34 protein-coding genes and 1 pseudogene are annotated in these 53,436 nt (G+C 66.5%); 23 read left to right on the top strand and 12 right to left on the bottom strand.

Annotated features, from left to right (window positions below; translation table 11 throughout):
• Positions 1-562: 562 nt before the first annotated feature.
• The 4 genes from FHY05_RS19195 to FHY05_RS19180 all read right to left on the bottom strand — a co-directional run bounded on the left by FHY05_RS19195 (position 563) and on the right by FHY05_RS19180 (position 9,962).
• Positions 563-1,195, bottom strand: a complete 633-nt coding sequence (locus FHY05_RS19195) for a YoaK family protein (RefSeq protein ID WP_183946044.1) — start codon at positions 1,193-1,195, stop codon at positions 563-565.
• Positions 1,196-1,337: 142 nt separating this feature from the next.
• Positions 1,338-1,841, bottom strand: a complete 504-nt coding sequence (locus FHY05_RS19190; protein WP_183946043.1) for a MucR family transcriptional regulator — start codon at positions 1,839-1,841, stop codon at positions 1,338-1,340.
• 86 nt (positions 1,842-1,927) lie between these two features.
• Entirely contained in the window at positions 1,928-6,367 is a 4,440-nt protein-coding gene (locus tag FHY05_RS19185; RefSeq protein ID WP_183946042.1) for a hypothetical protein, read from the bottom strand.
• 1 nt (position 6,368) lies between these two features.
• Positions 6,369-9,962: a hypothetical protein gene (locus tag FHY05_RS19180; RefSeq protein WP_183946041.1), complete on the bottom strand. Its 3,594-nt coding sequence runs from the start codon at positions 9,960-9,962 to the stop codon at positions 6,369-6,371.
• Positions 9,963-10,548: 586 nt separating this feature from the next.
• Here FHY05_RS19180 and FHY05_RS19175 point away from each other — a divergent pair.
• From FHY05_RS19175 to FHY05_RS19165, 3 genes are all read left to right on the top strand, one after another.
• On the top strand, positions 10,549-11,925 hold the full coding sequence (locus FHY05_RS19175; protein WP_183946040.1) for a hypothetical protein: 1,377 nt from the start codon (positions 10,549-10,551) through the stop codon (positions 11,923-11,925).
• Positions 11,922-13,520 (top strand): hypothetical protein, encoded by a 1,599-nt coding sequence (locus FHY05_RS19170; protein WP_183946039.1) that lies wholly within the window; start codon positions 11,922-11,924, stop codon positions 13,518-13,520. Before FHY05_RS19175 ends, FHY05_RS19170 begins: the two co-directional genes overlap by 4 nt.
• Positions 13,521-13,722: 202 nt before the next feature.
• Entirely contained in the window at positions 13,723-14,526 is an 804-nt protein-coding gene (locus FHY05_RS19165; RefSeq protein ID WP_183946038.1) for a hypothetical protein, read from the top strand.
• 301 nt (positions 14,527-14,827) lie between these two features.
• Here FHY05_RS19165 and FHY05_RS19160 read toward each other — a convergent pair whose 3' ends face one another.
• Together FHY05_RS19160 and FHY05_RS19155 are read right to left on the bottom strand one after the other, a co-directional pair.
• Positions 14,828-15,475: a hypothetical protein gene (locus tag FHY05_RS19160; RefSeq protein WP_183946037.1), complete on the bottom strand. Its 648-nt coding sequence runs from the start codon at positions 15,473-15,475 to the stop codon at positions 14,828-14,830.
• A gap of 424 nt (positions 15,476-15,899) precedes the next feature.
• Positions 15,900-16,661: an SDR family NAD(P)-dependent oxidoreductase gene (locus FHY05_RS19155; RefSeq protein ID WP_183946036.1), complete on the bottom strand. Its 762-nt coding sequence runs from the start codon at positions 16,659-16,661 to the stop codon at positions 15,900-15,902.
• An 89-nt stretch (positions 16,662-16,750) separates the two neighbouring features.
• Here FHY05_RS19155 and FHY05_RS19150 point away from each other — a divergent pair, with 89 nt between their 5' ends.
• Together FHY05_RS19150 and FHY05_RS19145 are read left to right on the top strand one after the other, a co-directional pair.
• The gene (locus tag FHY05_RS19150; protein WP_183946035.1) at positions 16,751-17,650 is read left to right on the top strand and encodes a LysR family transcriptional regulator; all 900 of its coding nucleotides are present in this window, start codon (positions 16,751-16,753) and stop codon (positions 17,648-17,650) included.
• Between the two features lie 910 nt (positions 17,651-18,560).
• Positions 18,561-19,058 carry a PEPxxWA-CTERM sorting domain-containing protein gene (locus FHY05_RS19145; RefSeq protein WP_311732526.1) on the top strand — a complete coding sequence of 166 codons (498 nt, stop codon included), beginning with the start codon at positions 18,561-18,563 and terminating at the stop codon, positions 19,056-19,058.
• Between the two features lie 458 nt (positions 19,059-19,516).
• Here the strand turns inward: FHY05_RS19145 and FHY05_RS19140 are convergent, their stop codons facing one another.
• Positions 19,517-20,653, bottom strand: coding sequence for an NADH:flavin oxidoreductase/NADH oxidase (locus FHY05_RS19140; protein ID WP_183946033.1), 1,137 nt, complete (start codon positions 20,651-20,653; stop codon positions 19,517-19,519).
• A gap of 115 nt (positions 20,654-20,768) precedes the next feature.
• Here FHY05_RS19140 and FHY05_RS19135 point away from each other — a divergent pair, with 115 nt between their 5' ends.
• Positions 20,769-21,662: a LysR family transcriptional regulator gene (locus FHY05_RS19135; protein WP_183946032.1), complete on the top strand. Its 894-nt coding sequence runs from the start codon at positions 20,769-20,771 to the stop codon at positions 21,660-21,662.
• Between the two features lie 135 nt (positions 21,663-21,797).
• Positions 21,798-22,886 (top strand): FAD-dependent monooxygenase, encoded by a 1,089-nt coding sequence (locus FHY05_RS22845; protein WP_183946031.1) that lies wholly within the window; start codon positions 21,798-21,800, stop codon positions 22,884-22,886.
• A 57-nt stretch (positions 22,887-22,943) separates the two neighbouring features.
• Here FHY05_RS22845 and FHY05_RS19125 read toward each other — a convergent pair whose 3' ends face one another.
• From FHY05_RS19125 to FHY05_RS19115, 3 genes are all read right to left on the bottom strand, one after another.
• Positions 22,944-24,686 carry a sensor domain-containing diguanylate cyclase gene (locus FHY05_RS19125; protein ID WP_183946030.1) on the bottom strand — a complete coding sequence of 581 codons (1,743 nt, stop codon included), beginning with the start codon at positions 24,684-24,686 and terminating at the stop codon, positions 22,944-22,946.
• A 7-nt stretch (positions 24,687-24,693) separates the two neighbouring features.
• Entirely contained in the window at positions 24,694-24,918 is a 225-nt protein-coding gene (locus FHY05_RS19120; RefSeq protein ID WP_183946029.1) for a hypothetical protein, read from the bottom strand.
• Positions 24,919-24,994: 76 nt separating this feature from the next.
• The gene (locus FHY05_RS19115; RefSeq protein WP_183946028.1) at positions 24,995-25,978 is read right to left on the bottom strand and encodes an AraC family transcriptional regulator; all 984 of its coding nucleotides are present in this window, start codon (positions 25,976-25,978) and stop codon (positions 24,995-24,997) included.
• 381 nt (positions 25,979-26,359) lie between these two features.
• Here FHY05_RS19115 and FHY05_RS19110 point away from each other — a divergent pair, with 381 nt between their 5' ends.
• From FHY05_RS19110 to FHY05_RS19035, 16 genes are all read left to right on the top strand, one after another.
• Positions 26,360-27,241 (top strand): NAD(P)H-binding protein, encoded by an 882-nt coding sequence (locus FHY05_RS19110; protein WP_183946027.1) that lies wholly within the window; start codon positions 26,360-26,362, stop codon positions 27,239-27,241.
• Between the two features lie 15 nt (positions 27,242-27,256).
• On the top strand, positions 27,257-28,009 hold the full coding sequence (locus FHY05_RS19105) for an SDR family oxidoreductase (protein WP_183946026.1): 753 nt from the start codon (positions 27,257-27,259) through the stop codon (positions 28,007-28,009).
• A 312-nt stretch (positions 28,010-28,321) separates the two neighbouring features.
• The gene (locus FHY05_RS19100) at positions 28,322-29,911 is read left to right on the top strand and encodes an FAD-dependent monooxygenase (RefSeq protein WP_183946025.1); all 1,590 of its coding nucleotides are present in this window, start codon (positions 28,322-28,324) and stop codon (positions 29,909-29,911) included.
• A 629-nt stretch (positions 29,912-30,540) separates the two neighbouring features.
• Positions 30,541-31,482: a LysR family transcriptional regulator gene (locus FHY05_RS19095; RefSeq protein WP_183946024.1), complete on the top strand. Its 942-nt coding sequence runs from the start codon at positions 30,541-30,543 to the stop codon at positions 31,480-31,482.
• Positions 31,483-31,770: 288 nt separating this feature from the next.
• On the top strand, positions 31,771-32,463 hold the full coding sequence (locus FHY05_RS19090) for a GntR family transcriptional regulator (protein WP_183946023.1): 693 nt from the start codon (positions 31,771-31,773) through the stop codon (positions 32,461-32,463).
• Between the two features lie 42 nt (positions 32,464-32,505).
• A complete protein-coding gene (locus tag FHY05_RS19085) occupies positions 32,506-33,888 on the top strand; it encodes a sugar porter family MFS transporter (RefSeq protein WP_260181708.1) in 1,383 nt (460 codons plus the stop codon).
• Positions 33,885-34,733, top strand: coding sequence for an SMP-30/gluconolactonase/LRE family protein (locus tag FHY05_RS19080; RefSeq protein ID WP_183946022.1), 849 nt, complete (start codon positions 33,885-33,887; stop codon positions 34,731-34,733). Before FHY05_RS19085 ends, FHY05_RS19080 begins: the two co-directional genes overlap by 4 nt.
• Before the next feature lie 36 nt (positions 34,734-34,769).
• Entirely contained in the window at positions 34,770-36,830 is a 2,061-nt protein-coding gene (locus FHY05_RS19075; protein ID WP_183946021.1) for a glycoside hydrolase family 127 protein, read from the top strand.
• Between the two features lie 143 nt (positions 36,831-36,973).
• On the top strand, positions 36,974-39,823 hold the full coding sequence (locus tag FHY05_RS19070) for a TonB-dependent receptor (protein WP_183946020.1): 2,850 nt from the start codon (positions 36,974-36,976) through the stop codon (positions 39,821-39,823).
• Positions 39,824-40,485: 662 nt separating this feature from the next.
• On the top strand, positions 40,486-41,463 hold the full coding sequence (locus FHY05_RS19065) for a Gfo/Idh/MocA family oxidoreductase (RefSeq protein WP_311732525.1): 978 nt from the start codon (positions 40,486-40,488) through the stop codon (positions 41,461-41,463).
• Positions 41,464-41,581: 118 nt separating this feature from the next.
• Positions 41,582-42,610 carry an alcohol dehydrogenase catalytic domain-containing protein gene (locus FHY05_RS19060; protein WP_183946018.1) on the top strand — a complete coding sequence of 343 codons (1,029 nt, stop codon included), beginning with the start codon at positions 41,582-41,584 and terminating at the stop codon, positions 42,608-42,610.
• Complete coding sequence (locus FHY05_RS19055) at positions 42,607-43,371, top strand: SDR family oxidoreductase (RefSeq protein ID WP_183946017.1); 765 nt, start codon at positions 42,607-42,609, stop codon at positions 43,369-43,371. Before FHY05_RS19060 ends, FHY05_RS19055 begins: the two co-directional genes overlap by 4 nt.
• A 16-nt stretch (positions 43,372-43,387) precedes the next feature.
• The gene (locus tag FHY05_RS19050; RefSeq protein WP_183946016.1) at positions 43,388-45,367 is read left to right on the top strand and encodes an alpha-L-arabinofuranosidase C-terminal domain-containing protein; all 1,980 of its coding nucleotides are present in this window, start codon (positions 43,388-43,390) and stop codon (positions 45,365-45,367) included.
• A complete protein-coding gene (locus FHY05_RS19045; protein ID WP_183946015.1) occupies positions 45,364-46,971 on the top strand; it encodes a hypothetical protein in 1,608 nt (535 codons plus the stop codon). The genes FHY05_RS19050 and FHY05_RS19045 overlap by 4 nt, the downstream gene beginning before the upstream one ends.
• A 217-nt stretch (positions 46,972-47,188) precedes the next feature.
• On the top strand, positions 47,189-48,172 hold the full coding sequence (locus tag FHY05_RS19040; protein ID WP_183946014.1) for a LysR family transcriptional regulator: 984 nt from the start codon (positions 47,189-47,191) through the stop codon (positions 48,170-48,172).
• A gap of 1,668 nt (positions 48,173-49,840) precedes the next feature.
• Positions 49,841-50,446, top strand: coding sequence for a transposase (locus FHY05_RS19035; protein WP_183946013.1), 606 nt, complete (start codon positions 49,841-49,843; stop codon positions 50,444-50,446).
• Between the two features lie 689 nt (positions 50,447-51,135).
• Here FHY05_RS19035 and FHY05_RS19030 read toward each other — a convergent pair.
• Complete coding sequence (locus tag FHY05_RS19030) at positions 51,136-52,419, bottom strand: flagellar hook protein FlgE (RefSeq protein WP_183946012.1); 1,284 nt, start codon at positions 52,417-52,419, stop codon at positions 51,136-51,138.
• A 583-nt stretch (positions 52,420-53,002) separates the two neighbouring features.
• Positions 53,003-53,436, bottom strand: a pseudogene (locus FHY05_RS22840) (hypothetical protein); the annotation flags it as partial.

Here is a 53,436-nt window from a genome sequence, read left to right as displayed (position 1 = left end):
TGCGGCGGCTCATGTCGACCGCGAAGACGACCGTGCCCCGGCAGATGACGTCCCCCGCACAAAGGCGCTTGCAAACCCCACGATTAGACGACGGCCGGTTTTTTCGGCAGACCGCCCGATAGCGGACTGGCAGCTATCCACCCCTTAATAGGCGATCGAGCCCCCCTCCACTGCCCTCTGAACGAACGGCCGGTTTCCCCGGCAGACCGCCCATTAGCGGACGGGCCGCTATCCCACCCCCTTTCGGCCGGCGTTCGAGCCCATTCACCGCCCGCTTGACATAGAGTGATCGCAGGAGCGAGGCACCTCGATCAGCGTCAAAGTGGAGGAAGGTGGATCCTTGCCGAGGTCAGAAGCGACCAGCTTGCTTACGGCTGCTCAGACTCGATGACTAGCCCAGTGCAGCTCACGAGAACCAGGATGAGCGCTCATTTTCGCTGGTCGGGAATGTAGACGATGAGACCTCGGAGACTGACGTTTGTTGCAGCGCAAGCCATTGCCGTCGCTCAAGCCGTGCCGCCGTTGTTCTCTGGTCTCGACCTCCTACGGCGCGACCATGCGACTACAAGCTCCGCGGAGTGAAGGCCGCCAGGAGGAGCAGAAGCGCAAGGGCGAGAAGCGAGCTGGATCCAACGCTTTCAAAGAGGAGCCCCCCCATGACGCCTCCGAGTGCCAACGCGGTCCACGAAAGCAGGTACGGCCACACTTTGGTCGATGAACCGACGCCCATACGCGCCGCCAATCCGCGACCGAGGTGAACAAGCGTTCCGGTTACGTAGGTCATGGCTGCTCCGACGCCCTGGATGCGCAGCACGAGGGCGTTGTGCATTCCCATCGCAATCACAAGCGGCGCGAGCGACCAGAAGCCGCCCGACGCGTATCCCGCTGCCAGCAGAACCGCCTCGCACGACATGGTCAACCTTCGTCTTCGCGGAGGCACTCCGGTCAGCACCTCGCCGAGCGCTACCCCGGCAACGAAGAGGGCGATGATGGCTGCACCGTACAAGGCCAGGCGCATGTCGCCTTCCACCACCGCGACGGCCGCTCGGGTGGTGTTGCCGCTCATGAACGAGACGTAGAACAGGCGCATCTGGAGGAAGCCGACAGCGTCCACGGCGCCTGCGAACGCGATAAGCGCGATCGCGCCCCATGTCGCCGCGCCTCTTCCGAGAGGCTGAAGCTCAGGCTCGATCATGCACGCACCTCGCCGCTTGCGGCCGCCTAGGTGCCACAGGCCGCGGCCGAAAGCGGCGGACCAGAGCGGAAGGCATCCTTCCTCCTCGTGTCCGCCAAGATCGCGAGTGCAAGGCACCACAGCGCCCCTGTGACTTTCTATACTACTCGCCTTGAACGGAGACGCTTCGCTTCGCGGTTCGAGCCCTCTTGGCCGACGGCGCAGGCGCGGCGGTCGCCTGGTCGTTGGGGAGCTTGCGCCCGAGACCGATGCTCTTGGCCTTCTCGCTACGAGCTGCGCTGTAGCCAGGTGCGACCATCGGGTAGTCCGGCTTCAATCCATAGCGGCTGCGGTAAGCTTCGGGCGTGAGGCCATGCGCGTTCAGATGCCTCCTCAGGCTCGCGTAGGACTTGCCGTCGATCATGCTGACGATCCGGTTCGGGTCGGAGAGCGACTTGCGTACCGACACTGCCGGCACGTGCGCTTCCGGCACGCGGGCCTGCTGCTCCGACGACCCAACCACGAGCCTCGACAACGCCTCGTGCATGGAGCGTAGCACGTCAGGCACCTGCTCGATGCCTACCCTAGTGTTCGCGTTGGTCAGCCACGCCTTCGTCAACTCGGTGGCAAAACCAACGAGCTGCTGCCTCTGATCATCTTCCGCCATATCGCCCTCATCGCATCGACGCGTCTTCCGCCCCTTCGTACGGTACCTTAAACACCGTTGCGTTCAACGCTGCTCTAACGAGGAATTCACAGAACCACGTGATCGAGATAGGGCGTTCGCTCGGCTCTGCGCGCTACTCCCGCTCTGTCCGGATCCGCCTCCACGTACTCGATCTCGCGTATCGCGACGCGCCACTCGCCTTCATCGGCAGGACGCCTCAGCGGGACGGAAGCACTGATCGGAACGACACCGGTCCATGCCCAGTCGCCACCGGCAGAGGCTCCTCCGATGGACAGCTCCTGCTCGGCGACAACTTCCCATTCCATGTCGGAGGTCTGACCCGCGGCTCGCCGCTCGATCGTGGCGATCATGCGTCGGCTGCGCGCGATCAGGTTGGTCACGTCCGCCGCGCCAAACGGATAAGGCGACGCAGCCCCCGGCACCCCGCCCCCGATCTGCGCAACGGCAAGGTCGCGCAGACCGACCGGGCCGGTGACCGTGACGCGGACATGCTCCTCGTCCGGGCGCGTGACCGTCAGCGTTCGCTCGGGCAGCAATTGGGCGAAGTCGCACCGCACCGGCTTGGACAGTTCGAGGCCGGGCAGTGCGTGCGGCTGATATCGCGCGACCACGAGCTGGACGAAGGGCCAGATCGCAGCTCCCGGCTCGATCGCGACGTCGACGTACCAGAGACCGCGGTCGCGGTTGTATTCGGGGCGATAGCCTACGACGCTCACCTGCCGGCGCTCGCGCGTCCCCGGCAGCACCAGCATCGTCGCCGCGGGCGAGACGCGATCGTCGCTGCCGTAGCGATCGTCGAGCTTCAGGGTGCCCGCGTACAGATCCTCGAGCGACAGCGCGACCAGCGGCGTCTCCGGCCCGGCGTTGAGCCACACCGGGTCCGCCCCCCACAACGACAGGTCAGTCTCACCCCCGCCGCCGAGCACCACGGCGAGTTGCTCGTCGGCGCCGGTGCGGAACCACGGTCGCTTGAGATAGATGCGCAGCCCGCTGCGACGGCGGCGGCGGAAGCCGAAGGGCTGCCCGGGTGCGCCCTCCTCGTCCCAGCGCATCAGCGGGATGACGGAGTCGATCTCCGGGACGGGCGGCTCCGCGCTGCTGGGGACGACCAGCTCCAGCGCCGCGCCGAGCCGCGACCGGCTCTCGACAGTCGCGAGCATCTCGGCGGGGAAATACTCGCGGAAGCGGGTGGTGCCGCGGAACGCGTAGCGGATGCGCCGGTGCCGCGTGTCGCCGAACTGATGCCGCGCGCGGTGGACGCGCATCGGGCCGAGCCCGGGGACCGGTGGCGAGGGCTGGACCTGCTCGTCCCCTGCGGTAGGGCCGAGCAGCACCATGTCCTCGTCGGGATCGGTCTGGATCGTGAAGGCGACGGCGTGCTTCTCCTCGGTCGTCGGCGCGTCCGCGGAGAGATCGTCGATCTGCTCGGTCCAGCGCGCCTCGGCCTCGATCCGGTCGGTGCTGGGCGCGTGGATGTCGATCACGCCCGCGAGATCGGCGTGCGTCGCGCCGGCGGGTCGCAGCGGCAGCAGCAGCGCCGCGAAGGGGGCGAGCACCGGGCGCGGCACCGCATGAACCAGCGTGATCGGCTGATGCGGCGTCAGGCTCCAGAACTGGCCGTCGGCGGCGGGCCGCTCCACCAGGTCCATCGCGCGTAATGCGGGCGGCATAAGGTTCCACAACGCCATCAGCGCGAGATCCTCGCGAAGAAGCGACGAGGACAGGCGCAGGTCGAGCCGCGTTCCGGGCGGCAGCGCGATCGTCAGCACGCCGTCGGCATAGAGCGTCGTCGCGTCCGTCGCAGCGCTGTCGAGCACCAGCCGGACCGGCTCCGGCGCCGGCCACGCGCCGCCGTAGCGCCCCGCGGTGCTCTCCGTGCGGAACAGGTGCAGCAGCGGGCTGCTGCGGTTCGCCCCGGGCATGCCCAGGGCCCAGCCGACCGCGAGCGGGTCGGGCAGCCATGGCAGCCGCAGCTGATCGACGTCGTGGACGACATAGTGGCCGGCGGGGATCGGGCGCCCGCGGTTCGCACCGAGGAAGGCGTCGAGGTCGGTCTCAGGCGTGGTCACCTCGGGCCCGGCCTCGAGTGATACGCCAGGCTGCGGAATCATCGACGCCGGATCGTCGGGCGCCACGATCGTGCGGTCGTAGAGCGTGCCGTCGTCGCGCAGCGCCGCGGCCAGCAGCCGCTGGCGCTGCGCGGGATCGTCGATCCCGGCGTCGAAGCGGCCGTGGAGCTCGTTGAGGTGCTGCGAGCCCTTGGGCGCGGCGAGGTGCCGCTCCGAGGTCGCCCGCCAGTCGGCAGCGAGCGCGGCGCCGACAGCCTCGATATAGGCGGACGGCGGGGCCGGCGTGCCGTCCGGCGCCACGTCGCTGCGGATTACGAGGTGGTGGACCGACTCGGCGGGGCTGAAGCGATGGCGCGGAACCACCACCGGGGGCAGCACCGGATCCCAGCGGAGGAACGGTAGCTTGGGCGTGATCGTGTCGCCGAGATCGACCTCGGCGGCGACACGGTCGTCGTCGTCGAGCTGCTCGTCGAGGCTGGGTCGCGCCAGATCGAGACTGACCTGGTCGAACCCGGCGCGGAGATGGTCCGCCAGCGGTGCGACGCCCGATGGTGCGCGAACCGTGACCACGGCCGCGCGCCGGCTCGCCACCAGCCGGTCGACCGCCTCGACGCCCACGATCGGCAACGGCGTCGCCACCGTCGTATCGGGGATCGTGCGGATCTGCTCGACCGGCGAGAGCGACGGCGCGCGGGCGCTCTGACGCAGCTGCGCGACCAGCGGCGCGGCAGCGCGCGCCTGGCGCTCAAGCGGGACAGTGGGGCGCGCCCGCAGCGGACGATCGCTACCGACGGGCGTGGGGCGCGGCGCGCCGGGCCGGCCACCGCGCTGCGGCGACGCGTCCGACCCATGCGCGTTGCCGGCGAGGTCCACTCCCCAGGCGCGAAAGGCGTAGGAGCGCCCGTAGCGCAGCCGAGGCAGCGTGCCGGGCGCGACGCGGGTGACCACCGCGACAGGGGTGATCCCGCTCGTCGGCGCGACATCCGCGACGGTCTCGACCTGCGCGCCCTCCGCGCCCTGCGTCGGCTCGGCGCGCGGCCCGGGCCGCGGCGCGGACAGGCTCCACCCCGACCAACCGAACAGCGCCTCGTGCAGATAGGCGTCGCCCGTGCCGTCCTGCCGCTCGCTGCGGACGGTGGAGGTCTGTACCCAGCCGAGTTCGGGCCGATCGGCATAGATCACCGCACCGTTCGCCAGCGTGGCGGTAGCCAAGCGGCGATGGACGCTGAACCAGCGCTTCTCGTGGTCGTCCCACACCTCGACGCGGAAACCCTGGGTCACATCCTCGGCGCAAAGCCGCGGTGCCTGCCCCGCCGCCAGCGCGGCCGCCATGCCCGCCGCGCGCGCGGCCTGTTCCTTGACCGTCTCGGCGCGATCGGTGCGGACGATGGTGAACCCCTCGGAGCGCAAGGTCGGCGGCGCGGCATGGCCGGGATCGCCGCGGTCCGCCATCGCCAGCATTCGCGGCAGCGCGCGGACGAAATTGCCGAGCTTCATCGCCGCGCCGTCGCTGTCCATCGCCAGCGCCGCGAAGAGCGACTCCTCGCCGAGGCGGAGCCGCCCGCGGTTCCAGTCCTTCGTCCGCGGGCGCAGCATCATCCGATCGCCGAGCCGCTCGACGTCGCTGATCGACGAGACCACCTCCACCCCGACGAGATCGGCGCCGGCCGACAGCATGGTGGCGGCGCGCAGCCGGGCCGGATCGTCGACGCGCAGGTCGATCACCAGTCCCAGCCGGCGGAGCAGCTCGGGCTGGTCCGACAGATGCGCCACCCGCTCGTGGAAGTCGGGTCTCGGCGGCGCGAGCGGCGGCACGTCGGCTGCGGGCGCGACGTTGCCGCCCCGCGGCTCGTAGAAGCGGCGGGCGCGGTGGAGGAGCGTCAGCGCCTCGCCCAGCGCCCCGGCGCCGTCCATCTTGCCCTCGTCGAGCAGCTTCGTGGCGACGTCCTCGCGGAACCGCCCGCCGCCGTCGGCGCGGCGCGTGCCGCCCAGCGCGTCGATCACCGCGCGCAGCGGGTCGCCCCGGCCCAGCCCGGCGAGCGACGGCGGTTCGGTCGGGAACCACAGAGCGGCGCCGATCGCGGTCAGCGCCGCCAGGTCATGGACCTGCCTGACCGGAAAGCTGCGCCACTCGCGCAGGTGCAGGTCGCCGTAGCCGGGACGGCGTACCGGCGTATCCGGGGCGAACACGCGATCCCAGAGCGACGGATCGGGCGCGGCGACGCGCGCCGTGGCGAGCACGCCCGACTGATCGCGCAGCGTCAGCGTCGTACCGGCGATCGCCGCGGCCCAGTGCGAGAACACGGCGAATTCCGCGAGCGGTGCCTCCGGCGCCGCGGGCGTCAGCTTGGGCGCGACATGGATCGACACGTGGAAGGGTGCGTCCGCCGCGGCGGTGAAGGGCAGCGCGGAGAGGACGATCTGCTCGCGGTTCATCTCAGCGCTCCCCTTCGCTGGCGAAGGCGGCGAGATAGTCGACCCAGACCGCGTCGCCGCGTTCCTCGATCTGGAGCATGTCGCGTACGGTCGGGTCGCCGTTGGATCCGGCGAAGACGCGTTGGGTCTTGACCGTCACCGAGGTGGAGAAGAACAGCACCTCGACCTTGATCGTGAGCTGCGCCTCGCCGATCAGCTTGTCCTGTGGGGCGACATAATAGGTCAGCGCCAGATAGAGTTCGAGCGAGGCCGTGATCAGCGACAGCACGTCTACTTCGCCGCGGATGCGGACGTAGCCGGTGAGCTGCCCGGCATCGGCCTCGATCTTGAAGTAGATCCCCGCCATCACCGAGACCGAGCCCGAGGCGACGCCGAAGTCGAGCGCCACCACCGCGCCGAACTCGAACGCACCCTCGAGCATGACCAGACCCTTGGGGTCGAGCCGGATTCCGAGGAAGCCGCCGCCGCCGAGGAACGCCACCGCCAGGGTGAAGGGCCGCTCGCGCGTACAGAAGTTGAAGCCGACGCTCACCGGCGTGTTGCCTAGGAAGGGCACGCGCGCGTCGGCGCCGAGTGACAGGTTGGTGAGCGAGAAGACCCCGATCGCCAGGTTGGGCAGAGTCAGCGTGAACCCGGCCGAGATGCCCTCGGTGCCGACGTCGAGGAAGGGCGGGTCGCTGAAGCCGTCGAGCGGAATCATCTCCTTGAGCACCTGGACGAAGGAGAGGACGCCGACGAACCTGAGCTCGTCGAAGACGATGTCGATCTCGGGCCGACGCGCGGCGGTGGCGACGAAGGCGATGCGCTTGAAGCGCACCTCCATCAGCTCGAAGCCGGGGACGAGGTTGAACCAGAAGTTCTCGAGCTGCGCGGTGACCGACAGTCCCGCCGGTGCGCTGCCCGAGGCGCGCGCCTCCACCGACACGCTCAGCGCCTTGGCCGGGTCGGCGAAGCGCAGGACCGGCACCGAGTCGCTGGGAAGGTCGCGCACGACAGGGCGCCAGTCGAGCCGGGCGCGTATCTCTCCGCCGGACGCGAAGCCCTGCGCGAAGTCGAGCACCGCCTTGACGACCTCGTTCGCGAGCACCGCCTCGATCGCCTCGACTAGACGCCCGATCTTGGCACGGCGCACCGGCTCAAACGCCTTCTCCGCTTCCTTCAGCGCGATCGCCTGCAACGTCGCGGGCAGCGCGTCGAGCGCGGTCTCGAGCCGTTGGCGCGCCTCATCGGTCACGTCGCCTTCGACCAGCGCGTGGATCGCCGCGCGCAGCTCGTCGAAGGTCGTCGGGAGCTCCGGCACCTCCAGGCCCCATTCGGCCGCCGTCTCTTGGAGGCGCGCGAGATCCTCCAGGAGGCCGGCCACCCGGTCGAGCGCCTGCGTCACGAACTTCGGCGCGAGGTCGAGCGCGCCGCCGAGCACCAGTTCGGCGAGGTTGTAGAGCCCGAACAGCTTGGGCAGCGAGGCGAACAGCTTCGCGGGGTCGAAGGTGCCTGCCGCGGCGTCCGCGACGTCGCCCACCAGCCCCGTCGTGCGTGCCAGGGCGGCGACCACGACGTCGGGCTTGATGAAGCCGCCGGCGCGCTCGCTGGAGCCGAAGCGAAGGTTGGCGCTTTGCGGCTGCGGCGGTTGCGTCAGCGAGACGAAGCGCGCCAGCTGCAGATACACGTTGCCCGCGTTCGCCGCGCCGAAGCCCTCGGCCTTGTAGGGCTCCGCATAGACCACCTCACTGACGCCGGCCTCGGGCGTCAGACGCTGGATCGCGGGAATGGCGATGCTGGCGCCGTGGAGGAACGGCTCGGCGGTGGAGGAGCGCGGCACGCCGCCGAGCAGCAGCCGCTCTGCCTCCGCGGTCGCGCTCGCCTCCGCGCGCCCCTCCCCCGCCGCGAGCGCGGGAGCGAAGGCGATCTGCTGCGCGCCCGCGGGGATGCCGCTCGCCACGTCCTTGTGCCGTGCGGCGTAGAGTGCCGCGATCGCGTCGCGCGCGGGCTGGCTCGTGTCGAGCTCGCCGGAGAGCGGGACGAAGACTAGCGGCGCCTGGAGGTGGATCGAGTGACCGTCTTGGTCGAGCGCCTCGATCTTCCACGCGAACGGCTCGGTGTCGCCCTGCGGGGTCGGCCAATAGGGCACCGGCTTGATCTGCACGTTCAGGTCGGGAGTGCGATCCGGGCTGAGCCGCGCCGAGACGAAGGGGAGATCGCGTCGTGCGAAGGCGCGCTCGGGCTGGCTCAGCAGGATGTACTGCTTCTTGAACAGCGCGGCCTGCGGCTTCGTGCCGCCGACGATCTGGCGATAGGTGATCGTGACCAGCGTCGCCGCGTGGCCGAGCGGAAAGAGATAGCCCGGCGTGTCGACGCGCACATATTGGTCGCGCCCCATCGGCGCGACATGCTCCCAGCCTTCCAGCGGGGTGACGCTGCCGAAGGGAGTGACGTAGGGGAGCGGGTCCCATCGCGCCTTGAGGTCGATCCAGGCGCCTACCGAGCTGAGCATCATCCGGCGTACCTGCGCGGGGCGCGGCCGCACCAGCGGCGCGAGCTCGGTTCCGGCGGACTGCCGCACGATCAGCTCGCGCCACTCCGCGTTTAGCGAGTGGCCGAAGGGTAGCTCGGCCTGACCGTCGCGGTCGCGCGTCCAGATCGCTCGCACTACGCGTTCGGCCGCGGCCTCGAGATCGACGCTGCCGTCGACACGGCGCACTCCGAGCCGGCTGTGCCACAGCTCCACCCGCCCCTGCCCGCGGCCGTCCCCGACCGGCGTGCGCGCATGCGCCCAGCCACCGTTGACCGAGGGCGAGAGCAGCAGGCGGAACGGGGCTTCAATCGCGGTCTCGCCGGCGGTCGGCGCGCGCAGGTCGGGCAGGGTCCAGCTCGGACGGACGAGGTCGGGTACAGGAACGGCAGCGCCGGGGCGAAGCCTCGAACCGCCCTCGTCAGGCGCCGGCGCACGCGCCTCGAGCCAGTCGCCGGCGGCCGCCAGCGCGTCCCGAGCGGCCTTGAGCCCCCCACGCGCCATCCGGTTGGCGGCCACCATCGCGCGCTGGCCCTCGATCAGGTCGGACGCGGCGCCCGGTAGCCGATCGGCGCGGCGCAGCTCGACCCGGTCGAGCGCCTCGGCCATCGCGGCGCCGATCGTGCGTCGGCCGGGCACCCGCACCGGCGGCAGCGAGGCGGCGAGCGCTGACGGCGCCACGATCATCTCGAACCGGCCGAGCGCATCGAGCAGCCCCTCGACCGACCAGGCCACCGACTGCCCCTCCGGGATCGCCAGCACGAGCCGCGACGGCTCCGCCGCACGCGCGCCGACCGGAACCTGGATCGACGAGGGCACCGCCGCGAAGAGCGCGGGGGGCTCCTCGGAATAGGCCTGCTCGGCGAGATGCTGGAAATCGAAGCCGAAGCGCAGGAGGCCGCCTCCCGGCGGCGCGACCAGCGCGCTGCCCCGCGGACCCGGGGTCAACCTCAGGTCGCGCCAGCTGACGCGTAGCGCGATGAGATCCGCTGGGCGAGTGACCCGTCGCCACGGCGACCAGGCGGATCGCACCAGCGGTTCGCCACGACTGCGGGCATCGACGTCGCGGTCAGGTCGCAGCGCCATAGCACACTCCCATAAAGCGCCCCGCTGGGATGCGGGGCGTCATGTTGCTTTGGCGACCAAGCTTTTCTGATGCACGACCGATGCGCTTTTAAGGGCCGATTCGCAAGTGGAGTCGACGACCTAGCCTTGGACGATCAACACTGTCGCGGCAGGATCGATTAGATCGTCGCCACCGTTTGCGACCGCTTCTTGGCGACGCTTCACGACAGCCGCTCCACCACATGCCTGGCCGCAGCAATATACCGGACGATCGCAGGAATCCGGCAGTATCATTGTCGTGAAAAGAGTACCGGAACAGCGAGCGACCGACCGCGAGCGACATTTCTTATGATCTTCCGCCGAAATGCTCGGCAACGCTTGCCTTGAGCTCGGCATGGACGCACTATCACTGCAACGACAATGGGCCGCCGGAACAACAGCCGACTCGCGCTCGCGCGAGCTCGTCCGGAGCGCGCCATGACTCGACCTGTCCTCAGCTGCAGACCATGAGGTCGACCTCGCTGGATCGTCGACCCCGCTTCTGCCCGCGGGAGGACGCGGTGCGGCAGGTTCAGCGCGCACTCGCCGATGCCATGGTCGCTATCAGATGACGCAGACGACGCTGTGCGTGCCGCTCGAGGTGAGGCCCGAGAGCTGCAGCCGTCTGACGGCGCTCATCGAGCAGTTCAAGCGCGATGAGGACGAAGCATCGCGTCCGGACGAGCCCCATTACGCCCGGCTGACCGATCAGCTGCCGACGCTCCATTTCCTCTCCCTCAGCGTCTTCCCTGCCCACGACTACGATCCCGTCTTCATCGTCGAGGCGAACTTCGACGGCGACGAGAACCTGTTCTGGCGCGGGATCGCGGCGCTGATGGATAGCCGGCTCTGCTCCATGCTGAGGTGCTGCAAGCGACCGATCGACGGCAGCGCAGCGCTCTACGACGCCGCCATCGACGAGGCGTCAGCCAGCGCCGCCTATCTTCGGCGGCGAGTTCAGCGCCCGAGCGTCTTCCACCACGGCAATCGCGGGCTGAGCTGCGCTCAGATCCGCTCCGACCGCGCGTTGTTCCTCGATGCCGTCGCGGAACTGGACGGCCTCCAAGCGCACCGATACCGCGGCGTGTCCCCGACGCGGGCGCATGGCGCTCTGCGGGAGGCATTGATCGGTCGACATCCGTGGCTGGCGCGTACGGCGGCGCGGCGGCTGCCGATGGCACAGGCCGCAACCGACTACGTCATGCTCGTGGGGCTCATCGTCGGCCTGCTCGCGGCCATGGCGGCACCCGGTCTGGCAGCTTGGGGGGCAGGAGCGCGCTGGCTGCCATGGTGGGTGATGGCGTTGATCGGGATCGCGGGATGCGCGGCGAGCTTCGTTCTTTGGCTTCGCGTCCTCGAACGGCGCGACAGCGTGATCGATCGGCCGAAGATCGACGAGGCGCTGCGCCGCGAGATGGTGAGGCGCGAGGACTGGGTTGTCCAGAACCACATGGGTTCGATCGTGCTCATAAAGCCGGGCGTGCTTCGCACCGCGATCATACGCCTAGGCCACCGAGCGCTGCATCTCCTGCTGCGTGCCAGTCCCCGCGCGCGCAAGGGTTATCTCGGCAGCATGCGGACCGTCCACTTCGCGCACTGGGCCTTCCTGAACAATCGGAGCCGCCTCCTCTTCCTCTCGAACTTCGACCACAGCTGGGACAGTTATCTGGACGACTTCATCGAAAAGGCGCACGTCGGCCTGACACTCGCATGGGGGTGCGGCGTCGGCTTCCCCGCGACGAAGTTCCTGATCAAGGGTGGGGCGTCGCATGGACGCCAGTTCAAGGCGTGGGCGCTCGCGAGCCGTACCGCCAGCCGCTTCTGGTACAGCGCCTACCCCGACCTGACCGTGGATCAGATCGAGCGCAACCATCGCATCGCCGAAGGCCTGCGACGGGCGAAGATGAACGATGCCGAGGCGGCGAGATGGATGCTGGACCTGTGAGCGCTCCGACGCGCGCTGCCAACTGGAAGCTGAGGCATGAGATCGCGGCAGACACGCAGGGCCTCGTCGTGAGCGGCTTCGCCGCGCTGAATCATGGTCGAGCGCTTCTGCTCGACATCGGCGATGCGGCTCCCGGCGGCGCCTGGCTGAAGGCGATCGCGTCCGTCGCGCCGGTCACGAACGCCGACCCGCCCGAACGCGGCGATGCTCGGCGACGGTCGGCCGCTTTGGCGTTGAGCGCGGTGGCGCTGACCCGGATCGGCCTGGACGATGCCGCGCTCGCATCCTTCTCCCGTCCTTTCCGGGAGGGCATGTTCCAGGAGGATCGGCTGCGGCGCCTGGGCGACCGGCGCGGCGGCGCCTGGGCCCCTACCGTTATCGAAGCTGGGCCGCTCTGGAGCGCGAACCTGCCGCTCAGGGATCCCGCGGCGCGCACGCGCGGCGGCTTCGACGTTGCAGACGGGGCCGCGCCGGAACAGCAGATCGCCACACAGCTCTCCGGGCACGCGCTTCTCCTACTCTACGCCGCGGGCGAGGAGGACGCGCGGCAGTGGTGCGCCAGCGTGGAGGAAACACTTCGGCCGCTCGGCGTGGCCATCGCGCATCAGCGCGCCCTGTTCGTCGATGCCCGGCGGGAGACGAACATCTCGCATGAGCACTTCGGCTTCGCGGACGGATTGTCGCAGCCGCAGCCGTACGACGTGGGCGGCGCGGTGCTGCGGAGTGGTGCCGCCGTGACCGCGCCGCACGCCGTCCAGGGCGTGCCCCTCGGCGATCTGCTGTTCGGCCACGTCAACGCTTATGGAGAGATCGCCTCGGGACCGGTCGTGTCGGCCGAGGCGCTCGGCGCCGCCATTGCGCCCGGGCTCACCGCGGCGGCTAACGCGGAGGGCTTCTTCGACCTTGGTCGCAACGGCAGCTACCTGGTCGTCCGCGAGCTGGCGCAGGAGGTCGCGGCCTTCTGGCAATCGATGGATCTGAACGCCGCCCGGATCCGGGCACAGGACCCGGAGAACGCCGGCCACGTCACTGCCGAATGGATCGCCGAGCGCGCGGTGGGGCGGGACAAGGCCGGCAACCTGTTATGCCCTTCAGGCACCCTGCCTCTGGTCGATGGCGCCCCTGACAGCGACTATCTCTTCTGGGATCGCGACCGCTTCGGTCACGGCTGCCCGATTGGAAGCCACGTACGCCGCGCCCACCCGCGCGACGCCCTCTCGCCCGACGCCGCGTCCCGCCGCGAGCTGCTGAAGGCTGCGAACAACCACCGCATCCTGCGCCGCGGCCGCAAGTACGGGCCGCCGATCAAGGACGATCGCGCCGACGACGGTGTCGAGCGAGGGCTGTTCTTCATGTGCCTGAACACCGACATCGCGCGCCAGTTCGAGTTCGTGCAGCAGACGTGGCTGCTCAACAGCAGCTTCGGTACGCTGTACGGCGAGCAGGACCCGCTCGTCGGCGCTCCGGGCGCGATGACCATACGCGAGCGTCCGCTCCGTCGGGTCGTGCAGGTCGACACGTACGTCCAGTTGGTCGGTGGGGACTATTACTTTCTGCCGAGCCTCTCCGCCCTGCGCTATCTGGAGAGGCTCTGACGCAATCTCGACCGCTGCCCAGTGCCTCCGCCCACCGCGCCGAGGCGACGGCCCGACATTCCGCTCAACGACACGGAGACGATCCGGTGAAACATGCGCCGTTCCGAAATGCGGGTCATATGCCGCAAGGGCACGTGGATCGCTCCTCTCGCGGTCGGCGCGGGCGATCCCGCCGATCCATCCGGTAGTCAGGAGGGCCGGGATGGCGCAAGCACCGAAGACCTGGGTCGAGTGGGCCGACTTCTTTTCCAAGACGCTTATCGCCGCTGCAGGGCTCTTCGTCAGCATCGCGACGCTGGTGTTCGCGCAGGCCGAGCGGAACCGGGCTCACAAGGAGAAGCTGCTCACCGATCGGCTGAATGCGGAGTCGGCGCGCAGGAACGAGGCGAGGACCGAGGATTCGACACGCCGCGACAAGACGCTCTTCATCCTAGACAAGCTGCCGGCCGATCTGCGCGAGCGTCTGAGCCTCCAGACGGCCATCGACTACTGCAACGATCCGTCGGAAGCGGGGCTGAAGACCGGGGCGAACGCTGCGCTCTGCCACAGCGTCAACAGCCTTGGCGAGCAGCGGCTCATGACCATCGCCGCGACGACGACGACGTCAGCGCGCATTGCGGTCACTCAGGAGAACCCGAAGGCCTTCCTCAACTCGCCGGCGGTGGCGGCCCAGAACGCCGGCGTGGCTGCCGCCGAAGCCGGCAAGCCGGCCGCGTCCGGCAGATGGTTCGCAGTGGTCGGAACGCTGCCGCAGAGCGCGCCTCAAGCCGTCGGTGCGCTGGCCGAGCAGCTCAACACCCGCCTCATGGGCGCCGGTCTCCCCGACAGCGACGTGCACGTATACCGGACGAGAATCAGCAAGAGCTTCGCGCTGACCTCCGGCACGGACAAGTCGGAGGAGGATGCTCGCGCCAGGGCGAGCATGCTGCGACGGGCCGGCTTCTCGGACGCGTTCGCGCAGCCGGACCGCGGCTGGGTGCGGGCCGACGACCTGCGCGGACGCTGATGCGAGGCGCCCGAGGCGAAGGAGCAGTGTGACTGGTAGCCGAGGTGCGACACGCCTGGTCCAACGGGTCGTCGATTGCCGAGGGTGTTTGCCAACTGGTGAATCAAGCGTCTGCTTGTCGGGCGAGCATCGACGGCATATCGCCAGGCGGCTCCCGGTGAAGCGCACCTGCTTCTTCGTTCAGGCAGACACGACCTCGCGCGTTTCGTGATCGAACCCAGCCGCATCATGAACCGAAGCTTCTCATGGCGCTGCAAGGAGCGCGGGCCGACGAAGCGGTGTCTGCGCGAAGCATGAGGAGTCATGGCGCTGGCGTATCCTCAACGATGACCTCGCCACGGCGCGGTGCGGCTCCGCCGTACTCCCTCGCTTCGATCGAGCCGAGGCGAAGGCCGTCAACGTGGCGATAGATGGAAGCAAGCGCTGGGAAAGGGCCGCTAGTGATGGCGAGCGTCGTATGGTCATCGGCTAGGGACCTCAGGTGCGCAGGATCGTCATCAGCCAAGGCAACGGCTGAGGTGCGATCGAAGCCTGAGGACGCGACTTCACCTCCGTCCAGCACGATCAGCGACTGTTCGCCGCAGCGTATCTTCACCCTTGACACCATCGACTGGTGGGGAGGGATGGTGAACCGAACACCTGGCAAGACGTCGACGTTCGCCTCCGGTGCATAGAGCCGGCCGCTTGCCAACAAGGCGTTAAGGTTCGTCCTATCCGAGCCGGCGGCGCCTACGGTCGCTGCCTCAAGCAGCCCTCTGTCGGCGTAGATCCTGCTGTTGCCGTACGCAGAGGTGCCGCCCTCCAGAAGGTCGCCGAGCCCAGCTTCCGACAAGGACGTGAGCAGGATCGCGTCGACGGGCAGGTTACGACCCTTCAGAAAGTCGCTTGTGCCCGATGCCGGAGCGACGAGCACACGTCTACCTCCGACGTCTATGAGGAACGCCCGCATGCGAGGGCCTCCTGGGGGCGCCGGAGGAGACAGCGGACGGACGCTACACAAGCCGACCTTGTGCACGTTCGAACGAGCAGAAATCTTCTGCGCATCCCGCAGCGTGGTGGCCGAGAGTAGCGAGGGCGTTGAGAGCGCCAGCATCAGCATGCCGAACCGCGCGGCCATTAAGTTCTCCGGATCGAAACGCCGCACGTGCCAGCGCTTTTAAGCTTAGGGTCGGCATGCCGACGGCTGACGTGGATCAAAGATGATGCGGCCTTCGCCAGCGTGCAAGCCCGACGTTCGCTCGCAGGCCCGGGCATGCGCCTGAACACGCGCGCAGCGGCGCTCTCCATCGGGTTGCTGATGATCGCCGACAGCGGGCCGTCAAGCGAGACGCCCGCCGCCTTCTCACGAGCAGGCCAGGAGCCGTTCGTGGTCGTCAGAGGTTCATGCCGCCGGACGCCTCGATGCGCTGCCCCGTCACCCACCGAGCGTCTTCGGACAGGAGCGAGGCCACGAGCGGGCCGATGTCGTCGGGCACGCCCGGCCGGCCGAGCGCCGTCAGCGAGGCGACATGCTTGTTGACCGCGGGATTGTCCCGCACCGTACCGCCGCTGAAATCGGTCTGGATCGCACCGGGCGCGACGGTGTTGACGGTAATGCCACGACGTCCGAGCTCCTTCGCCATGTACAGCGTGAAAACGTCGATCGCACCCTTGAGCGAGGCGTAGGGGATGGTGTCGGGCGTGGTGAAGCGCGTGAGGCCGGTAGAGATGTTGATGATCCGCCCACCATCCTTGAGGATCGGCAGCAACTTCTGAGTGAGGAACACGACGCCCTTGAAGTTCACCGCATAGATGCGGTCGAGCACCGCCTCCGTGAGTTCGGCGAACTTGGTGTGGTCGGACATACCGGCGTTATTGACGAGGTAGTCGAAGCGCTCCGCGCCGAGCGAGGTCATAGCGCGGCGCACCTCGCCGACGAAGGCGTCGAATGAACCGACCGACCCCGTGTCGAGCTGCAGGGCGATCGCACGAGCTCCGGCGGCTTCAACGGCCGCAACCACTTTGTTCGCCTCGTCGACGGCCGAATTGTAGGTGAAGATGCTGTCGATGCCTCGGGCTGCGAGGGCGAGCACCGTGCTACGTCCCAAACCGCGGCTCCCTCCGGTGACGATCGCGATCCTCTTTTCGTTGTTCATGATTGATCTCCTTCACGACGAAACATGAGCCTGGCGATAGCGTTTTATTAGATGTCAATGGGACTACAGTCCGTGCAGGTGAGTGAACAATGGCGACCGACCTTGCCGCCGTGCGCGCGTTCGTGGCGGTCGCGACCGCGGGCGGCTTTCGTGAGGGGTCGAAATCAACCGGCCTGAGTGCGTCGAGCCTGAGTGGTGCCGTGAAGCGGCTGGAACACCAGCTGGGAGTGCGCCTCCTCAACCGCACCACGCGCAGCGTCCGCATGACCGAGGCTGGCGCAGACCTGCTCGTTCGACTTCGGGCCGCGCTGACCGACATGGAGGCCGCGCTCGATCGCGCTAACGACCACCGTGACACGCCGAGCGGAACGCTTCGGCTCAACGTGCCCGTCAACGTGGCACGGTTGCTGCTGCCGCGCCTCCTTCCCGGGTTCATGAAGGTGCATCCCGGCGTGCAAGTCGAGGTGATCGCCGAACACGGTGTGGTCGACATCCTAGCTGCCGGCTGCGACGCGGGCATTCGCTACGACGAGCGGTTGACCAAGACCATGATCTCCGTGCCCATCGGGCCGGGCCGCCAGCGCTTCGCTACCGCCGCCGCGCCTTCCTACCTTGCGGAACGCGGCCGGCCAGACCACCCTCGAGATCTTCTCGATCATGCGTGCCTGCCGGCCCGCCTGCGCGACGGCGCCCTGATCCCGTGGGACTTCGAACGTGAAGGCGAAGTGATGCGGATCGAACCGGCAGGCCCACTGGCGACGGACGTCACTGCAATAGACCTCGCCCTCTCCGCGGCCCTGGACGGCTGCGGAATCATCCACCTGTTCGAGGAATGGCTCAGGCCTGCGCTTGACAGTGGCATGCTCGAACCTGTGCTGGAACCCTGGTGGCAAGGCTTCGATGGCCCAGTCCTCTTCTATCAGGGGCGGGATCATGTCCCCGCGCCGCTGAGAGCGTTCGTCGCCTACGTGCAGGAGCACCGATGGTGACCATCGCGAAGAACTGATCGCCCGATGCCGCGGATGCGAGGCTGAAGTCATGTCGGGCGAGCGGAACCTGGGCCGGCGGAGGCCTCTCGCCATCGCTTGACGACTGCAATGGGCTCGATCGATGAGGCTTCCAGCTTGCGCGGCTGACGCCAACGGCTTGGACACAAAGGGAGCAAGGCGATCACGGGCCGAACGAAGCCGGTTCCTTCGAAAGGCGGATCTCCGCCGCAACGACACCGAGGGCGCGGAGAGAGGATCGCCGCTACGGCATTGTCAGGCTGCGGCCTTCACTTGTTCGTCGGATGATGTGAGTACGTCACGGAAGCACTCGCTAGGCAAATGCCTCCTAGACTAACAACTAAGCCGGCCGCCTCCCTGCAGTGTGTGACGCAAGCTTGCACCTGAGGACGACTGCTCCTTCCGGCGGAGCGCCTCTACCGAGCTACCCGCGTTTTCGGGCTCAACAAGCCGCTGGTCGCGCCGAGAGGCAGGCCGCATCGAACGAGGTCGAGCTTATCGCGTTCCGCCCACCCCTTATAGACCTTGATGCATAGACTGGGTGTCGCAACACAGGCGACATTTCAGCTCTCGTGATCTCCGCTGCCGCTTACTAAGCCAACGTCTCCGAAGATGCTCACGTTCACGAGCTTTCGAAGTAACCTGAACAATTCTCAGTCGGAGAGTATAATCGCTCGACATCCAGTCTCATCTCTTATAACCAAAATGCGGCTTACTTAACTGATCGCACTCTTACTTTACACAACTTTGTTACCCCCTCCCCTTCTGCCATGGAGTAGATATGCTTACCGCAAACGCGATAAAGCTGTCTTGTATCGCACTACTTGCTCTGCCAGTCGCGGCAGCCGATGCTACGACTAGAATAGATTTTTCAAGCTTTGAACTCGGGAAGGTGTACGACCAATCCCTGTTCGTGGGCGACGCGACGCTCTCCTCGAGCAGCGGCTACCTCAAGGTAGTCGACTATGGGGCAGGCAAGGGTATCTGCGCCTTCGATGGCGTTGGCTGCAGCCAGACCCTTACCATCAGCTTCAACCCGGGAGTATCGAACTTCGCGTTCCAATTCTCCGGCGACCGAGACGCTGGAAGCGGAGTTGGCTGGAACGGAGAAACGTCACAATTGTCATTCGTTGGTTTCAATCCCGGGGACGGCAATGCGGCCACCGCTCAAAGCCAGACGATTCGCTTCCCCGATCTCCAACTCATCTCGCTGATCCCGCAGAACGGTGGCGACATCAACTTTACCGGCTTCTCGTTCGATAGCACGACGGCGGCAGTCCCTGAACCAGCGACTTGGCTCATGATGATCGTTGGGTTTGGCGGCATCGGGGCTGCCATGCGCCGGAAAAGAGCGCAGGCTGCGACCCTGCGGCTCAGGATCGCCATCTGACAATAGCGTCTAAATGGCGAGGCTGTGCGCGGGACTGAATGATCAACCTTCGTTTAGCCGGACCGATTCAGCCGTTGACCGATCCGGCCGCCCTGTGCTCGCACGACGAACGGCATCTGAACCTCGGCTGCGGCTGGTAGTGTTCTATGCCTCCGTCCGGTTAGTGAGCGGTGAAGGCGCGGTGCGCGCGTCCGGCGACGGCCGGATGCGCGCATTGTCGTGCTTCAGAGTGTGGACGAACGCCTCGAGAATACCTTCCGAGTGCGCGGACTTGGACTGGCATGAAGCAGGACTTGGGCCCCATCTGCCGGCCTGAGCTGCAGCTGGGCGCGAGGCGTAAGCGGCCCCGGTGCGTGCCCCTGGTACTCTTGGCGCCACGCCAGCTCGCTAGTCGAGAAATCGACATCCCTGAGGTCACCGGTTCCTCGACTCGCTCGTCGGACGGTATGAGAAAGAGATCAGGCGTCCGCGTTGTCGACATCGGCGGCTCCGACGGGGCGGTAGCTCTCGAGCCAATGCGCATAGGGCGCTGGAAGGGTCGCCCATGACGGGCGCTCGACGCCGAGCGCCTTGGCCGCCTCGTAGGGCCAGTGCGGGTTGGCCAGCAGCGCTCGTCCGATCTTGACGAGGTCGGCCTGACCTTTGCGCAGCACCTCGTCCGCGACATGCGGGTCGCCCAATCCCCAGGCGACCGCCGCCGGCAGGTCCGTCTCTCGCCGTATCCGCTCGACCAGCGGCGCCATGAAGGCGGGCGAGTGCCATGGTACGCTGGCGTCGGGCTTCGAGAAGCCCACGCTCACGCTGACGAAGTCGAGCCCATTGCTCTTGAGCCGGCGGATGAGTTCCACGGACTCGGCGATCGTCTCCTCGTCCCTACCGTCGTATTCGACGACGCCTAGCCTGACCGACAGCGGGAGCTCCGCCGGCCAGACCCTTCGAACGGCTTCGAACGTCTCAAGAACGAAGCGCGCCCGGTTCTCGAAGCTCCCCCCGTACGCGTCCGTCCGCCTGTTGGAATAGGGCGACAGGAAGCTGTGCGCCAGGAAGCCGTGAGCGAAGTGCAGCTCAAGCCATTCGAAGCCAGCCTCCCTCGCTCGTCGAGCGGCCTTCGCGAAGTCGCCTTGTACCCGCCTGATGTCCTCAAGGCTCATCTCGCGCGGCAACTTCCAAACGTTGGGACTTCCGAACGCAACGGGAGAGGGACCGATCACCGGCCAGCCCCTCGGAGCGTCGTCCGCGATCTGGTCGTCGCCCTCCCACGGGCGGTTGGCGCTCGCCTTTCGACCCGCGTGTCCGAGTTGGATCGCCGGGACCGACCCCGTCGCCTTGATGGCCGCTGCGATGGGCTCGAGCGCTGCCGCCTGCTCGTCGTTCCAGAGACCAGCATCCGCCCACGTGATCCGCCCCTCAGGCGAAACGGCCGTCATCTCGACGGTCACCATGCCGGCCCCGCCCATCGCCAGCTGCTCGAGGTGCGCGTGGTGCCACTCGCCCACGAGACCATTCTCCACAGAGTACATGCACATCGGCGCCGCCACGATGCGGTTGCGAAGCATCACGTTCTTCAATTCGAAAGGCTTAAATAGACTGGTCATCGGTCCACCTCGTTCTTCGACGATCCGACATCGACCTCGTCAGGCGCTGGAAAAAGCGGTCAGCACGACCCACACTGATAGCGCCGAGGACGCAATTGACGGTTAGGGAGCCAAGATGGATCTTGCTGCGATCAGCGCCTTCGTGGAGGTCGGAAACAGAAGAGGGTTTCGCGCGGCTGCGGCCACCCTCGGCATGAGTTCGGCTGGTGTGAGCAAGGCAGTCGCGAGGCTTGAGGAGGAGCTCGGAGTGGCGCTTCTCGCGCGGACCACCCGCTCCGTCCGCCTGACGCCTGCCGGATTCGCCTTCCACGCGCGGTGCGCTTCGATCCTTGCGGATCTGGAGTTTGCCGGGAAGGAAGCGGCCGAGGGCGCGAGCGTACCGACGGGGCGCCTCGTCATCAGCATGTCCCGCGCATTCGGCCGGCTGCGGGTGCTGCCAGTCGTCGCCGACTTCATGAGGCTTCACCCCCAGATCGAGGTCGAAGCCCGCCTGAGCGATCGCGTCGTCGACCTGGTGGAGGACGGAGTGGATCTCGCCGTTCGGATCGGCCACCTGCCGGACTCGTCCATGATAGGGGTGCGGGTCGGCCAGACCGCCTTCGCGCTGAGCGCATCCCCCGCGTACCTCGCCGCTCGCGGCGTGCCGAAGCATCCCGACGACCTCGTCGGTCATACCGTGGTGGGCTACGTCGCGCCCGGTACGGCGAGCCGCTTCAGCTATCGGTTCGTCGTGGATGGCGCGATCAGGACGATCTCGCTTCCGGCAAGGCTGGTGATGGATGATGGCGAGGCCCTCGTCGACGCCGGGGCGCGGTCGGTGGGCCTGGTCATGGCCAACGACTACCTGATGGCGTCGCGGTTCGCCGATGGCACCCTCGTGCGCGTCCTCCGCGAATTCGAGACTCCTCCCTTGCCGATCAGCGTGGTCCATCTTCCAAACCGCAAGGGTTCGCCCGCCATCCGCGCGTTCACCGCCATGCTGCGGAGCCGGTTGGCGGAGGCGGCCTGAACGGCGGACGACGTGCTGTCGAGCACGCCTCGCGGAAAGGCGCCTTCCACTTAGCGAAGCCACGATCCATGGACGCACGCGTTCAAGGTACGATAGCCGTACACGGCCGAAGATCCGTTCGAGCGGGAGTCCAGCGTGCAGGTGACCGTCGTCGGTGGCTCCCTTACGGGCCTTTCATCCGCGATATGCCTTGCGCGGGCGGGCCACCGCGTCCTCGTGCTCGATCAGTCGAGCGCCCTTGCGAGCGGGGGGACCGGCCTCGGGATCGACAGGAGGCTTCTGGAGCTTGTCGCCGGAAGGTCGCCGTACGACGATCCGGACGGCGTTCCCGTTATCAGCGCGCAGAGGGAGTCCGCGCGTTGGTCGGACATCTACCGCTGGCTCTCCCGCGTAGCGGGGGAGGCGGAGGGCATCCGGATCAGGACTTCGGCGCTCGTCACTTCCGTCGGCTGCGACGCCGCGGCGGCCTGGGTGGAGATCGGAGAGGAGCGGATAGCCTCCGACGCGGTGATCGGCGCCGACGGCTACCGCAGCGTGACGCGCCGCTTCGTGGCGCCGCAGAACGCCGAGCCCTCCTACGCCGGCTACCTGATCTGGCGCGGCCTCGTCGAGGAGCGCGACCTGCCGGGTCGGCTGAACGGGCTTATTCCCGATGCCATCACGGTGGACTACAGAGGCGACTACAGGCTCATCAGCTACACGGTGCCGGGAGCGGACGGGGGGACGAGCCCCGGCGCGAGAGCGGTGAACTTCGCGTGGTACGATCGCGGGCGGGACGCGATACTCGAGCAGGCCGGCTGCCTCCGCGACGGCATCCCGTTGCGCACCTTCACGCCGAGCGACATGTCGCTGTCGCTCCGGGAGGAGCTGGAGCGGCACGCGCAGCAGACGTGGGCAGATCCGATAAGGACCGTGATCCTCCACTCGCTCCGACAAGGAGGCTGCTTCGGCACGCCGATTTCGCAGTACGTCCCTACCCGGCTCGCCCGCGGGAGAGTCGCACTCGTCGGCGACGCAGCCCACGCGACGACCCCCATGACGGGCAGCGGACTCCGGTTCGGCCTACTCGACGCCTTGGCGCTCGGCAGGACCATGGCTGGAGCGGACGCCGAGGACTGCGCTACGAGCCTAGCGTCATATGAAGGACTGCGACTGACCGACGATCAGGCGCTGTCGCTGCATGGCGAGCAGGCGAACGCGGCCTTCGCAGCCGGACGTGGGTAATTGGAACGTGCCACATCACCGGCGCACCATCACCGCCAAGCCTAGCCGCGCGGTCCATCAAGCGAGGACCAACCTGTTCCGTCCCGTTCTTTTCGCCTCGTAGAGCGCCCGGTCCGCCGACTCCAGGACCGATCCGGTGGCACCCGACAGCGGTGCGACGCCGCCGCTAAGGGTGATCCTGATCGCAGCGCCATCCATCGGCACGACGCTCTCGGCCACCGCGCAGCGAAGACGATCGCAGATTAGCTCCGCCTGCTCCAGCGTGACGTTTGGCAGCAGTATTGCGAACTCCTCCCCGCCCAGTCGTGCGATGTGATCCTCGGCCCGGATGGTGCGTCTCGCGACTTTCGCGAAGCTTCGAAGGACCTCGTCGCCCGCTGCATGCCCCCATCGATCGTTGACCGACTTGAAGTGATCTATGTCCAGCATGGCTACGCAGCCCGTGCCCACGCCCTGCCTCTCCAACAGCTCGGAGAAGGCGCGACGATTGGGTAGGCCGGTCAGCGGATCGGTGAGCGCGTCGGCCGCGAGGCGCAGCTCCAGCCCCTTCCGCTCCCCGATGTCCCGCACCACGCTGACGACGCCGTCGACCTCGCCCTCCTCCGTGACGATCGCGCGCGCGCGCGTCTCGAACCATCTCCACTCGCCCGACTTGGTGAGCGCAAGGTACTCGGTGACGCTGGGTTCGCCTCCCGCGCCGATGGTTCGGCGGTGCGCCTCCTCCACAAGGGGCCGATGCTCGGGCGAGACGAGCAGCGCCGCGTTTCGTCCGAGGAGATCCTCGGGCTCGTAGCCCCCGAGCTGACGCACCGAGGGCGAGACGAACCGGATGCGGCCGTCGACGTCGAGGTTCAGGATGATGTCCGTGGACGTCTCGGCAAGGACCCTGTACCGGGCCTCGCTGTCTCTCAGCGATCGGAACAGGCTCGCGCGGCGCGACAGGTCCGCCGCGATCGGCAGGACCGTCAGGACCGTCGCCGCCAGGTAGAGCTGGAAGAACTGCAGCTTCGTGCCCAGGTCCGCGTCGATCAGCGCCGCAGGGCCGCGTCCGGCGAGCGTGAAGCCGCCACCGACGAGCGCCAGCAGGACGACGGACGCTGCGGCACCCAGGCGGCCGAAGCGAAAGGTGCTCAGCATGATCGGAAGCATGGGCAGGAAGAGCAGCGGCAAGGTGGACTGCGCGAACACCCCTACGGAACACGCCGCTACGACCGCAAGCAGAAGGAGCGCTTCGAAGATTCGTCGACGCGTGCTCTCGCGCAGCCAGCGGCGTACGTCACCCCGGAGGACGAGGACGGCGATCGGCGTGAAGGTGAGGCTGCCCAGCGCGTGGCCGGCATACCAGCGCATGGCGCTGGCGAGCCAAGGTGCGCCCACCGTCATGTGGGCGACCATCGCACCGGGAACGCTGCCCGCAAGCGGAGCGACGACGCCCGTGGCGAAGACGAACTTGGCCAGCCAGCTCAGGGAACCCAACGGACCGCCGAACGCGCGCCACCGCCGGAGAAGAAGAGCCGCGATCAACGCTTCACCGACGTTGACGACTCCCAAGGGAGGCGCCGCCTCGAACCCGAGTCCTAACAGGGCGGTCGCCGCCATGCTGGCGAAGCCGCTTCCAACCAGTATGCACAGCCAGCTTCCCCGCGGAGCGGTCAGCAGGCGGGCCACGAGATAGGCCGTAGCCACCCAGAGGAATGCCACCCCGCCGTCGAACCTGGTCGTCGCGAGCGCCACGCCCGAGGCAAGTCCGTAGACAAGGAAGCTGGTCGTCAGCCGGCGGAGGCAGCCCTTATCCAGCATGCCGCCGTCAGGGGCGGCGGCTTGCCGCGCCCACCCGATCGAGTGCGCAGCGCAGCTTGACTGAACGATCCGGCGAGAAAGACAGGCCGCCGGCCACCGTCGATCGGTATAACGTCACCTGCACGAAGCCCTTTCGGTTCTTGCACGAGATCGCGACATAGCTTCTGAGAAGATCGGCGGGGTAGCCGAAATGTCCCTTCAGAAGCATCGCCTCCGTCAGATCCGATGCCAAGCTGTCGAAGCTCCCTAGCGCGTCGCCCGTGCAGCTCACTTCGGGTGAGCGGAGCGAGCGGACCGCCGAGGTAAGCCTACGTCTTATCGGATCCGCGCCTGTAGCTGCCTGGGGTCAAGCCGTGGATCAGCTTGAATGCCCTGCTGAACGAAACTTCGGAGCTGTAGCCGACGCGGCCCGCGACCTCCGCGATGGACGGCGCCCCCTCCTCCAGCAGCGCCGCGGCCTCGAACATCCGCCACTCCTTGAGGTACTCGAACGGACCCCGGCCGACCAGCCGCTTGAACTCGAGCGCGAATGAGGACCGAGACATCCCGGCTTCTTGCGCAAGCCGCGCCACCGACCATGCCGCTTCGGGAGCCGAATGGATGGCGCGCAAGGCGCTTCCGATCCGCGGGTCGGAGAGGCCGAGCAGCCAGCCCGGGTCGCGAGCCGATCCGCTTGCCAGATGAGCCCGCACCGCCTGCACGAAAAGGAAGTCCGCAAGCCGGGAGACCACGAGCGCTCCGCCAGGCATGCGAGCGCCCACTTCGTTGTCGATCAGAGCCGCCACGTCGTTCAGCTTGGCGCCCGGATGGGCGAGGTCTTCGGAGGCGCGCAGCGTGAGGACGTCGGGGAGCGCCGAGAGAAGCGGATTGCGCCGCCGGTCCATAAAGGAGAAGACGCCCGACACGAGGCGGGTGCTCGGCCGGTCGCAGGATCCGATCCTGACCACCCGCGGAGTGTAGGGCTGCCCTGGACGCCAGTCAGGCAGCCCCAAGTCGCGCCAGACGTCGTTGAACGACAGGACCTCCGCGTCCGGCGAGCTTGCCAGAAGGTGTGCGCCGCCCCTCGGCAGGATCGCCAGGTCGCCTCGTCCCAATCGCTCGAAGCCGCCTTCGCCTGAGGCACTCAGCCAGGCTTCGCCCTCGATCACGATGTGGAACGGGGCGCCCGGCAGCGACGCCTTCGCGAAGCCCCAGCCGGAATCGAGCTCAAGCCGCGAGAAGACGGAGCTTCGCAGCTTCAGTCCGTCGAGGACCTGGTCGACGACGCCTGAGGCTTCAAGGGATAGCGGCATTCCGCACAGTAAACGACCATTTGCGCCCAGCGTCGAGTGCCTGCGACGTTTCGATCGCGCCACGCTTGGCCGGCGGAGAGCGTCATCGGACGCGATGTGAACGGATCTGGACGGCCGGTGCCATGCAATCACGGGCGGTCGATCGTAAATGGGTCCAGCACCGCAGACGTGCCGACCAACGCGTCGAGCGATCCGGCGAACCGCTGACGGGGCAGCCAAGCTCGAACATCCTTCCGGATGCCGCAGCGGGCCGTCGCGAAAAGCGGGCGGAAGCGAGTGTTCGCGACTTCGTTGCCGTCCGAACGGGCGGCAGCGGGGACACGGCAAATTCATGCCTGCCGCCGCGCGGCACGCTCCTGATATGGATCCTGGAGACCCACAGTGATCGTAATTACAGCTCCCACCGGACAGATCGGTCGAAACGTCGTACGCGAACTCGCGAAACTGGGCGCTTCCGCAAGGCTCGTGGCCCGGGATGCGTCCAAGCTCGACCCGGACGTGCGCGCCCGCTTCGAGGTCGTCGAGGGTTCGCACGGGGATTCCGCGGTGCTCGATCGAGCGCTCGAGGGGGCGGACGCGCTGTTCTGGCTCGTGCCGCCCAACGCGGCTCTCACCCTCGAACAGGCCTATCTGGACTTCACGCGTCCGGTGGTGGAAGCGGCGAGGAAGCACCAGGTACGACGGATCGTCAGCGTGACGGCGCTCGGCCGGGGCACCCGATGGGCGCATGAAGCAGGCCTCGTGAGCGCCTCGATCGCCATGGACGACCTGCTCATGTCCGCGGGATCGGGCTTCCGCGGGATGGCGATGCCCTCCTTCATGGACAACGTCGCACGACAGGCGGCAGCCATAAGGGAGAAGGGACTCTTCTTCGGTCCCATCGACGGCGACGTCCGCCTGCCTGCGACCGCGACGTCCGACATGGGCGTCGTGGGGGCGCAGCTCCTCGACGACGCGACGTGGTCGGGACAGGAGGAAGTCGCCGTCCTGGGCCCTGAAGACCTGTCGAACCTGGAGATGGCCGAGATCATGTCCCAGGTCCTGGGTCGGAGCATCCGTTATCAGCAGATCCCGTACGCCTCCTTCAAGCAGCAGTTCCTGGACCGGGGCGCTTCAGAGTCCTTCGCCCAGGGGTACGTCGACATGTACCGCGCCAAAGAAGAGGGGATGGATGCGGCAGGCGCAAAGCGCGCAGCGATCAGGACCTCGACAGACTTCCGCACGTGGGTCGAGCGCGTCCTCAAGCCAGTCGTCCTCGCATAGCAAGGAACATCACTCATGCGTCTCGACTCGAACCACGTCCTGATCACAGGCGGCACGAGCGGCATAGGTCGTGCGCTCGCCGAGCAGCTTCATCGCCGCGGCAACCGCGTCGCCATCACTGGCCGGCGGGCAGCGCTCATCGAGGAGATCGTGGCGGCCAATCCCGGCATGACCGGGACGACCTTCGACCTGGACGATCCCGACGCACCTCGCGCTCTCCAAGACTTCGTGCGGAGAGAGCTTCCCGACTTCAACGTGCTCGTCAACAACGCCGGCGTGACGGGGGAGGAGGACCTCGCCGGGGAGTGGGACACCTCGACGGCGCGCCGCATCGTGCAGACCAACATTTTTGGAACGCTGGAAGTCACGGCTGCTCTTCTTCCGCTACTCAAGGGACGCATGCCGGCGACCATCATGACGACCACATCCGGGCTCGCGTTCCTTCCCCGAGCCAACTATCCGACGTACTGCGCGAGCAAGGCCTTCCTCCATTCGTGGACTCAATCCCTCCGCACGCAGCTGCGGCCGGTCGGGATCGAGGTGCTAGAGCTCATTCCTCCATATGTGCAGACCGAGCTTGCGGGAGCGGGTCAGGCGACCGACCCTGCCGCCATGCCGCTCCAGGACTACATCGACGCCGTCATGCGGTCTCTCGAGGTTCCGCAGCCCGAACGTGGCGAAGTGATCGAGGCGCGCGCCGCCTGGTTGCGCTCCGCCGAGCGCGAGGGCCGGTACGACGAGAGCTACGCGACGCTGAACGGCAGCTAGTCCACCCACGTTGAGGTCGCTGCCATGCCCATCGAGAGGTTGATTGCAGGAGCTTCGACGCCTAGATCATGCTTGTCGAAAAAGGTGGACCGGACGTGGTGAGCCCCGGTCAGCCGTCGCGAAGACGGCCTCATTCCAGCCCGAGTTCCGGGCCGCGGACCACGGCAGCAGCGGACGTGCGGCGTCCGCCTGTCGGGTCGTGCGGGTACGACAGAGCCGCGTGATCGTTCGGCCGCGCCGCAGGGCGCGGCGGCAGGCGTGCGCCCGCGTCCTAGTCGCCGCGCAAGCGGCCTCGTGCACTCGGACCACGCAATGCTCCACCTTCTTCCAGATCAATCCAATTGCCAGGTGTTCGTCGCCGGCGGCAGCCTCGTCGGCCTGTCGGCAGCGCTCTTCCTATCGAGCAGAGGCGTGGACACCGTCCTCGTCGAAAAGCACACCTCGAGCTCGCCACATCCGAGAGCCGTCGGCTTCACGGAGCTGACGATGGAACACTACCGCGCGGTCGGCATAGAGGACCGCATACCGCAGGTGGCTGCGGGAACGCGGTTGCGACGTATGCGCGTGGAGAGCCTCTCGGGGCAGTGGTACGAGGAGCAGTCGTGGACGCCCGGAGAGGATCTCGCCCATCGGGAAGGCTCCTCCCCCTGCACAGGGGCCGCCATCGCGCAGGATCGTCTGGAGCCGATCCTGCGCGCCGCGGCAGCGGAGCGCGGAGCGAAGCTGCTGCTGGGCGCGGAAGTCGTCGACTTTCATGAGGATGCGGACGGCGTACGGATCAGGGTCCGCGATCGGAAGGCGGGGATCGAACGGGCCTTCTTCGCCGACTACATGATCGCCGCCGACGGTGCCGACAGCTTCGTACGCGAGCGGCTGGAAGTGAAGCGGCGCGGGGTCGGGCACATCCGGACGATGCGCAGCGTCCTGTTCCGCTGCGACCAGGCCGAGCCGTATCTCGCGCAAGGTGTTCAGCAGTTCAGCGTCGAGCAGGCCGACTTCCGCGCGTTCCTCACCCACTATCCCGACGGCCGTTGGGTGCTGATGTTCGGCGACGACGTCGAAAGAAGCGACCAGGAGCTCGGGACGGCCATCCGCAGAGCGCTCGGCAAGGACATGCCGTTCGAGGTGATCGGCACTGGGCGGTGGGAGATGGCCGGACGCATAGCGGAACGCTACTCCGTCGGCCGCATCTTCCTCGCAGGCGACGCCGCGCACCAGCTCCCGCCCACGCGCGGCGGCTTTGGTGCGAACACGGGCATCGACGACGTCTACAATCTGGCGTGGAAGCTGCAGATGGTGCTCGCCGGCCAGGCCAATCCGTCGTTGCTGGAGACGTACGACGCGGAGCGGCGGCCGATCGGCTGGCTCCGGCACCAGCAGACCTTCGCGAGACCGGACTACCGCCGGTGGGTCGGCGAGGCGCTCGCCGACGAGCCGCTCTACGGCGACGTCGCGATGGAGCTCGGCCAGAGGGTGTCTTCCTCGGCAGTAATCGCTCCCGAGCCGCCCATAAGCCTTCCTCCCGCGGCAGATCCCGAGTTCTGGGCCGGCATGCCAGGGACGCGCGTTCCGCACGCGTGGATCACGACGGGCGGACGGCGCGCCTCGACGACGGATCTGTTCACCGAGACCCTGACGCTCATAAGCGCCGACGCCGACTGGATCGCCGTAGGGCGGGCCGCAGCCGAGAGCTCGAGAGTGCCGCTTCAGCTGCTCGTGGTCGGGCAGGACGTCGTCTTCCCGGTCGAACGAACGTTTGAGACCGTGTTCGGCGTAGGCCCGGGCGGGGCGAGCCTCGTACGTCCGGATGCCGTTGTCGCCTGGCGCAGCCTCGGTCGCCCTGCCGCAGGCGAGCATGACCTCGTGGAGACCATCGCCAGGCTGCTGGCGAAAAAGGGTTGAGAGTCGAAGGCTTCTAAACGGCTTGCCGCGCGTACGCAGGCGGGGGCGGTATCGTACCCGCGCCCCGCCCCGTGGATGAGAGAGATCGACTTCTTATGCGCACCGAACGTCCCCTCTCAGGGGACCAAGTGGCGTCGCTAAATCCCCTATGGTGAAGCGTTCCGATCAGTCATAGCGGATGCAGGGAGTGCACGCATGAGTGATGCCGGGTCACGGTCGCACCATCGCAGAAGGGATCGCGACGATGAGCCGCGCTCCAGTCCCGTCCTCGTATCCCGGAAAGCGGGCTGCCCTGGCCCGGCCTTACGGACGGCGGGTAAGCCCCCTTCTTCGAAGTCGCACCCGGCAGATCCATCCCGCGCCGACCTGAGCGCCAGATCTATCAGGGCCGCGGTCCGCGCGCGGGATTCGGTCGATCACCCCGATGGTTATACAGCGCACCCGCCGACCGCCAGGACGACACCATCGGGGATCGCGGCCGTTCTCCTGCCTAGTCGCAGGGATCGGTTTGCTCGAGGACGTCGCTGCCGGGGCGGTTCGGCGGCCGGCGCATACCGGACGCACCCGCCTACCTCCGTCCACCCGACGCCGGGGTCGAAGCGCTCATGTCATCTCGCCTGCGGTGAAGCATGATCGACGGTCGCATCATCCGCGGCGTCACGATCTTCGCGACCGTGGCCGAAGCGAGGAGCTATACCCGAGCAGCCGAGACGCTCGGCCTCTCCCGGTCTGGCATTGGAAAGGCCATCGCCCGCCTGGAGGAGCGGACCGGCCTCAAGCTCTTCGACCGGTCCAGTCGTGCGCTCAAGCTTTCCCCGGAAGGCCGTGAGCTTCTGGCCACCGTTCTTCCCCTGATCGAACGCCTCGGCGACGCGGCGGTGCCAAGCGACCGAAGCCTCATACGCGGCCATCTTCGAGTGAGCTGCGACGCCGCCTTCGGAACCTACCTTCTGATGCCGGTCCTGCAGAGCTTCTTCGTGAGCCACCCGCACATAAAGATCGACCTCCTGATACGCGATCGGCTTGAGAACCTCATCGCGGAGAACATCGACGTCGCAGTGCGCTTCGGAGAACCCGATGCACCCGACGTGCGCAAGCGCCTCCTGTTCAGCAGCCGGATCGTCACCTGCGCGAGCGCCTCGTACGTCCAGCTCCACGGAGCGCCGGAAGGTCCGCACGACATCGACGGCCGGCACAACTGCATACGGCTCCTCGACGACCTGACCGGACGCCCTCACAGCTGGAGCTTCATGGAGGCCGACGGGCACGCCTACACCCTTCTACCGAACTGCGGACTGACCGTGAACGATGCGCCGGCTCTGATGGCGGGCGCGATGTCCGGCTTCGGCCTGGCCCGCCTGCTCGACTTCATGGCGGAGGAGGCGCTGTCGTCCGGTCAGCTCGTCGAGGTTCTGCCCGAGTGGAATCATCGCCGCTGGCCAGCCTACCTGTACACACCCCGGCGATCCTGCAGCTCGGCGGGGGTCAAGGTGTTCGTCGACTTCGTGACCCATCACTTCTCAGGCGAGGAAACGAGGCTCGGCCATCCGTCGGAGTGGATCGAGCAATGAAGAGGACGCGGGCGACGGCTTCGAACCGTCCGATCTCGCCGCTCCCGTCGCCCGCACGAGAGTCGACGGACCACCTCCAGGACAGCCATGGTGCCGTCCGCTTTCGAACGTCGGCGGCCCAGCCCCGCTGCGCAAGCGCCCAGCCGACACGCTGGCCGCCTCGCACCGCTCACCGGAGCGATCGCCAGACGGCAGCGCGGAGGCGGCGCTTTCCAGACTCGGTATACAAGCCGGGGTGACCTGCGCCGGGATCGTGCTATCCAAGTCGCCAAGCTCAGAGGTCACAACATGCCAGCAAAGCCAGTCACCGGCGAACTCGAATTCACGACGAGGTCCCAGGCTGCCGCGCAGGCGCTTCGCGAGGCCATCATCTCGGGAGAGCTCGTCCAGGGCGACCGGCTTCTGGAACAGCATTGGTCGAAGCGGCTCGGGATCGGCCAGCCGACCTTGCGCGAGGCGATGCGGGAGCTGGAGTACCAGGGCCTTCTGCGCAGGACGCACCAGCGCGGGACCTACGTCGCCGAACTCAGCCCGGACGACTACCGTCAGATACTCGAGGTCCGCATCCCGCTGGAGGCCCGTGCTATGGGGCTGGCTTCGGAACGGCTCACGCCGGAGCTCGCGAAGGAGCTTATCGACATCGTAGCGACGATGGCCGACACCGAGCGGGACGAGGACGTCCGCCGCTTCCACGACTGCGACGTCATGTTCCACCGGCGCATCTGGGACGCCGCGGGCAACCCATATCTGCGAGCACTGCTGGAAAGCATTACCTTTCGGCTCTTCGTGTTCTCCGTCGTCGGACGATGGCCAGAGAGTCCGAACACGCTGACCGAGCGGAGGGCGGCGATACGGCAGCATCAAGGGATCCTCGACGGCATCCTCAGCCGCGATCCGCGCCAGGCGCGACGCGCCTTCGTCGATCAGACGGTCAACTACTGGAACGAGCAGTACGGTCTCGATCTTCGCCTCAGCGACTGAGTTCCAGAAGCCTCGGGCTTGACCAGCGATTATCTATAATAGATGGTCGGTGGGCTGGAGGGATCGATGATCACGGAACGTGCGGCAGGCGGCAGCGGCTCGCCATCCAGAACCGTAATAAAGTGCACGGCAGCCGCCGCTCTCGGGGGCCTTCTCTTCGGTTTCGACACGGCGGTGATCGCCGGACTGACCAAGGCGCTCTCCGAGGTCTACGGCCTGACGGCCTCATCTCTCGGCTTCACCGTCGCCATCGCGCTCTGGGGAACGATCGCGGGGGCCGCGGCGGCCGGTTGGGCCGGCGACCGGTTCGGCCGCCGGGACAGTCTCCGGGCCCTCGCGCTGCTTTTCGTCGTCAGTTCCCTGGGCTGCGGGCTCGCCTGGACTTGGACGTCGTTCCTGGCATTCCGCTTCGTCGCTGGGATCGCCATCGGAGCCGCCTCGGTCCTCGGGCCGATGTACATCGCGGAGGTGGCCCCTGCCCGCTGGCGCGGGCGCATGGTGGTCTCCTTCCAGCTGAACATCGTGCTCGGCATGGTGGTGGCCTACTTCTCCAACTTCGTCATCGGAACTCTTGGCCTCGGCACCGACGAATGGCGCTGGAAGATCGGTATCTCGGCCGCGCCCGCGCTGCTGTTCCTCCTGATGCTCCTTGGCGTCCCGCGCAGCCCGCGCTGGCTCGTCAGCAAGGGACGGATTGCCGAAGCGCGCGACGTCCTGATCCAGACCGCCGGGCCCGCCGCGCCTGACGAGCTCGCCGACATCGAGCGCTCGCTCGCGGAGGACCGACTAGCGGGCAACCAGCCGCTGTTCTCCCGCCGTTACGCCGTCCCGGTGGCGCTTGCGATCACGCTCGCCCTCTTCAATCAGTTCTCCGGCATCAATCCGATCCTCTACTATCTGAACGACATCTTCGCCAAGGCCGGCTTCGGGAAGGTGTCCGGCGACATACAGGCGGTCGCCATCGGCGTCACCAACCTCGCCTTCACCGCGCTTGCCATGGCGATCATCGACCGGCTTGGTCGCAAGACGCTTCTGCTGATCGGATCGGTGGGCACCTTCGTCTGCATGGCCACGATTGCCGGCTTGTTCTACACGCAGTCGTACCAGCATCTGCTCATCTGGCCGCTCGTCGGCTTCATCGCGTTCTTCGCCATCAGCCAGGGCGCCGTGATCTGGGTGTACCTGAGCGAGATCTTCCCGAACGCCGTCCGCGGCAAGGGTCAGAGCCTCGGCAGCTTCACCCATTGGGTCGTCTGCGCGGTTCTCGCGAACCTCTTCCCGATCGTGGCCGAGCGGCTGGCTGCGGCGCCCTTCATCTTCTTCGCCCTGATGTGCGGACTGCAGTTCTTCGTCGTCCTGCGCTTCTTCCCGGAGACGAAGGGCCTTTCGCTCGAGGAGCTGCAGCGTCAGCTGGAGCGGCCGTGACCGACGTCCGCATCCTACCGCGCGAGCGTCGCGACGCTCTTGGCGAGGGGCTCCTGTGGAGTCCGTCGCGCAACTCGGTGTTCTGGGTCGACATCGTCGAGCGCCTGGTCAACAGACTGGACCTCGCCGACGAGAGCGTCGCGACATGGCAGATGCCCGACACGATCGGCTGGCTCATAGAGCGCGAGCGAGGCGGGTTCGTTGCTGGGGTAGGCCGCACCTTCGTGACGCTTTCGCTCGACCCGCTCGAGCTCGAGATCATCGCGGATCCGGAGCCGAGGCGACGAGGCAACCGCTTCAACGACGCCAAGGCCGACGCGGCCGGGCGCATATGGGCCGGCTCGATGCCGGCGTCCTGCCAAGGCCCGAGCGGAGCCTTCTACCGATTGGATCCCGACGGCCGGGTGACGCAGGTGGACGACGGCTACGTCATCACGAACGGACCGGCGATAGGAAGCGGGTTCCTTCTGCACACCGACAGCCCTCGAAGGACCATCTACCGCTACGCGCTTCACGACGACGGTTCGCTGGGACCGAGACTGCCGTTCATCGAGTTCGAAGACGGCTGGGGCAACCCGGACGGAATGTGCTTCGACGCGGAAGGCCATCTCTGGGTAGCCTGCTGGGGAGCAGCCTCGGTGGCCCGCTTCGATCCGAGCGGAAGGCGGGAACGCGTGATCCCCATGCCCACCGCGCAGGTCACCAACGTCGCGTTCGCCGGCGCGGCGCTCGACAGGATGTTCGTGACCTCGGAGGGCATGGGAGATGCCGGCCCTCACAGCGGGTGTCTCTTCGAAGTCGATGCGAACTGCCGCGGCGTGCCGCCATGCAAGTACGCGGGCTAGCCGAACCGGAGCCTCCTCACACGGAAAGGTGATCCAATGCCGCTCTCCCGCAGAGATCTCCTTCTACATGGCTCCGCCTTCGGGCTTGCCGCAGCCTTACGCCCGGACGCCTCCGACGCGCTGCCGGCCCCCTTTATCGGCGCCGACCCCACGACCGGGGGCGCTTTGCAGCCGGTGCCCATCTCCGACGTGGTCATCGACGACTCCTTCTGGGCGCCGAAACGCCGCATATGGCGCGACGTTACCATCCCCGACTGCCTGACCAAGTTCGAGACCGACCGCGGCGGCGCGTTCGCCAACTTCGACAAGGTCAGCACGAGGAGCGGCGGCACCCACGCGGGCGATCCGTGGATGGACGGGTTGGTTTACGAGATGATCCGCGCCGCAGCCGACTTCATTCTGGCAGACCCGAACCCCGAGTTGGCACTTCGCCTGGAGGGCTATGCGAAGCGCATCGCCGCCGCCGCAGCGACAAGGGCGGACGGCTACGTCAACACCTACACGCAGCTGGTCGAGCCGGGCCACGAATGGGGCGACGATGGAGGTGTTCTGGTCTGGCAGCACGACGTCTACAATCTTGGCGCCCTGATAGACGCCGCCGTCAGGCTGCAGCACGCGACGGGGAGCACGACCCTCCTCGTGCCGGCGGTCCGCATCGCCAACACCATGTGCGCGCTCATGGGGCCACCGCCTAAGCGGAACATCGTCCCGGCGCACCCGCTGCCGGAGGAGGCGCTCGTAAGGCTTCACGAATTCTTCGTGGAGCGGCCCGCGCTCGCGGCGAACCTTCCGCTGCCCGTCGCTTCGGCCGACTACCTGAAGCTCGCCGAGTTCTGGATCGAGAGCCGCGGCCGGAACTCGGGCACGCCCGACTGGGATAAGGACCGGCCGGCCGCCGAGCGGTTCGTCCGAGAGAGGCGCCAGGGGAGCGACCGACCCTCGTGGGGCGCCTACGCGCAGGACCACGCGCCCGTGTTCGAGCAGCACACGATCGAAGGCCATGCCGTCCGCGCCACACTGCTCTGCGCCGGCATCGCCGCAGCGGCGCGGATCAACGGGGACGACCGCTACCGTCGCGCCGCGCTCCGCCTCTGGGAGAACATGGTCCACAGGCGCATGCACGTCACCGGCGGCGTCGGCGCCTACGCGCAGGAAGAGAAGTTCGGTCCGGACTTCGCTCTGCCGAACGATGCGTACCTCGAGACCTGCGCGGCGGTCGGCGCCGGCTTCTTCCACCGCAACATGAACCTGCTGTTCGGAGACGCCCGCTTCGCCGACGAGCTGGAACGGGTCCTCTACAACGGCGCCCTATCGGGCGTGTCGCTGGAAGGCACTTCTTATCTCTACCAGAACCCCCTCGAGTCGGATGCTTCACGCGCGCGCTGGCAGTGGCACACCTGCCCTTGCTGCCCGCCGATGTTCCTGAAGCTGATGGGCGCCATGCCCGGCTACGTGTACGCGACCAGAGATCGCGAGGTGTACGTCAACCTCTTCGTCGGAGGACGCGCGACCATCCATACGCCGGACGGACCGGTGAAGCTCCGGCAGGTCACCGACTATCCCTGGTCGGGCAGAGTCGAGTTCGTGATCGATCAGGCGCCGGCCTCGCCGCTCAGCCTTCTGATCCGCCGCCCGGGATGGTGCGAGACCGCACTGCTCACCATCAACGGCACTCCTGCCGACGCCAGTACGGGCGCGAACGGATACGTGGCGCTGGACCGCCGCTGGCGACCCGGCGACGTCGTACGGCTCGACATGCCCATGCCCGTCCGGGTGATGCATGCCGATCCGAGGGTGAAGAGCGCGACCGGCCGCGTCGCCCTCATGCGCGGGCCAATCGTCTACTGCATGGAGTCCCGCGACCTGCCCGATCTCGCCACGTCGGCGGTCGTCCCTTCATCGTTCTCGCCGCGACGGACGGTCGAGCTGGGCGGCGTCGTCGTCCTGGACGGTTTCGTTAGCGTTCCCTCGCAAAGCGCTTCGGCGCTCTACGGCCCCAGTGGCGGCGCCCGCGTCCGCTCGAAAGCGACCGCCATCCCCTACTTCGCCAACCTCAACCGCGGCCCCGTCGACATGGCGGTATGGCTTCCGGTTTAGGCACGCCCCCTCCCGAAAAAGGACACATCGGCGGATTATAGATTATCTGTACAATCGTTGCGGAACATGAGAGGGTACATGCGATCGGAAGGCTAGCTGCGGTTCGATGGCCAGCTTCCAGAACCAGGGAGAGGAACAGTCCGATGTGGAAGGCGCACCTGCTCTGCGGAGCCATGCTGATCGCCGCGCCCGTGCAGGCGCAGGAGACCGCACCTGCGGCCCCTGGCTCGCCTAGCGAGAACACAGGCGCGCCGCAGGAACCGACGCCCACGGCCGCGCAGGTCGGCGGCGACGAGTCCGGCTCCGGCGGCGACATCGTCGTGACCGGCATCCGGGCGAGCCTGGCATCGTCGGCGCGGGTCAAGCGCGACGCGCAGCAGATCGTCGACTCGATTTCGGCCGAGGACGTCGGCAAGTTCCCCGACGCAAACATCGCCGAGTCGCTACAGCGCATCACCGGCGTCGCGATCGACCGTTCCGGCGGCGAGGGACAGTTCATCACCGTCCGTGGCCTCGGCCCCGAATTCAACACCGTGCTCGTCAACGGCCGCGTCATGGCGACCGACAATCCTGGGCGCGAGTTCTCGTTCGACGTGCTTTCGTCGAACATGATCCAGCGCACCGACGTCTTCAAGTCGAGCGTGCCCGAGCTTCAGGAAGGCGGGATCGGCGGCACCGTCAACATCATAACCGCCCGGCCGCTCGAGGGGCGCGAGGGCTTCCACGTAGCCGCGTCCGCCGGGGCGATCTACGACACGCTGCGGGACAAGGCCGGGCCCGACCTGTCCGCAGTCGCGTCGTGGACCAACGACGCCAAGACGTTCGGCGCGGTTCTCTCCGGCTCCTACACCGAGCGCTACAGCCAGCTCGACTTCGTTCAGACGGAGGGGTGGCTGTTCGGTCCGCAGCAGGTGATCGCTGGCGGCCTCGACGCGGTCGGGCAGCCCACGACCGCCATCACCACGACCGGCCCGATCCACACGCCGCAGAACATCCAGGTCGATCGCTGGCAGGAAAAGCGGCGCCGGATCAACGTCGCGGGCAGCGTGCAGGCGCAGCTGACGGACACCCTGCTGCTGACGGTCGACGGGATCTACTCGAAGTTCGACGTCTTCACCGACCGCAACTACTTCGTGAGCTTCTACTCGCAGCCGTTCATCGGCCTCACCACCAACGAGAACGGCACGGTCACTGGCTTCAACCGTCCTGGCCTCGACTATCTCGCTGCCAATCCAGCACTGCGCGACGCAGGGGTGCCTGGCGGCACGATTGACTTCATCACCGGGCCCAACAACCGGCTGACCCAGAGCTACCAGATCGGCGGCAACCTGAAGTGGAACCCGACTGAAGACGTGGAGGTGCGGCTGGACGCGTCGACGACCAAGGCGCGCCAGCGCAACCCCCAGCAGTTCGTGGTGGTCGGCGCGCGCACGCCGGAGGCGCCTCGCTTCGACCTGGACCCCGACAACGACATCCCCACCGCATCAAACCTCGGGCCGCTGAACGATCCCTCGTTCATCACGGCGCACTACATGTCGATCACGAACAACCGCGTCCGCGATCGCGGCTCCGAGTTCCACCTCGACAGCGACTTCAAGGTGCATGACAGCATCCTGAACATGGTCCGGATGGGAGTGTCCTACTCCGACCGAAGCAAGCGGCGCGAAGCCTACAACAACAACGACACGAACTGCACCTACTGCGGCTACGAGACGCCGATCGATCCGTCGCTACTAGGCATCCTCGACCTGGACGACTTCCTGGCGGGCGTGAAGGGCAGCGGCAACCTGCCCAAGCAGATGATCACGTTCGACCCGAACGCGATCCTGGCCTACGTCTCGCGGCCCGACGTGCTGGCCACTCCGCGCCAAGGCCGTGACGCCGCCCAGCAGGCGGCCGAGGCCGCTCGGCTCCTTGCCATTCCGGGAGGCCCGTTCGGCGTTCAGCCCGACCTAGGGGGCTACTCCGACGTGAACGAGAAGGTGCTCGCCGCCTACGTCTCGATGCAGTTCGGCGGCGAGAACTGGGGAGCCAACGCCGGCGTCCGCGTCGTGCGCACGCAGACCGACTCGCGAGGCTTCGCGCGCCCGATCCTCGCGATCACGAACACGGTGGGCGACGACACGCTGCAGTTCCAGTACGGACCCACCAGTCCGCTGTCGGTGCGCAACTCGTACGTGAACGCACTGCCGTCGGCGAACGTCAAGTACAACGTCACCAACAAGCTCGTCGCGCGCGCCGCCTTCTCGCAGACGGTCACGCGACCGACGCTCACCGACCTTGGCGTCAACAACGGCTTCGGCGGCCGCATTTCGGTTCCGCTGTCCAGCGGCGGCAACCCGAACCTTGAGCCGTTCAAGTCGACCAACTACGACGTCTCGATCGAGTGGTATCTTTCGCCCGTCAGCTACTTCAGCGTGGGCGGCTTCTACAAGGACCTGAGCAAGTTCCTGGAGCTCCAGACCCTTCCCGTGGAGCGCTTCGGCTACGTCTTCCAGGATACTCGTACCCGCAACGGCCAGACGGGGTACATCCGCGGCGTTGAAGTCGGCGGGCAGTACGCGTTCGACTGGCTGCCCGGCTTCGCGTCCGGGTTCGGTCTCGCCGGCAACTACACCTACGTCGACAGCAAGGCCAACCGCGACTCGTCGCTCGCCGACTATCAGTGCGGCTACAACGGACTGTCGCCTCACTCGGCGAACGGCAGCGTCTTCTTCGAGAAGTACGGCCTGTCCGCCCGTGGATCGTACAACTGGCGGTCCGAATACCTACGCTCCTGCCGGGACTTCCAGGCCCGCCCGCGCAACCGTTCCAGCTACGGGCAATTCGACTTCAACGTGAGCTACGACGTCACGCCCAATTTCCAGGTCTATGCGCAGGGGGTCAACGTGACCAACTCCAAGGTCGACGAGTGGTCCGTGCTGAAGGAGCGCTTCCTTCTGCTGCAGGAGACGGGTGCCCGATACAACTTCGGCATCAGGGCCAAGTTCTAGATCGGGATCGACGCGACACCGCAAACAGCTTCGTGGACGAGCGCCAACGGCCGCTAGCTCGCCCGACACGTCCCTCCCACCTCGCCCGGCCGGCTCAAACGGCCGGGCGTCTTTTTGTCGGAAAACCCTCGCGTGCGAATAAGTGGAAAGGTCAACCAACCGCTATCCTTCGGAGCGCGTCGCAGCGACGATGCTGCCGATTTCGCGAAGGCACGCTTGCAAGGGCAGCGCTTTACCCATTCGCCTTTCTCGTCTCTTCTGAAGTCATCAGGCTGGTCTCACAGGAGCTGCTCACCATCGCATAGGCCATCGGATCGAGCCCGGACGTCTGACCGACGACCCGGCACGTGCGGTCTGCCGGCCGATCTGTCCCGCACCGCGGTCGAAGCTGTCGATATGCCCGAACACCCTGTTCTCGGACGATGGACGCATGGGCCGACCTGCCGGCCTCGTCCTCGCCGACGAGCGTTGCCGGCGCCCCTCCCCGCCGCCGGCGGGGGAGGAGGTCACCCTCCCTCCTCCCCCCAACCATCGCGCGGGCGCCTCCGTTTCGACCTGAGCGCCCTGCAAGCGGGCTTGCTCGATTGGATCCGTCCGGTGGAACCGAGATCGGTGATGACACCGGCGCAGCCAGATGGCCCTTCGCTCAGAGGCTTGACCTTGTGAGCGCCTCGATCGCGATCGCCGTGATCGGTGCAGGCAAGATCGCGTGCGACCAGCACATACCCGCTCTGCGAAGAGATGGACGGTTCTCCCTCGTCGGCGCCGTGGATCCTCAGGCGGCGCATGCTGATCTGGAGGTCTTTCCCACTCTCAGGGAACTGATAGCCCGGCATCCGGGGCTTCAGGCCGTCTCGATCTGCACTCCGCCTCATGGCCGACTCGAACTCGTTCGGGAAGCCGCCGCGATGAAGCTCGACGTCCTTCTGGAGAAGCCGCCCGCGTCGACCCTCTGCGAAGCGGAGGCGCTCACGTCCGTCTTCGCAGGCACGGACCAGGTGCTGTTCGTGACGTGGCACTCTCAGGAGGCCGCGGGCGTCGAAGCCGCCGAAGCGTGGCTCGCGGCCCGAAGGGTCCTTCGCGCGACGGTCACCTGGCACGAAGACGTCCGATTCTGGCATCCCCGGCAGGAGTGGATCTGGCGTCCAGGCATCGGCGTCTTCGATGCAGGCATCAACGCGCTATCCATCCTCACGAAGCTTCTGCCCGGCGAGCTCCTCGTCGAGGATGCCGAGCTCGCCTTTCCATCAAACAGGGAGGCTCCGATCGCTGCCTCCCTGCGGCTCTCGTCCGAGGGCCAGGTCCCGGTCGACGTATCGTTCGACTTCGATGAGGCAGGACGGCAGATCTGGGAGGTCGCGATCGAAACCGACGAGGGCACGCTGCGGCTCGTGGACGGTGGCTGCCGCCTGCAGATCGACGGAGCGGAACAGAGCCTTGCGCTAGAGGGCGAATACAGCCGTCTCTACGGCCGGTTCGCCGACATGGTCGGGGCCCGTCAGAGCAGGATCGACCTGAAGCCCTTCAAGCTCGTGGCCGACGCGTTCATGACGGCGCGGCGCAGAACGGTCGAACCTTTTGAGTGGAGCGCTCCAACTCGAGCTTCGGCGAGAGCTTCGCCGAGTGCTGCCGCTACGTAGAGGCACGCTCCCGATAGCCTGCCCGACGTTCAGCCAACCTCCGGCTGCGTCGACTTGCCAAAAGATTATCTATAATATATGCGGACTCCTCAAATCTCGTCCGCTTGGGAGAGCGATGGTGGCAGAGACGATGCTTGCGGCCCGCTACATGGGACCGGACCAGCTACGACCCGAACTGCTCGAGCGTCCGGTGGTGCGCCACGGCGAGGCGCTCGTCCGCATCGATGCGTGCGGCTTCTGCGGGTCGGACCTCAACATCGTCGCAGGCACCCACCCTCGCGCTAGGGCGCCCCTGACGATCGGACACGAGCTCGCCGGGACCGTGGTCGAGCTCGCCAAGCCCGACGCGCACGTGGCCGTGGGCGACCGGGTGACGATGTTCCCGCTTATATCCTGCGGCCGCTGCTACGCCTGTACCCACGGGCAGTCGCACGTCTGTCGCGAGCTCAAGCTCTTCGGCTTCGATCGAGACGGCGGCATGGCCGACTTCGTCAGGCTGCCGATCGCGTCACTTATGAAGCTGCCGGAGACGATGTCACCCGCCATCGGCGCGCTGATCGAGCCCCTCGCGGTGGCGGTGCACGCGGTCGGAAGAGCCGACCTTGCGGACGTCGACGTCGCAGTGGTGCTCGGCGCGGGGCCAATCGGCCTCCTCACGGCGCTTGTAGCCTCCGCCAAGGGCATCGGGCGCGTCGTCATCAGCGACGTCTCCGAGGCGCGGCTTGAACTCGCGAGATCGCTTGGCCTTGAAGCCATCGAGGCGGGTGCGCCGCTGCTCGGTCACGTCATGGCGATCACCGACCAGAACGGGGCGGGGCTCGTCTTCGAATGCGCAGGCCACCCGTCCTCCGCGACCGAGATGACGGCTCTCGCCAGGCCGCGAGGCGTCCTCGTGGGCGTCGGCGTGTTCAAGCGCCCCGTCAGCGTGGATCTCCAGGGGGTGAACTTCAAGGAGCTCGAGCTGGTAGGCTCGCGGGTCTACACGCGCGACGACTTCGACGAGGCCATCGCGCTCGCCTCGTCGCTGCCGCTGGACAGGATCATATCACACCGCTTCCCTCTAGAGGACGTCGAAAACGCGTTCGCGCAGTTCCGATCGGGCGACGCGTGCAAGGTCCTCGTGGAGCCGCGGAGTTCCGACCGGTGAACCACCCTGCCGACACGAAGCGCCTGGCGCTGGTCACGGGCGGCAGCCGCGGCATCGGTCTCGCGTGCGCCGCTGCACTGGCCCGGTCGGGTCACGACGTCGTCTTGGTCGGTCGCGACGACCCGACGCTCCTCGCCGCCGCCGATGGCCTCGTCCCCAAAGGCGTCGCGGTCGGCACGAGCGTCCACGACCTCGCCGACCTCGATGGCATAGCGCCGTGGTTCGACCGCCTCTGCGAGGAGTTCGGTACGCCCGGCGTCCTGATCAACGCAGCGGGCATCACGCGCCGCGGCCTGGCGCAGAATCTCGAACTCGCCGACTGGCGCGCCGTCATGGACGTCAACGTGGGATCGATCTGGGAGCTGAGCCGCCGTTTCGCCGCACGGCTCATCGCTCAGGCGAGACCCGGGCGCATCGTCAACATAGCATCGCTCATGACCGCCGCAGCACGTGCCGAGACGTCCCCCTACACCGCCTCGAAGGGAGCGGTCGGACAACTCACCAAGGCTCTTGCCGTCGAGTGGGCGCGCCACGGCATCCTCGTCAACGCGGTTGCACCGGGGTACATCGCAACCGACCTCAACCAGACGCTCCAGGACGATCCCGCGTTCAGCGCATGGGTCCGGGATCGCTGCCCGCTGTCGCGCTGGGGCACGCCGGAGGACGTCGCCGGGCCGGTCGACTTCCTAGTGGGAGATTCCTCGCGCTTCATCACCGGGCAGACCATCTACGTCGATGGCGGCTGGCTCTCCACCTTCTAGCCTTCGGCCGATCCGCATGCCTCGCGCCCCGCTGAACGCCGTCGTCGTCCTCGCGACGGGCGTTGCCTCGATCGCCTCCGCGTTCGCGCAGGTACCGCAGCCAGGCTCGATAGTGGTCACCGACAGGGTCATCGGACGAACGCCGACCAGCGTCGCGGTCGGCATGGAGGACGTGAACCACGAGGTCTACGGCGGCATCTACTCGCAGATGGTCTTCGGCGAGGCCTTCGCCGAAGCTCAGGTCGAGACGGGCGTGAGCGGCCAGTGGCGGTCGACAGCGCCCGGCGCCGCATACTCGATCACCACGCAAGCCCCGTTTAAGGGCGCGCAGAGCCAGAAAATGGAGCGCGCCACCTCCGGCGACTGGGCCGGCATAGAGAACCGTGGTCTCAACCGCCAAGGCATGTCGGTGACGAGCGGTCGAACCTACGAGGGCGTCGTCGTCCTGAGAGCGCCTGCGCCCATCGTCGTGCGGGTGTCGCTGCAGAGCGCGGACGGACGTCGGCTTCTTGCGGCGCGGAACCTTGTGGTGACCAACGCGGATTGGTCGCGTCTACCGTTCAACCTGCGCGCCGGCGCTTCGGACGGGCATGCGCGTCTTGCCCTCGAGATACGATCTGTCGGAGGCGTGGACGTGGGCTACGTCATGCTGCAGCCCGGGATGTGGGGACGCTACAAGGGACTTCCGGTGCGGTCAGACGTGGCCCATCTGCTCGAGCGCCAAGGCGTGCAGGCCCTTCGCTTCGGCGGCTGCGCCAATAGCGGATGCGGGGACGTGTCGGAATACAGGTGGAAGGCCATGGTCGGCGACCCGGTGCTCCGACCGGTCACGAAGGGCTTCTGGTACCCCTACGAGTCGAACGGGTTCGGAATCTTCGAGTTCATGCAGCTTGGCGAGGCGCTCGGCGTGGAGGCGGTACCTTCGCTGAACATAGACGAGAAGCCGGAGGACGTGCGCGACCTCATGGACTACCTCTACGGCCCGGCGACCACCACCTGGGGATCCCGCAGGCACGCCGATGGGCATGCGCTGCCGTACCGGCAGAAACGCCTACAGCTCGGGAACGAGAACGCTGTGGACGATGCATACTATCGCAAGTTCAAGGCGCTGGCCGAGATCGTCTGGAGCTACGATCCGGGGATCCGGCTCGTCGTGGGCGACTTCTCGTACGCGGACGTGATCCGGAACCCGTACGACTTCGAAGGAGGCGGCAAGGTGCGATCGCTCGCAGCCCACGGGAAGATCCTGGAGCTCGCGTCGCGCTACGGTGCCGAGGTCGACTTCGACATCCACCTCTGGACGGAACGGACAAAGGGCATCGCGAAGCAGATCCGGGCTCTTGACAGCTACGCCGCCGCGCTCAAGCGCCTCGCGCCGCCCGGATCGCGTCACAGGATCGTCGTGTTCGAGCTGAACGCGGACAAGCACGATGCCGGACGAGCGCTCGGCAACGCCTACGCGATCACCGCCTTGCAGAAGCGCCCCTACGTCGATGTGATCTCGTCCGCCAACGCCCTGCAGGTCGACGGCCAGAACGACAACGGCTGGGACCAGGGACTGGTCTTCATGAACCAGTTGAACGCCTGGACGCAGCCGCCGTGGCACGTCCACCGGATGATCGCCTCCTCGTTGAGGAGCGACGCGGTCGAGGCGGAGGTCCGCGGAGGCGACGAGGACTGGGTCCAGGCCGCCGCGTTTAGGGACGCGAAGGGAGCCTCGCTCAACGTGACTAACGCATCCGATGCCGCGGTGAGCTATCGCATCGACTTCGGTGCCAAGGCGGCCTTCTCGCGACTTCGGATCGAGACGCTGCACCTCGGACGGGAGAGGGCCGTGAACACTTCGGAAAACCCTGACAACGTCGCGCCGGTCGGCAGCCGGCTACGGCTTGACGCCCGCGGACAGGCGATCCTCCAGGTGCCCGCGTCATCCTTTATCACCATTCAGACGGAAGCACCGGCGGGCGGGGCCACCGACCAGGGAGGAAGACGATGAACATGGAAGGCCGCAAGCTAAGCCGGCGAAATTTCGTTAGCGGCGCTATCGCGAGTCCTGCGCTTCTTCGCGCCGGGGACGCCGTTGCGGCACAGACCGGCGCGCAGGCGGCGGCGCGCCGCGCGGACCCGCCCACGATCTTCAAGGACGACTTCGGCGCCATTGCGGGCTGGCGCCGTCACGGCGTCATCATGCAGAAGGACCTCGCATGGGAGAGCTCCCTGCTGCAGGACCCGTGCTTGGTGTATGCCACCGGGGACGGAGCGCGCTTCAAAATGTGGTACGGCTCGCTCACCAACATCGGCTACGCGACGAGCGACGACGGCCTGCGGTGGTCGAAGCGCGCGGATCCGGTGATCATGCAGACGCTGCCCAGCGAGGCGAGAGCCCTGAACCAGCCGAGCGTCGTGTTCAAGGACGGCGTCTACCACATGACCTACTTCGGCGTGTCGGAGGACGGAGAGGGGCAGGTCCACTACGCCCGCGCGACCCGGCCCGAGGGACCTTGGACCAAGGGAGGAGTCGTGCTGACATCCACCGCCCGCTGGGAGGATCGCTTCGTCTACAACTCGTCGCTGCTCTACGACGAGGAGGAGCGCATCTGGAAGATTTGGTACACGGCCGGCAAGATTAAGTCGGCCGGTGGCGAACCGCGCTACATCTGCTACGCGACGGCCGCCGACCCGGCCGGGCCCTGGTCCAAGCATCCGTCGAACCCAATCCTGAGACCGATGGACGACGGGGGATGGGCGTCGAAGGGCGTTGGGGGACCCAACGTCCGCAAGCTCGGGCCGAACCTCTACGAGACCCGCATCGTCGGCTGGCAGGCGGACTATCCCTCGCGCGGCGGACGGCTGACATCTCCGGACGGTTTGCGCTGGAGGCTGGACAGAGCCGCGATGGAGCTCGATCTCGGCGTGGCGGGCGGCCCTGAGGATTCGATGATCTACCGCCAGTTCGTCGTGGAGCATGGCGGCCGCAAGTTCTGCTTCTACAACGCCAAGAACAATCGTCCGGGATGGAACGAGACGATCAATCTGGCCACCTGGGAAGACGGTCTCAACATCGTAAATCCCTCGCTCTGGACCATGGGCCAGGGTGCCGCGATCCCGACCGGAGCGAGCTTCGAAGTGCGCGACGGCGCCGCGTTCTCGCTGGGCAACGCCGAGAAGAACCCGCAGACGCTTCAGGGGAACAGGCTGATCGATCGCAGGGACTATTCGGTCCAGGCGACGATCTCGGCAGGCCCGGCGTCGAACGACCGCGAGCACGTCATCCTCGCTAGGTACACGGACCGAGATAACTACTATCTCGCGGGCATCGGTGCCTGGGGGCACCGCTACGGCATCGGCGTCGTCGAAGACGGTCAGAGCCGCATGCTGGCCGGCGTCGGTAGCGTGGCCGAGATCAGGCAGGGCGAACCGCATGCGCTGACCTTTGAGCTCAGGGGGCACCAGCTTCGACTGCTTGACGGGGGCCGCGAAGTGCTGAGCGTAGCGGACCCGACCCTTCTTCCGGAGGCGAGCTACGTAGGCCTGCAGACGACCAACCCGGACGGACGCGGCCGCTTCGCCCGCGTGCGCGTCGAGGCGCTGACCTCCTAGGAAGAATGGACAGCGCCGCCCGGCTCAAGCCGGCGCGTTCCTGTCGCAATCGGCCGAGATCGCGTCGTGCTGTTCGCTGGTACGCGTACGGCGCGCGTCAGCTCGGCCTCAAGCCGGTCCCCGTTCCCCATTGCGGTCGATCGACGTTCCAGTGCGGCGGGTCGCGTTCACGTCTCCCCTATCGATCCATGTCAATCCGTGCTATTTATTATAGACAATGTTTGACACCAGGGTCACGAACGGGATCACCGTCTTCGTCGCCGCGGCGGAGACGGGAAGCTTCCTCAAGGCAGCCTCCCTCGTGGGGCTGTCCCGCTCTGGCGTCGGCAAGTCAATCGCGCGCCTGGAAGAGCGCCTCGGCTTCAAACTGTTTGATCGCACCAGGCGGGCGGTAAAGCTCACCGTCGGCGGGCGCCGCTTCCTGGAGCAGGTCCGCCCGCTTCTGGAGAAGCTCGGCGAGGCGGCGAGCGGGTCCAGCGACGGCAGCGTCAGGGGTCGAATAAGGGTCTGCGCCGACGCGCCGCTAGCCCTTCACTTTCTGATTCCGGCGCTCCCACGGCTCATCAAGCGTCATCCCAAACTCAAGGTGGACGTCTTCGTGAAGGACCGCCTGGAGAACATGCTTGCGGAGGGCTTCGACGTGGCCGTGCGCTTCGGTGAAGTTGCCGCCAAGGGGCTCGACCAGACGGACCTCTTCGAGAGCAGGCTCCTGACGTGCGCAAGCCCGGCCTACCTCGAGCACCATGGCGAGCCGGCGGACCCAGCGGAGCTCAGCTCGGCCAAGCACACCTGCATACGGCTCATGGATCCGACGACGGGCAGGCCGCACGACTGGACCGTCAGGAACGACGCGGGCGAGACCATGATGCTCGAACCCGACTGCAATATAACCGTCAACGACCTTCCGTCGATGCGCAGCGCCATCGTCGCAGGCGTCGGGGTCGGACACGTGATCGAGATTATGGGCGAGAGCGACTTCGCCGCCGGACGTCTCGTGGAGGTCTGTCGCGAGTGGAACTCGTCCACTCTCCCGGCCCGAATCTTCACGCCTCAAGGCTCGAGCCACTCGCTCGAACTGCGGGTGTTCGTCGACTTCGTGGCGGATCTCGCCGTCGAGCGGGAGATGCGGGGAAAGCGCCGGTCCGACCCACCCTCGCCCGCCATCACCAGCTCGGAAAAGGTAGAGAGGAACGCTGCCTGAATCATGGTCCCGCAGGTTTGGCTTTGCTCCCATTAGCAGACATCGCGGCGGATGGGACCTTTGCTGCTGTCACCCACCAGCATGCCCGTTGTCGCCCAATCCCGGACATTGATAAGGCGCTACCTTCACCCGCACGCCGTGACACCTTCGACTGGTACAATGCGGTAGCGCTCGGCATGTTGGTGCCAAGACGCGGTGAGGATTAGCGATGCTTTTGGTGATGATGGGGCTAAGCGCCTTAGCGGCGACGGAGCCACAGACAGGGCAGATTGTGCGTCTAACCGATGCAGAAATCCGGAAGGCGCTGGTGGGGAAAACGACTTTGTCGCCTCCCGCTAGGGCACGTGCGAAGCTGCGGACGAGAGAGTATTTTTGGGTAGGAGGGCGCTACACCGGGCCGGCGGGTGCAATTGCGACGGAGCGCACCTATCGAGTGAACCGAGGCCGCGTTTGCATCGGATCAGGAGATCAAGATTGCAGACGGCTTGCCCGTGACAAAGGTGGGCGTACCTATTTTGCCTTCGGAAGAGATCTGGTGGAGTTTGAAGCGCGTCCAATCGATTGACGCAGTGCCTTGTCACTACCATCGAGATTTGGGCAACGTCCGCTATCCTGCCAATCTCGGCCATTCGCCCAAGGACGACAGCCGGACGCACCTCGAACGTCTGAGATTGAAGAGTCGAATCGACGCCCTGGACGTCCACTTGTGGCTCGTAGGCACGAGAGGGCATGGCGCCGCAGGCGCGCGACTTCTTCTCCAATCGGATCGTCTGGCACCCGGCCGCGCGTAGCGCCGCCACCTGGATGCCAAGGTCCTGATCGATCGTTGGCACGCGCGCATAGCCGAACAGCGTCATGACAGGCCTTTATGTTCGATCAGCCTTTAGACCCGTCCGGCGGACTGTTCAATATAGCTGCACCAGACCCTGATCGAACGGTGTAACTGTTTCATCGACTATGCTCCGCCAGGGTATCTCCTCTTCGAACGAGTGTTCGACCTGTGATAATTCGGGCCGGAGGCTTGCGGGGGAGCGAGGGCGTCTTGCACTTATCACTAAGCGGCACACCTTCGCCGCCCTGCATGTACACGCCGCGCAAATTCGGCAGGGCCTCAGCCGCTGATGGGAACAGGCGACGCGATGAGCTAACAACAACGAAACCACGCCCTAGCCTAAAGAGTGGAGAAGCGCTCGGGCACTTACGTCGTATCCGGGCGACGCGGTTGGACGGCAGATTACAAAAGTTGGTCGAGCGCTAGCCGTACCAGCTGTGCCGCAACAATGGCCAGCGCGCCAAAAGGTGGGTCGAATCGACCAATTTGAGCGCGGCGCTGACGCGTTAGGTTCGCAGACACCGAGCGCGTGCAGGCGTCGGGCGAGGCCACGCCCCATTTTAGAGTTATGTACACCATTGGTTAACCTTCTTGAGGCAGATAGAAGGTGTCGGAACGGGAAGACCGACTGGTCGTGACATCAGTCTCACTGGGGAGTGAACGATGGGCACGATCTGGCAGGCTGCGCCAATTGTCGCTGAAGGACCGGCGATTGGCGCAGCCTCCCTTTCCCCCACTGCACCTTCATTCAAGCGACGCCGTTGATCTTTCTTGAGTGCGTAAAATACTCGTTGATTCGGCAGTCGTTACAGTCCTTCTTAGCGCCTCTCCCGAAGTTGCTTTCGGCTTTCGCCGATCCGACTGCCCGGCATGAGTACGGGCTTTCGACGACGGTCTACAACCCATTCAACCGCTGGTCGCACAGGGGCTTCTGGCTCGAGCTGCTAGACGCAGCCTTGGATGCGCGCGTGGTGACCAAGAGCATTGCCACCGACAGCACCTACGTCAAAGCACAGCGCGCGGCGTTCGGCGCAAAAGGGGGGTGTTCACCTCAGGCGACCGGCCGCTCGCGCGGCGGCTGGACGATCGAAATTCCCGCGCTCACCGACGGCATCGGCCGCCACTATGCGCTGATGCTCACACCCGGCAACGTCAGCGCCATGAAGGCCGCGCCCGCCCTCCTCGGTCGCGCCGGGCGCGTGCGCTACCTGCTTGGCGACAAGGGCTACGATGCCGCCCGGCTCCGCCGCCTCGGCCGCGACTTCGGCGCCATCCCGGTCATCCCAGGCCGGCGCGGCGCAATCGCAAACGCACCATCCGCAACGACAAGCAGCGCTACGCCGGTCGCCACCTCATCGAGAATGCCTTATGCCGCGTCGAGGGCTTCCGCCGTGTCGCCACCCACTACAACAGACTCGCTGGCAATCCCCTCTCCGGTGTGACCAACGCTATCGCGGTCGCGTTCTGGCTATGACCGCGTTGAAATCGGCTTATGCATCGCCCAGCGATCTGCCGTCGACTACCCAGCGAGCTTGATCGACGCTTTCATGTTGGTACCGAAAGCCATTGCCTTCGAAGATGTTGGAGCTCAGAGCCAACGTCCTGTCAGGCGAACTTCTAAGAATGCAAGTTAGGTGGCCATTAGCCAGTTTGACGGCACAATGATTCACTTAGGGCCCAGCTATTTCGCGAGAGACGCGCGCAGCCGTCGATGACGCCTGCATTTGCGCGGCCATCGGTGCTCACCCACCCACTCGCACTGTCGACCAAGATATCGGAGATGCGACGACCGACGAAAGAAAATGTTGACACCCGCCACACTGTTGGGCGAAAATGCTGAGACTCCTGCGATTGAGCACTCGCGGTTTACAATTTGGTTCTCGCGAAAGATAGGCAAAGCAGCTCCCGGCTGCGAGCGATCAGAGCGCTTTGGAAAAGTAGGGCAGGAGCGCGGCGCTTAGACCTAATGCGAGCTGAACTAAGGGAGCGGTCATCGACCTGCTTGCTAAGCCACTGCTGTGAGGCTGATGCGGGCTCGGTGACGTGAAGCCGATACACAGAACCCGGGAACGCAACGACGTTCCCGGGTCTATGCGTAGCGTGACAGCTCTCTGGCTAGATCGGTCTGCCGTTAGGCCCGAATGTTAAGGATCGACTGCGACACCTGCGTTGCTGTATCGAGCGCCTTGGCGTTCGCTTGGAAGTTGCGCTGCGCTGCAATAAGGTTCACAAGCTCTTCGGTGATATCGACGTTGGAGCCCTCGAGCTGGCCCGACTTCAGGCTGCCGAAGCCCTCCGCCGCGGCGAAGCCGAGCGTCGCCTTCCCCGAGATGCCGGTCGCCTGCCAATAGTTGCTGCCGGCCTGGCGCAGCCCGGTCGGCGCCGAGAACTTGGCGATCGCCACCTTGCCGAGCGGCACGATGTCCGAGTTCGAGTAGCTCGCCTTGATGATGCCGGCGTCGTCGACGGTGATGCCGACGAGCTGGCCGACCGCGACGCCGTCCTGCGTGCGCGCGCTCACCGCCGCGGCCGCCGCGGTCTGGGTCGAACCGGTCAGGTCGAGCTTGATGCCCTGCGCCGCGGCGCCTGAAACAGGTATGAAGTCCTCGAAGGTGATCTCCGGCGTACCGATCAGCGCACCCTTAGTGTCATATTTCTGCTCGATCGGCCCAGCCTGAGCAGCGCCCTTCGGCGTCAGCATCTGGTCGCCGACGTACGTGAAGACCTGCCACGTGCCGGTGTTCGGCTGTGGGGTTGCGTTCGGATTGCCCTCAGCGGTGCGGACATAATAGCTCGTCATCGTCATCGGGTTGCCGTTGGCGTCGTAGATGCGCGTGGCGACCGAGTTGTTGTACGTGCTGGTGTCAGTGCGCTTGAACGCGGTAGGATCCTTCACCGTCGCGGTGGACGGGATCTGCACCTTGGTGGCGACGTTGTTGGTCATCTTGGGCGTGCCGCTGGTCGGCTGGATCTGCAGGTTGGTCAGCGACTTGTCGCCGGTCGCCGTGACGTTGCCGTCGTTGTCGACCGGGTAGACCATCAGGTAGCTGCCCTGCGCGTCGATCACGTTGCGGCTCTCGTCCACGGTGAAGGCGCCGGTGCGGGTGTAGTTGACCTGGTCCGACAGGCCGGTCGACTTCACCACGAAGAAGCCCTCGCCCAGGATCTGCATGTCGAGCGCGCTCTTGGTCTGGTTCGACGAGCCGTCGCTGAACTGCTGCACCGTGCCCTTCACCGACACGCCCGAGCCGACCATCTTGCGCGGGTCGGTCGACACGTTCGACGAGATCACGTCGGCGAAGGCCGTGCGGCTCTTCTTGAAGCCGTTGGTGGAGACGTTGGCGAGGTTGTGGCTGATGACCGACATATCGGTCTGCATGGCCTGGAGACCGGAGAGCGAGGTGAAGAAGGACATGAGGTGCTCCTACAGAAATCGGGAAAGGATTAGGCGACCTTGCGGACCGCGGCGAGATTGGACGTGCCGTGCTTAGTGACGTTGAGGACGGGCGAGCCGCTCACGAACAGGGTGGACAACTCTACGAACGTAGAGACAAGCGATACCCGCTCCACGGGCGTCATCGTGTCATACTTAGCCGAGGCCTCTCCGGTCATTGTCTGTGCCCTTTGTTGCGCGACATAACAATCAGGTCAGCAAGGAGCATGCCAGAATGGCCTCACCGAGGGTAGACTACCTCGCTCCGGCCAGATGCGGCAGCAAAGTGCAGCAAGCCGGCAAAATTCTGCCGCGCGGGAAATTCACCCTGCTGCCGTTGGGCTTGTCAGGGACGCACGGCATTGAAGCAGACGTCGTAACGTTCACGTCTACTTTCTAAATCTATGAAGAACAATGCAGCGACAGCGCCACTGCTAATACCGATGACAAGAATTAAGCGTGATTCCGGCGAGATCACGATGGGCGGCGTAACCTCGCGGACGCTGAGCTGACGGGGGCGTCGCGAACAAGCACCATACCACCCCCGTCGTTGCTGCAGTATCCGTTATCCCACGTAATGAAGGCCCGTCTCTGAGAACGCCACCTGATTGACGGTGATCGCGGACAGCAAGATGGTGTCGCCACCTTCTAAGGTAACTAGCGTATCAGCACCCTGTTGCGTCAGGGTCGGAGCCTGTGCGTGAGCATAATTCGCTAGATCAATGACGTCGCCAGTCCCGAAGTCCTTGATGGTATCGGCAGCGGCGCCATTTGTGAACACAAACGTGTCAAAGCCTACTCCACCGTAAAGCGTATCGTTGCCGGCCCCGCTCACGAGCGTATCAGCGCCCGCCCCACCTGTCAGCGTGTCGTTGTACGCGCTACCGGTGATGGTGTTGTTGCCGGCATTGCCGGTGGCGTTGAAGCCCGCGGTCGAGGTGCCGACAAAGGTCAGGTTCTCGACGTTCGCATAGCCGGCGATGCTCATGGTGGTGTAGG

The organism is Sphingomonas sp. BK580 (assembly GCF_014194975.1).
Classification (GTDB): Bacteria; Pseudomonadota; Alphaproteobacteria; order Sphingomonadales; family Sphingomonadaceae; genus Sphingomonas.
The sequence above is the reverse complement of the archived record's forward strand: the minus strand, read 5'-3'. Positions and strand labels throughout refer to the sequence as shown.

Coding starts and splice junctions, on each gene's coding strand:
- FHY05_RS19195 (WP_183946044.1), bottom strand. CDS start 1,195: ATGATCGAGCCTGAGCTTCAGCCTCTCGGAAGAGGCGCGGCGACATGG.
- FHY05_RS19190 (WP_183946043.1), bottom strand. CDS start 1,841: ATGGCGGAAGATGATCAGAGGCAGCAGCTCGTTGGTTTTGCCACCGAG.
- FHY05_RS19185 (WP_183946042.1), bottom strand. CDS start 6,367: ATGAACCGCGAGCAGATCGTCCTCTCCGCGCTGCCCTTCACCGCCGCG.
- FHY05_RS19180 (WP_183946041.1), bottom strand. CDS start 9,962: ATGGCGCTGCGACCTGACCGCGACGTCGATGCCCGCAGTCGTGGCGAA.
- FHY05_RS19175 (WP_183946040.1), top strand. CDS start 10,549: ATGACGCAGACGACGCTGTGCGTGCCGCTCGAGGTGAGGCCCGAGAGC.
- FHY05_RS19165 (WP_183946038.1), top strand. CDS start 13,723: ATGGCGCAAGCACCGAAGACCTGGGTCGAGTGGGCCGACTTCTTTTCC.
- FHY05_RS19160 (WP_183946037.1), bottom strand. CDS start 15,475: ATGCGGGCGTTCCTCATAGACGTCGGAGGTAGACGTGTGCTCGTCGCT.
- FHY05_RS19155 (WP_183946036.1), bottom strand. CDS start 16,661: ATGAACAACGAAAAGAGGATCGCGATCGTCACCGGAGGGAGCCGCGGT.
- FHY05_RS19150 (WP_183946035.1), top strand. CDS start 16,751: ATGGCGACCGACCTTGCCGCCGTGCGCGCGTTCGTGGCGGTCGCGACC.
- FHY05_RS19140 (WP_183946033.1), bottom strand. CDS start 20,653: ATGACCAGTCTATTTAAGCCTTTCGAATTGAAGAACGTGATGCTTCGC.
- FHY05_RS19135 (WP_183946032.1), top strand. CDS start 20,769: ATGGATCTTGCTGCGATCAGCGCCTTCGTGGAGGTCGGAAACAGAAGA.
- FHY05_RS19125 (WP_183946030.1), bottom strand. CDS start 24,686: ATGCTGGATAAGGGCTGCCTCCGCCGGCTGACGACCAGCTTCCTTGTC.
- FHY05_RS19115 (WP_183946028.1), bottom strand. CDS start 25,978: ATGCCGCTATCCCTTGAAGCCTCAGGCGTCGTCGACCAGGTCCTCGAC.
- FHY05_RS19105 (WP_183946026.1), top strand. CDS start 27,257: ATGCGTCTCGACTCGAACCACGTCCTGATCACAGGCGGCACGAGCGGC.
- FHY05_RS19100 (WP_183946025.1), top strand. CDS start 28,322: ATGCTCCACCTTCTTCCAGATCAATCCAATTGCCAGGTGTTCGTCGCC.
- FHY05_RS19095 (WP_183946024.1), top strand. CDS start 30,541: ATGATCGACGGTCGCATCATCCGCGGCGTCACGATCTTCGCGACCGTG.
- FHY05_RS19090 (WP_183946023.1), top strand. CDS start 31,771: ATGCCAGCAAAGCCAGTCACCGGCGAACTCGAATTCACGACGAGGTCC.
- FHY05_RS19085 (WP_260181708.1), top strand. CDS start 32,506: ATGGTCGGTGGGCTGGAGGGATCGATGATCACGGAACGTGCGGCAGGC.
- FHY05_RS19075 (WP_183946021.1), top strand. CDS start 34,770: ATGCCGCTCTCCCGCAGAGATCTCCTTCTACATGGCTCCGCCTTCGGG.
- FHY05_RS19070 (WP_183946020.1), top strand. CDS start 36,974: ATGTGGAAGGCGCACCTGCTCTGCGGAGCCATGCTGATCGCCGCGCCC.
- FHY05_RS19050 (WP_183946016.1), top strand. CDS start 43,388: ATGCCTCGCGCCCCGCTGAACGCCGTCGTCGTCCTCGCGACGGGCGTT.
- FHY05_RS19045 (WP_183946015.1), top strand. CDS start 45,364: ATGAACATGGAAGGCCGCAAGCTAAGCCGGCGAAATTTCGTTAGCGGC.
- FHY05_RS19040 (WP_183946014.1), top strand. CDS start 47,189: ATGTTTGACACCAGGGTCACGAACGGGATCACCGTCTTCGTCGCCGCG.
- FHY05_RS19030 (WP_183946012.1), bottom strand. CDS start 52,419: ATGTCCTTCTTCACCTCGCTCTCCGGTCTCCAGGCCATGCAGACCGAT.